This window comes from Lysinibacillus sp. AR18-8 (genome assembly GCF_001705465.1).
Taxonomy (GTDB): domain Bacteria; phylum Bacillota; class Bacilli; order Bacillales_A; family Planococcaceae; genus Lysinibacillus; species Lysinibacillus capsici.
Genome location: NZ_MDGU01000005.1, coordinates 1 through 57,671 on the forward strand (window position 1 = coordinate 1; position 57,671 = coordinate 57,671).

Annotated in this window: 55 protein-coding genes (1 of these 55 running past the window's edge); 51 read left to right on the top strand and 4 right to left on the bottom strand. The window is 37.3% G+C overall.

Translation table 11 applies throughout. The features are described from left to right. The first annotated feature begins 573 nt into the window (after positions 1 to 573). From pnp to BFM98_RS24385, 3 genes are all read left to right on the top strand, one after another. Positions 574 to 2,688: a polyribonucleotide nucleotidyltransferase gene (gene pnp, locus BFM98_RS03535; protein ID WP_048391556.1), complete on the top strand. Its 2,115-nt coding sequence runs from the start codon at positions 574 to 576 to the stop codon at positions 2,686 to 2,688. 89 nt (positions 2,689 to 2,777) lie between these two features. Further along, the gene (locus tag BFM98_RS03540) at positions 2,778 to 4,001 is read left to right on the top strand and encodes a M16 family metallopeptidase (RefSeq protein WP_066036546.1); all 1,224 of its coding nucleotides are present in this window, start codon (positions 2,778 to 2,780) and stop codon (positions 3,999 to 4,001) included. Positions 4,002 to 4,181: 180 nt separating this feature from the next. Next, positions 4,182 to 4,307 (top strand): hypothetical protein, encoded by a 126-nt coding sequence (locus BFM98_RS24385; protein ID WP_256389905.1) that lies wholly within the window; start codon positions 4,182 to 4,184, stop codon positions 4,305 to 4,307. 48 nt (positions 4,308 to 4,355) lie between these two features. On the opposite strand, the gene BFM98_RS03545 is transcribed toward BFM98_RS24385, so the two are convergent. The 4 genes from BFM98_RS03545 to BFM98_RS03560 are packed head-to-tail and all read right to left on the bottom strand — an operon-like array spanning position 4,356 to position 6,831. Further along, positions 4,356 to 4,970, bottom strand: coding sequence for an ABC-2 transporter permease (locus BFM98_RS03545; RefSeq protein WP_054550532.1), 615 nt, complete (start codon positions 4,968 to 4,970; stop codon positions 4,356 to 4,358). Between the two features lie 10 nt (positions 4,971 to 4,980). Next, positions 4,981 to 5,607, bottom strand: coding sequence for an ABC-2 transporter permease (locus BFM98_RS03550; protein ID WP_054550533.1), 627 nt, complete (start codon positions 5,605 to 5,607; stop codon positions 4,981 to 4,983). 2 nt (positions 5,608 to 5,609) lie between these two features. Further along, the gene (locus BFM98_RS03555; protein WP_004224974.1) at positions 5,610 to 6,452 is read right to left on the bottom strand and encodes an ABC transporter ATP-binding protein; all 843 of its coding nucleotides are present in this window, start codon (positions 6,450 to 6,452) and stop codon (positions 5,610 to 5,612) included. A 1-nt stretch (position 6,453) separates the two neighbouring features. After that, a complete protein-coding gene (locus BFM98_RS03560) occupies positions 6,454 to 6,831 on the bottom strand; it encodes a GntR family transcriptional regulator (RefSeq protein WP_048391548.1) in 378 nt (125 codons plus the stop codon). Between the two features lie 142 nt (positions 6,832 to 6,973). Here BFM98_RS03560 and BFM98_RS03565 point away from each other — a divergent pair, with 142 nt between their 5' ends. From BFM98_RS03565 to BFM98_RS03800, 48 genes are all read left to right on the top strand, one after another. Then, on the top strand, positions 6,974 to 7,237 hold the full coding sequence (locus BFM98_RS03565) for a YlmC/YmxH family sporulation protein (protein ID WP_004224966.1): 264 nt from the start codon (positions 6,974 to 6,976) through the stop codon (positions 7,235 to 7,237). A 9-nt stretch (positions 7,238 to 7,246) separates the two neighbouring features. Next, positions 7,247 to 8,026, top strand: a complete 780-nt coding sequence (locus BFM98_RS03570; RefSeq protein ID WP_004224963.1) for an NAD(P)-dependent oxidoreductase — start codon at positions 7,247 to 7,249, stop codon at positions 8,024 to 8,026. Continuing rightward, the gene (locus BFM98_RS03575) at positions 8,020 to 8,610 is read left to right on the top strand and encodes a dipicolinate synthase subunit B (protein ID WP_004224962.1); all 591 of its coding nucleotides are present in this window, start codon (positions 8,020 to 8,022) and stop codon (positions 8,608 to 8,610) included. The genes BFM98_RS03570 and BFM98_RS03575 overlap by 7 nt, the downstream gene beginning before the upstream one ends. Positions 8,611 to 8,692: 82 nt before the next feature. Continuing rightward, entirely contained in the window at positions 8,693 to 9,730 is a 1,038-nt protein-coding gene (locus tag BFM98_RS03580) for an aspartate-semialdehyde dehydrogenase (protein WP_048391546.1), read from the top strand. Positions 9,731 to 9,743: 13 nt separating this feature from the next. Further along, complete coding sequence (gene dapA / locus BFM98_RS03585; RefSeq protein WP_048391545.1) at positions 9,744 to 10,643, top strand: 4-hydroxy-tetrahydrodipicolinate synthase; 900 nt, start codon at positions 9,744 to 9,746, stop codon at positions 10,641 to 10,643. Between the two features lie 277 nt (positions 10,644 to 10,920). Then, entirely contained in the window at positions 10,921 to 12,588 is a 1,668-nt protein-coding gene (locus BFM98_RS03590; RefSeq protein ID WP_066036547.1) for a ribonuclease J, read from the top strand. Positions 12,589 to 12,742: 154 nt separating this feature from the next. Beyond that, positions 12,743 to 15,034 carry an FtsK/SpoIIIE family DNA translocase gene (locus tag BFM98_RS03595; protein WP_054550534.1) on the top strand — a complete coding sequence of 764 codons (2,292 nt, stop codon included), beginning with the start codon at positions 12,743 to 12,745 and terminating at the stop codon, positions 15,032 to 15,034. A gap of 199 nt (positions 15,035 to 15,233) precedes the next feature. Continuing rightward, positions 15,234 to 15,962, top strand: coding sequence for a GntR family transcriptional regulator (locus tag BFM98_RS03600; protein ID WP_036080379.1), 729 nt, complete (start codon positions 15,234 to 15,236; stop codon positions 15,960 to 15,962). 53 nt (positions 15,963 to 16,015) lie between these two features. Further along, positions 16,016 to 17,101 (top strand): BMP family lipoprotein, encoded by a 1,086-nt coding sequence (locus tag BFM98_RS03605; protein ID WP_048391537.1) that lies wholly within the window; start codon positions 16,016 to 16,018, stop codon positions 17,099 to 17,101. 376 nt (positions 17,102 to 17,477) lie between these two features. Beyond that, positions 17,478 to 19,025 (top strand): ABC transporter ATP-binding protein, encoded by a 1,548-nt coding sequence (locus tag BFM98_RS03610; protein WP_054550535.1) that lies wholly within the window; start codon positions 17,478 to 17,480, stop codon positions 19,023 to 19,025. After that, positions 19,025 to 20,071, top strand: a complete 1,047-nt coding sequence (locus BFM98_RS03615; RefSeq protein ID WP_004224945.1) for an ABC transporter permease — start codon at positions 19,025 to 19,027, stop codon at positions 20,069 to 20,071. The genes BFM98_RS03610 and BFM98_RS03615 overlap by 1 nt, the downstream gene beginning before the upstream one ends. 1 nt (position 20,072) lies before the next feature. Then, positions 20,073 to 21,032 carry an ABC transporter permease gene (locus tag BFM98_RS03620; protein ID WP_048391533.1) on the top strand — a complete coding sequence of 320 codons (960 nt, stop codon included), beginning with the start codon at positions 20,073 to 20,075 and terminating at the stop codon, positions 21,030 to 21,032. Between the two features lie 169 nt (positions 21,033 to 21,201). Beyond that, a complete protein-coding gene (gene yfmF, locus BFM98_RS03625; protein ID WP_054550536.1) occupies positions 21,202 to 22,473 on the top strand; it encodes an EF-P 5-aminopentanol modification-associated protein YfmF in 1,272 nt (423 codons plus the stop codon). Beyond that, positions 22,470 to 23,771, top strand: coding sequence for an EF-P 5-aminopentanol modification-associated protein YfmH (yfmH, locus tag BFM98_RS03630; protein ID WP_066036548.1), 1,302 nt, complete (start codon positions 22,470 to 22,472; stop codon positions 23,769 to 23,771). Before yfmF ends, yfmH begins: the two co-directional genes overlap by 4 nt. Next, positions 23,768 to 24,496: an elongation factor P 5-aminopentanone reductase gene (ymfI, locus tag BFM98_RS03635; RefSeq protein ID WP_066036549.1), complete on the top strand. Its 729-nt coding sequence runs from the start codon at positions 23,768 to 23,770 to the stop codon at positions 24,494 to 24,496. Before yfmH ends, ymfI begins: the two co-directional genes overlap by 4 nt. Positions 24,497 to 24,541: 45 nt before the next feature. Next, on the top strand, positions 24,542 to 24,799 hold the full coding sequence (locus tag BFM98_RS03640) for a DUF3243 domain-containing protein (protein ID WP_004224939.1): 258 nt from the start codon (positions 24,542 to 24,544) through the stop codon (positions 24,797 to 24,799). A 216-nt stretch (positions 24,800 to 25,015) separates the two neighbouring features. Further along, positions 25,016 to 25,801 (top strand): DUF3388 domain-containing protein, encoded by a 786-nt coding sequence (locus BFM98_RS03645; protein WP_026023397.1) that lies wholly within the window; start codon positions 25,016 to 25,018, stop codon positions 25,799 to 25,801. A gap of 16 nt (positions 25,802 to 25,817) precedes the next feature. Next, positions 25,818 to 26,747: a helix-turn-helix domain-containing protein gene (locus BFM98_RS03650; protein ID WP_175400707.1), complete on the top strand. Its 930-nt coding sequence runs from the start codon at positions 25,818 to 25,820 to the stop codon at positions 26,745 to 26,747. Positions 26,748 to 26,794: 47 nt separating this feature from the next. After that, positions 26,795 to 27,373: a CDP-diacylglycerol--glycerol-3-phosphate 3-phosphatidyltransferase gene (gene pgsA / locus BFM98_RS03655; RefSeq protein WP_004224936.1), complete on the top strand. Its 579-nt coding sequence runs from the start codon at positions 26,795 to 26,797 to the stop codon at positions 27,371 to 27,373. 16 nt (positions 27,374 to 27,389) lie between these two features. Further along, positions 27,390 to 28,649 carry a competence/damage-inducible protein A gene (locus tag BFM98_RS03660; protein ID WP_054550950.1) on the top strand — a complete coding sequence of 420 codons (1,260 nt, stop codon included), beginning with the start codon at positions 27,390 to 27,392 and terminating at the stop codon, positions 28,647 to 28,649. A 161-nt stretch (positions 28,650 to 28,810) separates the two neighbouring features. Beyond that, positions 28,811 to 29,875, top strand: a complete 1,065-nt coding sequence (recA, locus tag BFM98_RS03665; RefSeq protein WP_004224934.1) for a recombinase RecA — start codon at positions 28,811 to 28,813, stop codon at positions 29,873 to 29,875. Positions 29,876 to 30,390: 515 nt separating this feature from the next. Beyond that, positions 30,391 to 31,950 (top strand): ribonuclease Y, encoded by a 1,560-nt coding sequence (gene rny / locus BFM98_RS03670; RefSeq protein WP_004224930.1) that lies wholly within the window; start codon positions 30,391 to 30,393, stop codon positions 31,948 to 31,950. A gap of 226 nt (positions 31,951 to 32,176) precedes the next feature. Next, complete coding sequence (locus tag BFM98_RS03675) at positions 32,177 to 32,905, top strand: YveK family protein (RefSeq protein WP_048391525.1); 729 nt, start codon at positions 32,177 to 32,179, stop codon at positions 32,903 to 32,905. Further along, positions 32,905 to 33,606: a CpsD/CapB family tyrosine-protein kinase gene (locus tag BFM98_RS03680; protein WP_048391523.1), complete on the top strand. Its 702-nt coding sequence runs from the start codon at positions 32,905 to 32,907 to the stop codon at positions 33,604 to 33,606. The genes BFM98_RS03675 and BFM98_RS03680 overlap by 1 nt, the downstream gene beginning before the upstream one ends. A gap of 40 nt (positions 33,607 to 33,646) precedes the next feature. Next, positions 33,647 to 34,402, top strand: a complete 756-nt coding sequence (locus BFM98_RS03685; protein ID WP_233732463.1) for a tyrosine-protein phosphatase — start codon at positions 33,647 to 33,649, stop codon at positions 34,400 to 34,402. Between the two features lie 94 nt (positions 34,403 to 34,496). After that, positions 34,497 to 35,615, top strand: a complete 1,119-nt coding sequence (locus tag BFM98_RS03690) for a glycosyltransferase family 4 protein (protein WP_066036551.1) — start codon at positions 34,497 to 34,499, stop codon at positions 35,613 to 35,615. 118 nt (positions 35,616 to 35,733) lie between these two features. Further along, a complete protein-coding gene (locus tag BFM98_RS03695) occupies positions 35,734 to 36,924 on the top strand; it encodes a glycosyltransferase (RefSeq protein ID WP_066036552.1) in 1,191 nt (396 codons plus the stop codon). Then, complete coding sequence (locus BFM98_RS03700; RefSeq protein WP_066036553.1) at positions 36,911 to 38,254, top strand: hypothetical protein; 1,344 nt, start codon at positions 36,911 to 36,913, stop codon at positions 38,252 to 38,254. The genes BFM98_RS03695 and BFM98_RS03700 overlap by 14 nt, the downstream gene beginning before the upstream one ends. A 5-nt stretch (positions 38,255 to 38,259) precedes the next feature. Further along, a complete protein-coding gene (locus BFM98_RS03705; protein ID WP_066036554.1) occupies positions 38,260 to 39,351 on the top strand; it encodes a glycosyltransferase in 1,092 nt (363 codons plus the stop codon). Continuing rightward, complete coding sequence (locus BFM98_RS03710; protein ID WP_066036555.1) at positions 39,341 to 40,852, top strand: lipopolysaccharide biosynthesis protein; 1,512 nt, start codon at positions 39,341 to 39,343, stop codon at positions 40,850 to 40,852. The genes BFM98_RS03705 and BFM98_RS03710 overlap by 11 nt, the downstream gene beginning before the upstream one ends. Positions 40,853 to 40,929: 77 nt before the next feature. Continuing rightward, positions 40,930 to 42,039, top strand: coding sequence for an acyltransferase family protein (locus BFM98_RS03715; RefSeq protein WP_066036556.1), 1,110 nt, complete (start codon positions 40,930 to 40,932; stop codon positions 42,037 to 42,039). Between the two features lie 114 nt (positions 42,040 to 42,153). Continuing rightward, a complete protein-coding gene (locus tag BFM98_RS03720) occupies positions 42,154 to 42,951 on the top strand; it encodes a TIGR00282 family metallophosphoesterase (RefSeq protein ID WP_048391507.1) in 798 nt (265 codons plus the stop codon). Between the two features lie 177 nt (positions 42,952 to 43,128). Continuing rightward, positions 43,129 to 43,395 (top strand): stage V sporulation protein S, encoded by a 267-nt coding sequence (locus BFM98_RS03725; protein WP_004224903.1) that lies wholly within the window; start codon positions 43,129 to 43,131, stop codon positions 43,393 to 43,395. 263 nt (positions 43,396 to 43,658) lie between these two features. Next, entirely contained in the window at positions 43,659 to 45,398 is a 1,740-nt protein-coding gene (locus tag BFM98_RS03730; protein WP_054550545.1) for a 2-oxoacid:acceptor oxidoreductase subunit alpha, read from the top strand. After that, positions 45,398 to 46,264 carry a 2-oxoacid:ferredoxin oxidoreductase subunit beta gene (locus tag BFM98_RS03735; protein ID WP_054550546.1) on the top strand — a complete coding sequence of 289 codons (867 nt, stop codon included), beginning with the start codon at positions 45,398 to 45,400 and terminating at the stop codon, positions 46,262 to 46,264. The genes BFM98_RS03730 and BFM98_RS03735 overlap by 1 nt, the downstream gene beginning before the upstream one ends. A 193-nt stretch (positions 46,265 to 46,457) precedes the next feature. After that, entirely contained in the window at positions 46,458 to 47,165 is a 708-nt protein-coding gene (locus tag BFM98_RS03740) for a lantibiotic protection ABC transporter ATP-binding protein (RefSeq protein ID WP_066036657.1), read from the top strand. A 1-nt stretch (position 47,166) separates the two neighbouring features. Then, entirely contained in the window at positions 47,167 to 47,895 is a 729-nt protein-coding gene (locus tag BFM98_RS03745) for a lantibiotic immunity ABC transporter MutE/EpiE family permease subunit (protein ID WP_066036557.1), read from the top strand. Positions 47,896 to 47,898: 3 nt separating this feature from the next. After that, positions 47,899 to 48,654 carry a lantibiotic immunity ABC transporter MutG family permease subunit gene (locus BFM98_RS03750; protein WP_066036558.1) on the top strand — a complete coding sequence of 252 codons (756 nt, stop codon included), beginning with the start codon at positions 47,899 to 47,901 and terminating at the stop codon, positions 48,652 to 48,654. A 10-nt stretch (positions 48,655 to 48,664) separates the two neighbouring features. After that, a complete protein-coding gene (locus tag BFM98_RS03755; protein WP_066036559.1) occupies positions 48,665 to 49,327 on the top strand; it encodes a response regulator transcription factor in 663 nt (220 codons plus the stop codon). A 35-nt stretch (positions 49,328 to 49,362) separates the two neighbouring features. Continuing rightward, positions 49,363 to 50,688 carry a sensor histidine kinase gene (locus BFM98_RS03760; RefSeq protein ID WP_254659981.1) on the top strand — a complete coding sequence of 442 codons (1,326 nt, stop codon included), beginning with the start codon at positions 49,363 to 49,365 and terminating at the stop codon, positions 50,686 to 50,688. Between the two features lie 150 nt (positions 50,689 to 50,838). Next, entirely contained in the window at positions 50,839 to 51,216 is a 378-nt protein-coding gene (locus tag BFM98_RS03765; protein ID WP_227744978.1) for an ELKS/Rab6-interacting/CAST family protein, read from the top strand. Between the two features lie 234 nt (positions 51,217 to 51,450). Beyond that, a complete protein-coding gene (locus BFM98_RS03770) occupies positions 51,451 to 52,539 on the top strand; it encodes an ABC transporter substrate-binding protein (protein ID WP_066036561.1) in 1,089 nt (362 codons plus the stop codon). Continuing rightward, positions 52,529 to 53,365, top strand: coding sequence for an alkaline phosphatase family protein (locus BFM98_RS03775; RefSeq protein WP_066036562.1), 837 nt, complete (start codon positions 52,529 to 52,531; stop codon positions 53,363 to 53,365). The genes BFM98_RS03770 and BFM98_RS03775 overlap by 11 nt, the downstream gene beginning before the upstream one ends. 71 nt (positions 53,366 to 53,436) lie before the next feature. Continuing rightward, positions 53,437 to 54,282, top strand: a complete 846-nt coding sequence (locus tag BFM98_RS03780; protein WP_175400708.1) for an ABC transporter permease — start codon at positions 53,437 to 53,439, stop codon at positions 54,280 to 54,282. Further along, positions 54,279 to 55,064, top strand: a complete 786-nt coding sequence (locus BFM98_RS03785; RefSeq protein ID WP_066036563.1) for an ABC transporter permease — start codon at positions 54,279 to 54,281, stop codon at positions 55,062 to 55,064. Before BFM98_RS03780 ends, BFM98_RS03785 begins: the two co-directional genes overlap by 4 nt. Then, the gene (locus BFM98_RS03790) at positions 55,061 to 56,062 is read left to right on the top strand and encodes an ABC transporter ATP-binding protein (RefSeq protein WP_066036564.1); all 1,002 of its coding nucleotides are present in this window, start codon (positions 55,061 to 55,063) and stop codon (positions 56,060 to 56,062) included. Before BFM98_RS03785 ends, BFM98_RS03790 begins: the two co-directional genes overlap by 4 nt. Next, positions 56,059 to 56,844 (top strand): DeoR/GlpR family DNA-binding transcription regulator, encoded by a 786-nt coding sequence (locus tag BFM98_RS03795; RefSeq protein WP_048391482.1) that lies wholly within the window; start codon positions 56,059 to 56,061, stop codon positions 56,842 to 56,844. The genes BFM98_RS03790 and BFM98_RS03795 overlap by 4 nt, the downstream gene beginning before the upstream one ends. Further along, positions 56,841 to 57,671, top strand: partial view of a histidinol phosphate phosphatase domain-containing protein gene (locus BFM98_RS03800; RefSeq protein WP_048391480.1) — the 5' portion only. The gene runs 180 nt beyond the window's last position; 831 of the gene's 1,011 nt are visible here — the first part of the coding sequence; the start codon lies at positions 56,841 to 56,843; the stop codon falls past the right edge of the window. The genes BFM98_RS03795 and BFM98_RS03800 overlap by 4 nt, the downstream gene beginning before the upstream one ends.

A 57,671-nucleotide genomic window follows, 5' to 3' on the forward strand; every position in this document is an offset into this window, starting at 1 on the left:
TTATAGGGGTCACTTCAATTATATGGGTGGGGTATTTAAGTTGTTGAAAAAAGAAATGTCACTAGCAGAAAAGCAAGGTGAGGGGGTGATTTCCGTTCCACTGGGCGTCCGATGATCCAGCTTTACTCATTTTACGTAACTTTCACAAAAATTCTATTGATGGTTTTACTTTTCAACACTATGTAAATCCCGACTATTATTTGCCTGACTTACTAACTTTCCTAGATGATCCAACTTTCTTTTACCTTATAGGATGTTGTATGATAAGCTCCATGTTATAATAAGTCTATTGTTTAAACTTGTATTTGAAAAACTAATGTTAGCGAAGCAGTTATTTCCATTTACATACATTACTTTTCGTCAAGAAGGAATCAATATAAAAAAATCCATATACCAAAAATGCTTTTTCAATAAAATAATGAAATAAATCTTAAATAAATTGGCAATAACTGAATTTAAATGTATGATTATTTCATGAAATATTATTTAGCATAGAACAAGCATTTTTGGTACACTTACTATTAGTACATACAGACGAAGTAAGTGTTTTTATAATAGAGAGGGGTTCATTGAATGAACGAAAAGAAAGTCTATTCCTATGAATGGGCTGGCCGTCCACTTGTAATTGAAGTAGGACAGTTAGCAAAACAAGCAAACGGAGCCGCATTAGTACGCTATGGCGATACTTCTGTACTTGCTACAGCAACAATGTCAAAATCACCTAAACCACTTGATTTCTTCCCATTAACAGTAAATTATGAAGAGCGTCTATATGCTGCAGGTAAAATTCCTGGCGGCTTTATTAAGCGTGAAGGACGTCCATCTGAAAAGGCTATTTTAGCAAGCCGTTTAATCGACCGTCCGATTCGTCCGATGTTCCCGGATGGTTTCCGTAATGAAGTACAAGTTATTTCTATGGTTATGTCAAATGATCCTGACTGTACATCTGAAATGGCAGCAATGGTTGGTTCATCATTAGCATTAGCGATCTCTGATATTCCATTTGATGGGCCAATAGCAGGTGTACAAGTTGGTTATATTGATGGGGAATTCATTGTAAACCCTACAGTAGAGCAATCGAATCGCTCAACAATTCATTTGTCTGTAGCAGGGAACAAAGATGCTATCAATATGGTTGAAGCGGGAGCACTTGAAGTACCAGAGGAAATCATGTTAGAAGCGATTATGTTCGGTCATGAAGAAATCAAAAAAATCATTGCTTTCCAAGAGCAAATTGTGGCAGAGGTTGGTAAAGAAAAGTTACCAGTGACACTATTTGAAATTGACGAAGCAATTCAAGCCGATATAAAAGCAGCTTGTGAGACTGATATGCATGACGCAATTCAAACGGCAGAGAAACATGCTCGTGATGAGGCAATCCAAGCTGTTAAAGAGCGAGTTATCGCTTCCTATGAAGAGCAAGAAGCAGATGACGAAACAATGAAACAAGTGTACACAATTCTTGACAAGATGGTAAAAGAAGAAGTACGCCGTCAAATCACGGAAGATAAGATTCGTCCAGATGGTCGTAAGCTCGACGAAATCCGACCACTTTCTTCTGAAACAGGCTTATTACAACGTACACATGGTTCAGGTCTGTTTACACGTGGACAAACACAAGCACTTTCTATTTGTACATTAGGTGCGCTTGGTGATGTACAAATTATTGACGGTTTGGGTGTGGAAGAGTCAAAACGCTTTATGCACCATTATAACTTCCCACAATTTTCTGTAGGGGAAACGGGTCCAATTCGTGGGCCAGGTCGTCGTGAAATTGGTCATGGTGCGTTAGGTGAGCGTGCACTTGAAGCAGTCATTCCTGATGAGTCGGTCTTCCCTTATACAATTCGTTGTGTATCAGAAGTACTTGAATCAAACGGATCAACTTCTCAAGCTTCTATTTGTGCGTCTACATTAGCCATGATGGATGCAGGTGTCCCATTAAAAGCACCAGTTGCAGGTATTGCAATGGGCCTTATTAAAAAAGGTGAACATTATTCTATTTTAACGGATATTCAAGGAATGGAAGACCATTTAGGCGATATGGACTTTAAAGTGGCTGGTACAGCTAAAGGTGTAACAGCTCTACAAATGGACATTAAAATTGATGGTTTATCTCGCAATATTTTAGAAGAAGCACTGACACAAGCAAAAGTTGGACGTATGCATATTCTAGAATCAATGCTTGCTACACTGCCAGAGCCACGTAAACAATTATCTGCGTTTGCACCAAAAATTGTTATTGTAAAAATTAATCCTGATAAAATTCGCGATGTAATTGGACCAGGTGGTAAACAAATTAATAAAATTATTGAAGAAACGGGCGTTAAGATTGATACAGAGCAAGATGGTACAATCTATATTTCTTCTGCTGATGAAGCAATGAATGCACGTGCAAAACAAATTATTGAAGATATTGTACGTGAAGCAAAAGTAGGGGAATACTACTTATCAACAGTGAAACGTATTGAAAAATTCGGCGCCTTTTGCGAAATCTTCCCAGGGAAAGATGGCTTGCTTCACATTTCTGAAATTCAAGAGGAACGAACAAAGCAAGTGGAGGACGTCTTAAAACTTGGCGATCAATTACTTGTGAAAGTGATTGAAATCGACAAGCAAGGTCGTGTGAATTTATCTCGCAAAGTAGTAATTCAAGAGGAAAAAGAGCGCGCTGAACAAGAAAAATAATATTGATTAAAAGGCTGCGTAAATTGCGCAGCCTTTTTCGATAGTAGCAAGAAGAAAAGTAGAGGATTTTTATAATTGGGGGAGATAGTTTGGTTCAAGTACATACATGTCAGAATGGTGTTCGAATTGTATCAGAGCAAATTGATCATGTAAGATCAGTGGCATTAGGTATCTTTGTGAACGCTGGCTCTCGCTATGAGCTACCTGAAGAGAATGGTATCACACATTTTATTGAGCATATGTTGTTTAAAGGCACAACAACTCGTTCAGCTCGTCAAATTGCTGAAGAATTTGATCGAATCGGAGGAGAGCTAAATGCCTTCACATCGAAAGAAAATACATGTTACTATGCTAAGATTTTAGATCATCATGCGGAGCTTGCGGTCACAATACTAGCAGATATGTTTTTCAATTCTACCTTTGCGGAAGAAGAATTAGAAAAAGAGCGACAAGTAGTATTAGAAGAAATTTTAATGAGCGAAGATGCTCCTGATGATGACGTTCATGAGAAGCTGTGGGGTGTCATGTATCCGAATGATGCACTCGGTCGTCCAATACTAGGTACGGCTGCTACATTAAAGACATTTACAGCAGATGCTATACGACAATATATGGATAAACATTATGGGCCAGAGTCTGTTGTTATTTCTATTGCAGGTAATATTTCATCTCAGCTTATGCAAACGATTGAAGATTTATTTGGTCACTATCAACCTTCACCGCATGCTATTGCGCCTGTCCTGACAAATCCTTCATTTTATCCAGGGGAAATTACAAAAATACGCGATACAGAGCAGGCACATGTCGCGATTTCCTATCCAGCAATTGGTGTAAAAGATCCAGATATGTATAGCTTTATTGCGCTTAACAATATAATTGGAGGCAATATGAGTTCTCGATTGTTTCAGGAAGTACGAGAAGAACGTGGGCTAGCCTATTCTATTTTCTCCTATCAATCGTGTTATGCAGATGTAGGTGCTTTTACGATTTATGGTAGTACTAGTCGACAGCAATTAGCACAGCTTCAGCACACGATTGATGCCACTTTATTAGATATTGTAGCGGGTGGTGTGACAGAGGAGGAGCTTGATAATGCGAAAGAGCAGCTTAAAGGAAGCTTTGTCCTTGGATTAGAAGGGACGGGAGCTCGTATGAATCGAAATGGAACAAGTGAACTTGTTCATCGCAAGCATCGAACAGTAGACGAGGTTCTTAAATCGATAGATGCCGTATCGATGGAGTCAGTGGATCGGCTGATTGCTAAAATTTTAAAAGCAGAACCAGCTATCTCAATCATAGGTCCTAGCGAATAAAGATATTTTAATAAGATAGCATTTGTTCAAGCTATTATTAGATAGGAGATTGGCATTTATTTTCAATGTGGATAAGTGACAACAGCCCTCCATAAAATGAGTAGTGAAAACCCTTTACCCAAAAGGTAACACTTTATGAACTGGCGAGGGAAGGTACTTGATTCAAGGGGATAGCGAGACATGTCACCCTCTCTAAATGGAGAGGTAGCGAAGGAAGCCGCTCTGCACATGCTCATAGGAAAGCAAGTAGCCTGCAATGAAATCCATTTCCTTTTAATTGACTGTTTTGCTATTCAATACGATTAAAAATAGGCTGCCAAATAAGGCAGCCTATTTTTTGATGAATATTTAGCTTTAGCAAATTTCCTTTGCCAAATATAAATAAAGACATTTGTGAAACACAAGAAAAGTGATGAGGATACTAACCAGTGTTGGTATGAATAAGATAATTAAATTTGCAGCTACTAGTGATAAATAATAATGAATAACAAAATTTAGCAGAATGATAAGCACAATAGCTGTAAGCATTCTAACCGTTCGCATTCTCTCTGTTTCATCAAGATGCTGAATATAAAATTGACTACAGATAAGGAAAGAGGCGCTACTTATATAAGCAAAGTACATAGCAAGATGCTCGATAAAATTTTCAGATGCATCAGGTTGTGAGAAATACATAGGCGCAAGGATAATAAAGAGCAATGCAATAAGGCCATAGCAAAATAAAAAATCGGATTGCAATTGTGTTTTCTTTGATAGAGGTAGCGTATTGACATACATTGTCCACTTTACTTGACGGTCGCCTCTATATAAATTATCTACGATGTTGGCAGAAATAACGACAACAAATAATCCGATAGAAGGACTATCTACAAAAGGTAAATGTACAAAATGAAGAAGTAAACATAATGTCATTGTAAAAAGAATAGTCCATTTTTGTATGACAATTCTTTGTAACAACAGTGCTCGCATGAGATCCCTCCTAAAACTCTTTTCTTTTATAAATAGCAGTAGAAACTAGAGAGGAGAGGCAGAGCAGTATTAGCCCGCCCAAAGGTGCTAAATAGACATATTGCTTTAAATATAGAAACGTTTGAGTCATATCAGGGATATATTCTTTAAACATCCCCGTTAAGAAGCCAGGAATAAAACAAAACGCAATGAGGACTATTCTTCCTTTAATAGAGCCAAATTTAATATAGATAGGTAGTAATACGGCTAATAAACAGAGCGCCGATGTTATGATCAAATTAAACGTTAGGAAAAATTCTGAAGTGATCTCGTTATTGGTAAAAAAATTGATAAAAAATAGGATAGGTAATGCCATAACAAGTCCGAAAATCATTAACATCACACTGAGTATATATTTACTAAAAACGATATCCGCTTTAGAAATTGGAAAAGTATTAGCGTATTTATCCCACTTACTTTGTTCATCGTAGCTAAGCGCAGTTATCGCTTGTATCGTAACAATAAAAACAATAACAGCTAGAAGCATTGCGCTTTGCTGCATAAAAATCGCCATCACAAGAAGAAATATAAGAACAAATGCTTGTGCTTTCATTTGTCGTTGAATGGTCATTAAATCTTTTAGGATAAGTCCTACCATATTTAAACACTACCTTTCACGAAAAATAGCATGATATCTTCTATAGAAGGCCTTTCAAGTCTGAAAGCCTCATTTACTTCATTTTTCAGAACTAATGCTTCTATTCCAAACGCACCAGGACGGGTTCTTAGAATAGCATGCTCTGGCAAGTCGTTTACTTCCTCACTGTTACCTTTGAAAATACCATATTCATATAATAGAGCATCTTTACTCTCGCTCAATAAAATCTCACCATTATGAATTAACGTAATATAGTCAGCAATTTTTTCTAAATCGCTTGTAATATGCGATGAAAATAAAATGCTGTGCGTTTCATCCTGCATAAATGCTAAAAATAAATCCAGAATTTCATCCCGAATAATAGGGTCTAATCCACTTGTTGGCTCATCTAAAATCAATAATTTTGGATGATGTGCCAATGCTAAGGCAATTGATAGCTTCATCCTCATTCCTCGTGATAGTTCCTTTATCTTCTTCCTCTTTGGCACCTTAAATTGAGCTAATCTTTCAAAATAATAGTCTGAATCCCATGTTTGAAATACTTTTCTCATGATTTTGTCGAGTTGCGTCGCATTTAGCGTTTCTGGTACATGTAAATCGTCAAATACAACGCCGATGTCGTTTTTTATCGATAGTTCGTGTTCGACATGATCTTTGCCAAATAGCAAAATTTCGCCATATTCTTTTTTTATTAAATTCAGCATGCATTTTATCGTTGTTGATTTGCCAGCCCCGTTTTCTCCAACAAAACCCATTACCGTGCCTTGAGGGACGGAAAAACTTATATCTTTAAGAAAAAAGCCTTCAAAGCCCTTATGTAGATCATGAATTTCAATGGCATTCATATTACTTATCCTCCTCTAACATTAAAGATAGTAGTTCTTGTAATTCTTCACCAGAAAGTCCAGCGGTTTTCGCTATTTTTGCTGCCTTTTGCAAATGCCCCTCTACCTGCCGTAATAGCTCCTCACGTAGAAAGTCTTGATTTCGTTCTGTGACAAAGCTCCCTTTACCAGCGACAGTTTCAATGAAACCATCTCGCTCTAAATCAGCATAGGCACGTTTAGTGGTCATCACACTTATTTTTAAATCCTTTGCTAAAGCGCGGATAGACGGTAGTGCATCACCAGCCTGTAATTTATTAGCTAAAATAGCCTCTTTGAGCTGTATGGTGATTTGCTCATAAATAGGTTTTTCACTCGCATTACTTAAATGGATATGCACAAATCATCACCTCTTATAACTGTATATATACACTATATACAGAAAGCGATGAAAATGCAACATATTCGTACTTTAGGTAGGGGTCACGATTTGCAAAAAGTCCGCATATATTGAGGTAACGGCTCAAGGAGGGAGATGAGGCATGCTACTATCTGAGATGGTGGATAAGGAGTTAATTCAAATTGAGGGTGGCGTACATTTTGGCATCCTGGCACATACAGAATGCCTATTAGATGTGCAAACAGGGAAAATACATGGTTTTGAAATTGTGAAAGATAAACTACCATTCCAAAAAAAGAAAATGAAAGTTAGTGAAATGATACCTTGGCACGAAATTATTTTAATTGGTGAAGATCGTATTTTATTTAATAAGACATCTACAGTACAGTCAGAATATTTACAGTGAGGTGAGCTTTTGGAAAACGAAAAATGGCTTGTTATCGGTGAGGACTCCCGATTAAAGGAACTAGCTACAATGCTAAGAAGTCCATCGAGAACAGTATTTTATAAAAGAACAACTGTATGGAACGAAGAGTTAAATAAACTTGTTTTAGAATTCCAGCCTAATAAAATCGTATTACCTATTCTTCCATTAAAAATAGAAGTTGAGCAGCTCTATGGTATATCACAAGTGAAATTTTATACAGGTCGATTAACAATGCATTGGAAGCAATTACTAGAGAAAAATGAATCTATTTGCTATTTACAACAAGAATCATTTATTTGGCAAAATGCTCGATTAACAGCGGAGGGATTTATCGCCACGTTTTACGGACTCGAGCAAAAATGTATTTACGGACAAAATTTCACAATCGCAGGTTTTGGTCGCATCGCAAAAATGCTCGCCTCTTTACTAGTTAAGATGGGTGCAAATGTTCATATTGTTGCACGTTCAGTTGTACAAGTGAGTGAAGCAAAAGCTTATGGTTATAAAGCCACGAATTTAGATGATCGCCAATGGTCTATTACAGATGGCATTTTTATTAATACAATTCCTGCTAAATGGATTACAGAGTCTTTTATAGAGCATGTTCCAACTGTTTTATATGACTTGGCTTCAGAGCCAGGATGTTTAGATATAGATTCTGATCAATTACAAACGTATGTACTATTGCCATCATTGCCTGGGAAATACTTTGCACATGATGCTGCTACAATATTGTGCAAGGCAATAGAGGAGGAAGAAAATTGTTAACGGGGAAACGAATTGGCTTAGGTATTACTGCTTCTCATTGTACGTATGAAGATGTAGTACCTAAAATCCAAAATTTTATTGATGTCGGAGCAACAGTTATTCCAATCATTACCCATTCCGTTTTACATGCAGCTACACGCTTTGGTACAGGTGAAGAGTGGATTGCCAAAATAGAAGCTTTGACAGGAGAAAAAGTTATTTCTTCTATAAAAGAGGCGGAGCCATTTGGCCCATCCAATCCATTAGATGCAATGGTCATAGCCCCCATGACAGGCAATAGCATAAGTAAATTTGCTAATGCGGCAACAGATAGTCCTGTGTTAATGGCAGCAAAGGCTACTTTGCGTAATGGTTCGCCTGTAGTTTTAGGTATTTCCACAAACGATGCACTAGGCTTAAATGGCATAAATATTATGAAACTGTTAAATGCCAAAAATATATATTTTATTCCCTTTGGTCAGGATGCCCCTCACTCCAAACCAAATTCTTTAATTGCTGATTTTGAGCAAATGGTGGATACTGTTCATGCAGCAATTACGCAGAAAAAGCAATTACAACCGCTGTTGATACAATATTTCAAATAAATAAGAGATTACACACAATTTTCAGTATTTTTGTGATACAATAGCACACATTATGGAACATGTATTCAAGGAGAGATGACAGATGACAAAGCAGTTAACAGTTGCGGTTGTTGGGGCAACAGGTGCAGTAGGATCGAAAATGATGGAGCAGTTGATTAAACGTAAATTTCCGATTGGACATATTAAATTTCTAGCTTCTGCTCGTTCAGCAGGAAAATCAATCGAATTTAATGGGGAAACATATACAATTGAAGAAGCGACACCTGAGGCTTTCGAAGGCGTCAATGTCGCTTTATTCTCAGCTGGTGGTTCAGTATCAGCTGTGCTTGCACCAGAAGCAGCTAAGCGTGGTGCAGTAGTTATTGATAATACGAGCCATTTTCGTATGGATCCAGAGGTACCGCTTGTCGTGCCTGAAGTGAATCGAGGCGACTTAGCGAAGCATAAGGGAATTATTGCGAATCCAAACTGCTCGACAATTCAAATGGTAGCTGCGCTTGAACCAATTCGTCATGCATTTGGTTTAACAAAAGTAATTGTTTCAACTTATCAGGCAGTATCAGGTGCAGGGATTTCTGCGATCCAAGAATTAAAGGCACAAAGCGAAAACTGGGATGCAGGTAAAGATGTAGAAGCAAATATTTTACCGTCTGGTAGTGATAAACGTCATTACCCAATTGCTCGTAATGTCATTCCACAAATCGATAAATTCACAGATAATGGATTTACATACGAAGAAATGAAAATGATTAATGAGACGAAAAAAATCATGCATGCACCAGAGCTAAAAGTAGCTGCTACTTGTGTTCGTGTGCCAGTCGTTTCAGGTCACTCTGAATCTGTTTATATTGAGGTAGAGAAAGACGCGTCAATCCAAGAGATTTTCGAAGTATTACGCAACGCACCAGGTGTGGTATTACAAGATGATATTGCAACACAAACTTACCCAATGCCTATTTATGCAGAAGGGGAAGACGCTACTTTTGTAGGACGTATCCGTCAAGATTTAGACAACAGCAAAGGGTTCCATCTATGGATCGTTTCTGACAATTTATTAAAAGGCGCCGCATTAAACTCTATCCAAATTGCAGAAGCAATGCTTGAGGATAACTTACTATAAGAGGGGTGTAAGGATGAATTTAGGTCGAATTGGAACGGCAATGATTACGCCGTTCAAAAATGATGGCACGATTAATTATCCAGAACTAGAACGTATTATTAATCATTTAATAGACAATGGTACTGATTGTATTGTTGCTTGTGGTACGACTTCTGAAAACCCAACTATGTCTACAGAAGAAAAAATTGAAGTTGTACGCTTTACAGTAGAGAAAGTAGCAGGTCGCGTACCAGTTATTGCAGGTACTGGGGATAATGAAACAGCTTACTCTATCGCAATGACACATAAGGCAGAAGAAAATGGAGCAGACGGCATTATGCTTGTAGCTCCCTACTATAATAAGCCAAATCAACGTGGGATTTATGCTCACTTTGAAACCATTGCTAAACAAACGAGTCTCCCTGTTATGCTTTATAATGTTCCAGGGCGTACTGGGGTCAATGTTGCCTATGAAACTTCTGTTGCATTAAGCAAGATTCCTAATATTGCTTGGATTAAGGAAGCGAGCGGTAACTTAGATCAGATGGGTGATGTTATTGAGAATGTTGATCCAGCTGATGATTTCTTAGTGTATAGTGGGGACGATGGTTTAACACTTCCACTAATGGCCATTGGCGGAGCAGGTGTCATTTCTGTAGCTGCCCATGTGGTAGGCAATGATATGCAATTAATGATTAAAGCGTTTGAAGAAGGAAATCATAAGCTAGCAGCCCAAATTCACAGAGCCTTATTACCTTTAGTACGTGCGCTGTTCGCTCAGCCCAACCCTTCACCGATTAAATATGCGATGACAAAATTAGGATTTGATACACTCAATGTTCGTTTGCCGATGATGGAAATGACAGATGAAGAGAAAGCTAATTTTGACCGAATTTGGGATACGTATCAAGAAAAAGCGAAAAGTTTTAGATAAATAGGAGCGAGGCTGATAGCATTTCAGCCTCGTTTTTTATATTTTATAAATAAAAAGTATGTACAAAATTTGTAACTCCTCGTCCTTACAAATACTTATTTAGCTCTATTTATACAGGATAGCCAATATTTGTTTTCCATCTGCTAGTAATAAGCAAATAGCAGGAAAATCTATTTCCAACGTGAAACATGTATTTTTAATTTGTGCAAAAGCTTTGCAAACCGTATAATAAATGTTAAGTGGTTGCTGTTCGGGATATTTTTTAGGAGGAAATAAATTGACAAAAAAGAAAAATGAATTAATCCGCATCATCCCTCTTGGTGGTGTAGGCGAAATTGGGAAAGCCATGTACGTAGTAGAAATTGATGAAGAGCTATTTGTGGTGGATAGCGGCTTAATGTTCCCAGAAGATGAAATGCTAGGTATAGATATCGTGATTCCTGACATTTCTTACTTAGAAGAAAATAAAGAACGTGTGAAAGGTATTTTCTTAACACATGGTCATGAAGATGCAATTGGCTCTATTGCCTATGTATTACAAAAAATAAAGGCACCTGTGTACGGATCGAAATTAACTATTGCATTAGCAAAGGAACATTTAAAAGAATTACCTGCACCACATCAAGTGAAGTTTTTTGAAGTAACAAACCGTAGTCGTATGAATTTTAACTCAACGTATGTAACATTCTTCCACACAACACATAGTATTCCCGATTCGTTAGGGGTAGTGTTCCATACATCTGAAGGCGCGATTGTTCATACAGGAGAGTTTAAATTCGATCAGTCAGCGACAGGTAAATTTAAACCTGATTTAGCAAAAATGGCACAGCTAGGAGAAGACGGCGTTTTCATTTTACTATCTGAGTCTTGCGAAGCTGAGCGACCAGGATATACGACATCAGAGATTGTCATTGAAGAACAATTATCAAAAACATTCCACTCAGCACCAGGTCGTATTTTAGTAGCTGTTTACGCATCGAATTTTATTCGAATTCAACAAGTATTTGCTCAAGCACAGAAATCATTCCGTAAGGTTGTAATTGTGGGCAAACCTTTGGAAAAGGCAGTTGATTTAGGCGTACAGCTTGGTTATTTAACAGTCGAAGAAGATACAATTATTCCGATCTCGGAAATGCAAAAATATCAAGATGATGAAATTATCATTATTGCAACAGGCAACAGAGGAGAACCTCTCGATGCTTTAGAAAAAATTGTCCGTAAGCACCATCGTGACATTAAAATTAAACAAGGTGACACGGTACTAATCACCTTTACACCTTCTCCTGGCATGGAAGTTCAAATGGCGAATACAATGAACTCTATGTCAAAAGCAGGCGCTGAAATTTTGACTTCTAGCAAAAATGTCCATGTTTCAGGGCATGGTAGCCAAGAAGATTTAAAGCTGATGCTAAACTTGATGCAACCAAAGTACTTTATTCCCGTACAAGGAGAATACCGTATGCTAATTGCGCATTCTAAATTAGCACAACAGCTAGGTATGCAAAAATCCCAAATTTTTATCGCTGATAAAGGGGATATCGTAGAATATAAAAATAATAAAATGCGCATGAGTGGTCGTGTACAAGCTGGTAATGTCTTAATTGACGGTATTGGTGTAGGTGATGTAGGTAACATTGTACTTCGTGACCGTAAATTATTATCGCAGGATGGTATTTTCATTGTGGTGGTAACATTAAATCGAGCACAAAAGAAAATTGCCTCTGGGCCAGAAATTTTATCACGAGGCTTTGTCTATGTACGAGAATCAGAGGAATTAATGATTGAGGCTTCTGACATTGCGAGGAATGTGATTGAAAAGTACGTTGGGAAAGAAACCTTTGAATGGACGAACATAAAACAAGAAATTAGAGATACGCTAAATACGTATTTATTCCAAAAAACAAAACGTCGCCCAATGATTATTCCTATTATTATGGAATATTAATTGAACAAGCTCATCGTATATGCTTTGAGGAAAAAATAAATGATAAAGGATTTTCTCCCAATTGCGGTGGAAAATCCTTTTTTTGAAATATTCAAGTTCTACATGTGATGATTCGCTACATATATAGAATGGATTGCAGAAGAAGGTGAATTTGATGGCAGTTAGTAAGAGAAAAAAAGTTACTAAAAGTAAAGCGACAACAGAAAAAAAAGAAATGCATCCGCTTATGTACGAAATATTAGGGTTGCTCTTAATTGCATTAGCAGTCATTATGATTTTTGAATACGGCATGATCGGGCGGATTCTACAAACAATCGCCATGTTCCTTTTTGGTAATTTACATTTTGCTGTTCCATTTATGCTTATATTTGTTGCATTGTTAATGATGATTGGTCGTAAAAAAGTTGGGATAAAGGATCGATTAATACTTGGCATGTTCCTCATTGTTATGAGCTTAACGATTTTTAGTCATGGCATATTATTTGAACAACTATCCAAATCAGGTGGTCTACTATCTGATTCTGTGCTACGTGAATCATGGCGAATTTTGATTAATACAGATGGTATCATTCATCGTAGTAATGCTTTAGGGGGTGGCATGATTGGTGCCCTACTATTTAGTGGGCTTCATGTGCTGTTTGAAGCCTCGGGGGCAAAAGTTGTTGCTTGGGTTATTTTCTTTATTGGTTTAATTCTTGTCACTGGTAAAGCATTAGTGCCTTATTTAGCAGAAAAAACGCCAGATATATTTGGTAAATGGAAAAAAAAGCATCGTGATAAGAAAAAAAATACACCGAAAAAACCAAATAATCGTCGTTCAAGAGTAGAGAGTGGGGATGAAGTAGCAGCTGTTAATCAATCTATAGATATGCCTGAACAAGAAGAAGAAATACCACATGAACCGATTATTTCTGCTTTTACACAGAATGTTTCACAAGAAAGAGAAGTGATTGATACAACTCACATGGTGGAAAATGAACTTGAAGAAGCATCGGATGATGTCCAGATTCAGGGCACAGATGCAGTAGAAAATGCAGATTATCAGCTCCCATCATATAATTTATTACAATTACCTCCACAACATGATCAAAGTGGTGAATATTCAGTGATTCAGGCAAATGCCAAAAAGCTTGAGCAGACATTACAAAGTTTTGGCGTAAAGGCAAAGGTGACACAGGTGCATTTAGGTCCTGCTGTTACGAAATACGAGATTTTACCAGATATCGGTGTGAAAGTAAGCAAAATTGTCAATTTACAAGATGATCTTGCATTAGCATTGGCAGCTAAAGATATTCGTATGGAAGCGCCAATTCCTGGGAAATCTGCGATTGGTATAGAAGTACCTAATAGTGAGGTAGCCATTGTAACACTTCGAGAGGTATTAGAATCGAAAGATGGTGCTAAGCCTGAAGCATTATTACAAGTAGCATTTGGTCGAGATATTACAGGACAAGCTGTATTAGCAGAGCTCAATAAAATGCCACATTTACTTGTAGCTGGTTCTACAGGTAGTGGGAAAAGTGTTTGCATAAATGGCATTGTTGTATCCATACTAATGCGTACAAAACCGCATGAAGTGAAGCTCATGATGATAGACCCAAAAATGGTTGAATTAAACGTTTATAATGGGATTCCACATTTATTAGCGCCTGTCGTAACGGATGCCCGTAAAGCTTCGCAAGCACTGAAAAAAGTGGTATCTGAAATGGAACGTCGCTATGATTTGTTTTCTCATACAGGTACAAGAAATATTGAGGGCTATAATGCACATGTCCAAAAGGTTAATGATCAAACAGAGGAAAAGCATCCAAAGCTACCTTATATTGTGGTTATTGTAGATGAGTTAGCGGATTTGATGATGGTCGCATCAAGTGATGTAGAGGATTCGATTACACGTTTAGCGCAAATGGCAAGGGCAGCTGGCATTCATTTGATTATTGCCACACAACGACCAAGTGTAGATGTTTTAACAGGTGTCATTAAAGCAAATATTCCATCCAGAATTGCTTTTGCAGTTTCTTCCGCGATTGACTCAAGAACAATTTTAGACATGGGTGGAGCTGAACGATTATTAGGACGAGGCGATATGTTATTTTTACCTGCTGGAGCTTCTAAACCAAAAAGGGTGCAGGGTGCCTTTTTATCAGATCAAGAAGTGGAGGCAGTCGTTCATTTTGTTATAGAACAGCAAAAAGCTCAGTATCAGGAGGAGATGATTCCTACTGAAGAAGAGACCATTTTAGAGGAAACAGATGATTTGTATGATGAAGCAGTCCAATTAGTTGTCAATATGCAAACAGCATCTGTCTCTATGCTTCAACGTCGCTTCCGTATTGGTTATTCAAGAGCTGCACGTATTGTTGATCAGATGGAGCAACGCGGTATTGTTGGGCCTCCAGAGGGTAGTAAACCTCGTCAAGTACTTGTTCACCAATACGATAACTAAGCAAAAAATGAAGATGAAAATGGTGAGAGCATTTGTATTTTTGTCCAAAAATTTGCAGATAAAATAAAGAAAGAATGAATTCTATAACAGATTTTACTCAAAACTGTTTATTTCATTCTGCAAAAATGTTATATTTATGAACGATTAGTAGGAATGTTGTACATCAGATGTCTGATCTCTGATTTTGGTGGTGATATATGTGACTATTAAAGCAGATCATCGTCATCTCTATCTTCAAGTAATCGATCGTTTAAAATCTGACATCGAGGCTGGCATTTTTAAAGAAAATGAAAAGCTGCCTTCAGAATTTGAATTATCGAAATCACTAGGAGTCAGTCGAGCAACACTTAGAGAAGCACTTCGACTGTTGGAAGAGGAAAATGTGATTGTGCGCCGACATGGGGTTGGGACTTTTGTCAACCCGAAGCCGTTGTTTACATCAGGCATCGAGCATTTATCTAGTATTTCTTCTATGATCGAGGCAGCAGGTATGGAGCCAGGTTCGCGATTTTTAAAAGCGACTGAGCATGTGCCTTCTGAGGAAGATTTAAAACGCTTCCAAAGTGATGGCGACGATAAAATACTCACGATTGAACGTGTCAGAACAGCGGATGGTGAGCCAGTAGTATACTGCATAGACAGGCTACCTGCAAGCTTCCTGCCTACTGACTTTGTCGAAAAAAAAGAAGTTTCACTGTTCTCTGCACTTGAGCAATCTGGCAAAATTCATGTAGCTTATGCTGTAACCTATATTGATCCAGTTGGGTATCATGAACAAGCCTCACCGATTTTAAATTGTGGACGTGAGACAGCTCTTTTAGTGTTAAAGCAATTGCATTATGATGATCATGATCAAGTAGTGCTCTATTCAAAAAATTATTTCCGAGCTGATAAATTCAGCTTCCATGTAGTTCGTAAACGGGTGTAGAACATTTCTAAATTTTTTCCTGCTAATTACAATACCTTTGGGGGGTTAATTAAATGAAAAAACGTAAATTTGGTTTAGTATTAACATCAGTATTAGCGGCAAGTGCTATTTTAGGTGCTTGTGGTACGAAAGACGACGAAAAGCCAGCGAAAGAAAATGACAATGCTTCAGGTGGCGAAAGCACAGAAGAAGCTTTCTCAGTAGCGATGGTTACTGACGTAGGTGGCGTTGATGACAAATCATTCAACCAATCTGCATGGGAAGGTGTACAAGCTTACGGTAAAGAGCATGATTTATCAAAAGGTGATGGTGGTTTTGACTACCTACAATCAGCTTCAGATGCTGACTATGAAACAAACTTAAACAACTTAGTTCGTCGTGACTTTAACTTAGTATTTGGTATCGGATTCATGATGGCTGATGCAATTGATGCAGTTGCTTCTGAAAATCCAGATAACCACTTTGCATTAATCGATGCTGAAGTAGAAGCAGACAACGTAGTAAACGTACTGTTCAAAGAGCAAGAAGGTGCTTTCTTAGCAGGTGTTGCTGCAGCGAAAACATCTAAAACAGGTAAAATCGGCTTCGTAGGCGGCGTTGATATTCCAGTTATTAACCGTTTCCACGCTGGTTTCGTTGAAGGGGCTAAAGCAGTAAACCCAGATATCGATATTCAAGTAAAATATACTGGTGCGTTTGATAAAGCAGATCTTGGTAAAATTACAGCGAACAGCATGTATTCTTCAGGTGTAGATGTAATCTTCCACGCTGCTGGTGCAACTGGTAACGGCGTATTCTCTGAAGCAAAAGAGCGTAAAGCGAAAGATCCAAATGCTGATGTATGGGTTATCGGTGTAGATGCTGACCAATACGAAGAAGGTAAAGTAGACGATAAAACAAACGTTACATTAACTTCTATGTTAAAAGGTGTTAATACAGCAGTAGTAGATATTTCAAATAGAGCGAAAAATGGTGATTTCCCAGGTGGAGAAACACTTGTTTACGGTTTAGCTGAAGACGGCGTTAAACTTGCGGATTCTCGCGGTGCGATTCCAGAAGATGTACAAAAAGTAATCGACGAATATAAAGAAAAAATTGCTAAGGGTGAAATCAAAGTTCCAGAAAAAGTGGAAAAATAATTCATCTTTTGATCATCATAAGGGACTCTTAGAAGGACCTTATGATGATTTTTCAATCTATCGTTATATTTAGATTATTCGCAATACTCTATTTAACTAGATTTATAGAAACCTTATAGAGGTAGTAATTATGATTTGAATAATGATGGTAACAAGTTAATAGAAGAAAGGTTTCTAACGATGACCTTTCCTGTATTAATTTAGCAAAACATCTACCTCTATAGGTGAGATATTAAATCGGTAATAAAATATAGCCTCTAGTAGAAAATTTATTACTGGACGTATGGCTTATCTGTACCATCCATCATGTAGCAGCAGATACTATACGCTAAGATGAAAATACTTAATAATAGTGCCTATTAAGGGAGTGACAAATTTGGATTATGTGATTGAAATGCTAGGAATCCGTAAAGAATTCGGTAATTTCGTGGCGAATAATAATATCACCCTCCAACTGAAACAAGGCGAGATTCATGCATTGCTAGGTGAAAATGGTGCAGGTAAATCGACTTTGATGAACGTCCTTTTTGGTTTGTATCAACCAGAGGGTGGCGAAATTCGTGTACGTGGGAAGGCTGTAAAAATTACAAACCCGAATATTGCCAATGATTTAGGGATTGGCATGGTGCATCAACATTTTATGTTGGTAGAAAACTTTACGGTAACAGAAAATATCATTTTAGGCACTGAGCCTACTAAAATGGGAATTGTGAATATAAAAGATGCGGCTAAGAAAGTACAAGCACTTTCTGAAAAGTATGGATTAGATGTTGATCCGAACGCCAAAATCGAGGATATCACGGTTGGTATGCAACAGCGTGTAGAAATATTAAAAACATTGTATCGTGGTGCCGAAATTTTAATTTTTGATGAACCAACTGCATCATTAACACCGCAAGAAATTACCGAATTAATTCAAATAATGCGCCGTCTTATCGCAGAGGGTAAATCCATTATTTTAATTACGCATAAGCTAAAAGAAATTATGGAAGTTTCAGACCGTGTGACGATTATCCGTAAGGGAGAAGGGATTGGCACAGTTGTAACCGCTGCCACAAATCCTGATCAGCTTGCTGAAATGATGGTTGGCCGTCAGGTTGAATTCAAAACGGAAAAAACGGATGCGACACCGACTGACGAAGTGCTTGCGATTGAGAACTTGGTTGTTACAGACTATCGAAATATTGATAAAGTGAAAGGTCTTAATTTAAATGTTCGTAAAGGTGAAATCGTAGGTATTGCTGGTATTGATGGTAATGGTCAATCCGAGTTAATAGAAGCCATTACAGGTCTACGCAAAATTAAAAGTGGTAAAGTCAAGCTGAATGGTAAAGATATTACTAACATGAAGCCTCGTAAAATTACAGAGGAAGGCGTAGGACATATTCCACAAGACCGTCATAAGCATGGATTAGTTTTAGATTTCCCAATTGGTCATAATATTGCATTGCAAACATATTACCAATCTCCAATAGCGAAGGGCTTTGTGATGGACTATAAAAAGGTGTCAGAGAAAGCTCGCCAAATCATTAAAGAGTATGATGTGCGTACTGGTAATGGAGAGATGACACCAGCTCGTGCATTATCTGGTGGTAACCAACAAAAAGCAATTATTGGTCGTGAAATTGACCGTAACCCTGATCTATTAATTGCTGCTCTACCAACACGTGGACTTGACGTAGGAGCTATTGAATTCATTCACTCTCGTCTAATTGAGCAACGTGATAAAGGGAAAGCCGTTTTATTAATCTCATTTGAATTAGATGAGGTAATGAATGTTTCGGATCGAATTGCTGTTATCTATGATGGACAAATTGTTGATGAGTTAAATCCGAAAGAAACGACTGAACAAGAGCTAGGCTTACTAATGGCAGGACAAAGTAAAAAAAATATAAAGCGTGATGCGAAGGAGGGGAACGACTAATGTCAAATCGTGTCATTAATATCCTCGTTCCTATCATCTCTATCATTATCGGTTTAATTGTAGGGGCTATCGTTATGGTAGTCAGTGGCTATGACCCAGTGCAAGGTTATATCGCTCTTTGGACAGGTATTTTTGGAGATTCATATTCAATCGGGAACACAATTCGTCAAATTACACCATATATTTTAGCAGGTCTTGCGGTAGCATTTGCATTCCGTACAGGGCTCTTCAATATCGGTGTTGAAGGTCAGCTAATTTTAGGTTGGTTAGCCGCTGCATGGGTAGGTTATGCGTTTGAACTTCCTAAAATCATTCACTTACCATTAGCATTGCTTGCAGCAGCTGCTGCAGGTGCATTTTGGGCCTTTATTGCAGGTTTCTTAAAAGCGAAATTTAAAGTTCACGAAGTTATTGCGACAATTATGCTGAACTACACTGCACTTTATATTGCAAATGCAGTGATTAAAAAATTGTCCGATGGCAGCTTTAAAACAGAACGTATCCATGAGTCAGCTTCTTTACGTTCTCCGTTTTTAAGAGAGCTTACAGACAACTCAAGTCTTCACTATGGGATCATTGTTGCACTTTTAATGGTAGTTGTGATGTGGTTCATTTTAGAAAAAACAACACGTGGCTACGAGCTAAAAGCAGTAGGTTTTAACAAAAATGCCGCTGATTATGCAGGTATGAGTGTCAATAAAAATATTATTTTAGCTATGACAATTTCTGGTATGTTTGCAGGTCTGGGTGGTGCGATGGAAGCTTTAGGGACATTCCAAAACGCATCCATTAAACCTGGCTTTACGGGAATTGGGTTTGACGGTATCGCCGTTGCGCTACTTGGTGCCAATACACCACTTGGAGTAGTGTTTGGGGCATCCCTTTTTGGTTCTTTAAAATATGGTGCATTAAATATGCCAAATGCTGCGGGAATTCCAGAAGAAATCGTATCCATTATTATTGCATTGATTATCTTCTTCGTTGCATCAGGCTATATTATTCGAGTAGGCTTACAAAAGCTGAGCAAGAAAAAGGAGGGACAATAACATGAGCTTTTTAGAAATGTTATATTTCATCATCCCTTCAGCGATTCTTTATGCAACACCTTTGATTTTTACGGCCATCGGTGGGGTATTCTCTGAACGCTCTGGTGTTGTCAACATCGGGCTAGAAGGCTTAATGATTGTCGGTGCGTTTGTTGGTATTTTTGTCAATTTAGAATTCGCTTCATCATTAGGGGCAGCAACAGTTTGGGTAGCAATGCTAGCAGCTGTTGTGATTGGTGCTGTGTTCTCACTTTTCCATGCTGTAGCTTCTATTTCTTTCCGTGCCGATCAAACGGTATCAGGGGTAGCTATTAACTTACTAGGTTTAGCTGCAACCGTATTCTTAGTAAAAATGATTTATGATAAAGGTCAAACAGATATGATTGACCAACCGATTCGTCGTTTTGGTGTCCCTTACTTAGAGGATATTCCGTTCTTCGGTCGTTTACTGTTCCATGATGTTTACAGCACATCTATTTTAGCGTTCGCTGTAGCATTCGGGGCATGGTTTATCATTTATAAAACGCCATTCGGCTTGCGTTTGCGTGCAGTGGGTGAACATCCAATGGCAGCAGATACAATGGGTATAAATGTAAATAAAATGCGCTATATTGCCGTGATGATTTCAGGGGCATTAGGTGGTCTTGGTGGTGCAGTGTATGCACAAACAATTACACACGACTTCTCACATGCAACAATTGCTGGTCAAGGTTTCATGGCTATTGCCGCAATGATTTTCGGGAAGTGGCATCCAATTGGAGCACTAGGTGCAGCCTTATTCTTCGGTTTAGCACAAACATTAAGTATTGCAGGGAATCAAATTCCGCTAATCGAGAATGTTCCAGCAGTGTATCTACAAATTTTACCGTATGTGTTAACAATTCTTGCTTTAGCAGGATTTATTGGTAAAGCAAACGCTCCAAAAGCGAGTGGACAACCTTATATTAAAGGTAAACGCTAAGAAAAGCATTTTAAGGACTGGGCACTATGCTCGGTCCTTTTTTTATTATAATTGGCGTAATTTTTAATTTTTCCCATACATACTTTGGATTCCTTTTGCAATTATAGACAATAGACATGTATAGTATGTGTAGTACATCGTTATATTAAGAAGGATAGGAGGGTTTCATATGTTTAAAACAATACCTTTTGCAAAAGGTGTCAATTTGCATATCCGACAAACGACCCAATTTAAAACCGTAAATTTTTCAATTAAATGGAGAAGAGCATTAACGGCTAAAAGTGCATCAGAGCGTACAGTATTAACAAATGTACTGCAGCACAGTAATGCTAAATATAAGACAACTGCTGCTTTTCGAAGCTTTTTAGATGACTTGTATGGTACAGTTTTGTATTTTGATACATCGAAGCGCGGAAATGAGCATACGGTTCTTATGAATGTAGAGACTGTTAATGATCATTATCTAGCAAATACAAGTGTCTTAAACGAAGTCCTTGGTTTATTGCATACAGCTATTTTTGAGCCTAATCTAGAAAATGGTGTCTTTAAGGAATCCGTTGTTGAGCGTGAGAAAAAGACAGTTATTCAACGTATTGAATCTATTTTTGACGATAAATCTCGCTTTGCTCAATTCCGTCTTCAACAAATCTTGAGACCAAATGAGCCAGCATCAATTTCAGCGAATGGTAGTGTAGAAGAAATTCAAAAGATTACCCCTGCCTCATTATTTGAGGCTTATCAATCGATGCTAGCTAACGACAAAATCGATATTTATGTAGCTGGAGACATTAATGAAGAGGAAATTGTTGCGAAATTAAAAAAAGCGCTACCATTTAAGGATCGTACTCCTGAGGAAGTTCCAGCAGTACTCCCCCAACAACATCCAGACAATGATTATGTAAGAGAACAGCATGAAATGAAACAAGGTAAACTTCATATTGGCTTTAGCACGCCTGTTAGATTTGGTGATGCAGATTTCTCTAAGATGCAAATTTTTAATGGGATTTTTGGTGGATATCCACATGCTAAGCTGTTTATGAATGTTCGTGAAAAAGAGAGTCTTGCTTATTATGCTTCAAGTTCCTATGCTTCGCATTATGGACTTGTATTTGTTGTATCTGGGATTGAAGCTAAAAATGAAGAAAAAGCGCTATCTTTAATTAAAGAACAACTTGCCGTCATGCAGGCTGGGGACATTACAGATTTAGAGCTGGAGCAAACAAAGGCTATGCTGACGAATCAGCTAAAAGAATCCTTAGATTCGGCACGAGGTCAAATTGAAATTTTTGATCAATACAAGGATTTACCTGAGGAATTCTCAGTTCAAGCCTGGGCAAATAAGTGGAAAGCTGTGACAAAAGAAGATGTTGTTGCAATGGCAAAGCAAGTGCAGCTTGAAGCGGTCTATTTCTTATGTGGAAAGGAGCAAGCCGCACAATGAAAACAATAGAATTTAAACAATTAGATGAAATACTTTATTATGAAAAACTAGACAATGGCTTAGATGTTTATATATTGCCGAAAAAAGGCTTTTCCAAAACATTTGTTACATTTACAACAAAGTACGGCTCTGTCGATCGTACGTTCGTGCCAATTGGTGACACAGAAAGTATTACTGTACCAGATGGTATTGCACACTTTTTAGAGCATAAAATGTTCGAAAAAGAGGATGGAGACGTTTTCCAAAAATTTAGCGAATATGGTGCTTCTGCGAATGCATTTACATCGTTTACGCGTACAGCTTATTTATTTTCATCTACTGACAATATTTATAAAAGTACAGAAACATTATTGAATTTTGTCCAAGAACCATACTTTACAGAAGCTACTGTCAATAAAGAAAAAGGAATTATTGGGCAAGAAATTACAATGTATGATGATCAACCAGACTGGCGTCTATACTTTGGCACAATTGAAAATATGTATCATCATCATCCTGTAAAGATTGATATCGCTGGTACAATTGAATCGATTGATGGCATTACAGCCGAGCACTTATATACGTGCTACAATACGTTTTATCATCCTTCGAATATGTTGTTATTTGTGATTGGTGCTGTTGAACCAGAAGAAATGATGACGTTTATTCGTGAGAATCAAGGTAAAAAAGAGTTCCCAGAACCAACGCCTATTCAACGCTTCTTTGATATAGAACCAACAGAGGTAGCTATTAAAGAACGTACATTAAATATGGATGTTCAAAAACCAAAAATTTATGTAGGTTTAAAAGCGAAAGACACTAATTTATCAGGTCAGGACATGTTAAAGCATGAGTTGTCGGTTCAAATTGCACTTGAGCTTATTTTTGGACGTACCTCTGATTTTTATGAACGTGTTTACGAGGAAGGTTTAATTGATGAGACATATGCTTTTGATTTTACCTTAGAAAATGGTTTTGGGTTTGCCATGATCGGATCAGATTCAGCAGAGCCTGATAAATTGGCAAAAACGATTATGGACGAATTAGCAAAATATGAAGGAAATAGCCAGTTTGATCGTGCTGGTTTGGATCGTATAAAACGCAAAAAAATTGGGTTCTTCCTACGTGCACTAAATTCGATCGAGTTTATCGCAAACCAATTCACACGATATTCCTTTAATGACATGAATTTATTTGATGTAGTACCAGTACTTGAGACATTAACTGTGGATGATTTACAAAAAGCATTTGCTTCTATCCAAGGTGAAACACAGCAAACGGTCTTTAAAATTCTGCCAAGTAAGCAGGATGCACAGTGAAAAAATTTGCCCTTGTTTTAGGTGCATCAGGTGATATCGGTCATGCCATTTGTCAAAGCTTAGCTGAGGACGGCTGGTCCATCTATGTACATTATTCAAACAATCAAAATGCGGCACAGAGATTATGTGAAATGCTTACCGAAAATTTCCCTGCACAAGAATTTATGCTTGTACAGGGGGATTTTTCAATTGTTGATGGAGCAGAATTAGTAGCCGCGCAAATTTTCAATGTGCAGGCTATTGTTTTTGCTAATGGACAAGCCCATTATTCATTGCTCGAAGATACGACAGTTGAGGATATGGATGCTTTATGGCGTGTTCATGTTCAAAATCCTATGAGACTAACAGCTTTACTTTCTGGAAAACTTCGCAAGCATGAAGTGAGCTATGTACTATTTATAGGTTCCATTTGGGGAGAAGCTGGCTCAGCGGGGGAGGCACTTTATGCAACTGTTAAGGGTGCGCAACATGCTTTTGTTAAATCCTATGCAAAAGAAGCGGCATTATCTCGGATTAGAGTGAATGCTATTGCTCCTGGTTTTATAAATACCTCAATGAACAGCCATCTAAATCAAGAAGAGCTTCAATACATTTTGGACGATATCCCACTAGGTTCCATTGGACAAACAAAAGATGTGGCTGAAATGGTACGTTTTTATTTGTCTGGTAAAGCTGATTATGTGACAGGACAAATCGTACGATTAAATGGAGGCTGGTACATATAATAATCTCTTTTGCACATACTACTTGTGTAAAGGAGGAGGAAGAATATGACCATTTTAGAAAACTGGCAAAAATGGACATCGTTTTTAGGACAAAACGTTATGCAAGCTGAATCAAGCGGTATGCCCAAGAAAATGATTCAAACGGCTGCTGTCCAAATTGGGGAATATTTGGCGACTAATGTCGATCCTAAAAACGAACAAGAGCGAGTGCTGTCGGATTTATGGGGCGTTGCCTCTGAAGATGAAAAACATGCATTAGCGAATTGTGTCATTAAGCTTGTACAAAATAAGCATGTGCAGTAAATAAAAGAGGAGAGCCAATCTCCTCTTTTTGTTATACTATAAACTTTTTATCTGTGAAAACGGGAACGTATGTAAGCCTATTTAACAGTCATCAAAAAAAATTAGTAAATAACACTGTAATTCCATGTATTCTAACTTTCCATTACATAAAAAATCAGCTATGATGGAACTTATAAAGGATTTTTTACGTTAACTAATAGGAAGGGAACGAGTGTGTTGAGCGATTGGTACTTTGAATATGAAATTCAGGTGAATCGCCCTGGATTATTAGGAGATATTGCTTCACTTTTAGGGATGCTTCGTGTCAATATTATATCAATAAATGGTGTAGATGAGGATCGACGTGGTATGTTAGTGCATACAGACAATGATGAGGCAATTGAGCGTTTTCGTACAATTGTTTCGACAATGGAACATATTAACGTAACCAAATTTCGACAACCAAAACTTCGCGACCGTTTAGCCATTAGGCATGGTCGTTATATTCCTCGAGATGCAGATGAAAAAAACACATTCCATTTCGTAAGAGATGAATTAGGTATTTTAGTCGACTTTATGGCAGAACTCTTTAAAAAAGAGGGACATAAGCTGATTGGTATTCGTGGCATGCCACGTGTTGGAAAAACTGAATCCATAGTAGCCGCCAGTGTCTGTGCCAATAAAAAATGGATCTTTTTATCATCTACAATGATTAAGCAAACAGTTCGTAATAAGCTTGTGGGAGATGAATTTAGTCGTAACAATATTTTTATTTTAGATGGTATTGTGACTCGACGTTCATCTGATGAGAAACATTTGCAATTAGTGCGTGAAATGATGAATATGCCTTGTATCAAAGTTGTAGAGCATCCAGATATGTTTGTTCAGCATTCAGAATATAAAATAGAGGATTTTGATTATATTATTGAACTACGTCATCACACTGATGAAGAAATTACTTATGAAATAATGGAAAAAAATCATATGTCCGAATCGGATTCTTTTGGAGGATTTAATTTTTAATTTGATGTTAAAGTAGGTGTTATTAGTGGCAGAATTAGGGACTCGACTGAAAGAGGCGAGACTGTCTAAAGGCTACAGCTTAGACGATTTACAAGAAATAACGAAAATCCAAAAACGTTATTTAGTAGGAATTGAAGAGGGCAATTATTCCATTATGCCTGGTTCGTTTTATGTACGAGCTTTTATCAAACAATATGCAGAAGCTGTTGGGTTGGATGCGGAAGAAATCTTAGAGACATATAAAAATGAACTACCGAGCACTCCAAACGATCAAGTAAGTCAATCGATGACGAATAGCCCCAGCAGAAGAAAAGTAACGAAAGGCCCTTCGAATAAAATGATGGAGGCTATGCCAAAAATCATTGTTGCTTTATTTATTGTAGTCATTATTGTGGCTATATGGGTGCTATGGCAATCAAAAAACAGTCCAGGGACAAGCGAAGAAGTAAATCCAACTCCTGAGATTGAATATGACACAAATGTCAAGCCAATTGATAGTGAGAAGGATAAAAAAGAACAAGAAAATAAAGATGCACAGAAAAATGATAAAGAAGATACAAAAGCTACAGAAGAAACACCAACTGATGAAGATGACACTGATCAAACTGAAGAGATGAAGCAAACAATTTCCGCGGGTACTGTTGAAGCAGATGGAGCGACAACTTCTTATACGTTAACAGGGACAGATACAATGAAACTGAAAATTGAAATATCAGGCCCTACATTTGTTGGTATTCGCAATCAACAGCAACAAGAAATCTTAACAGATACGCGTGTCTATAATGCCGGGGAAGTAGTTGAATTTGACGCCTCAACACAAAACTATGTTCGTATTCGTCTCGGTAATTCAACGCAAGCTAAAATCTATATTAATGACGAACTTCTAACGTATGCACAACAAATTGTAACGCAAAATATCGTCATCAATTTCAATAAAGAACAGTAGTCATCACATGATGACTACTTTCTTTCATCATGAAAGGTGTTAGAAAAATGAACATTCCAAATAAAATTACCATCTCTCGAATCTTACTTATTCCATTCTTTGTCATTGTTATGATGTTTGATTTTGGCTGGGGAACATTATCACTTTTTGGTGCAGAGATGCCAATTCATCATTTTATAGGCGCACTTATTTTTATCTTTGCTTCAACAACCGATTGGGTGGATGGTTATTACGCACGTAAGTATAATCTTGTAACGACATTTGGGAAATTTTTAGATCCCTTAGCTGACAAGTTACTTGTCTCAGCAGCCTTTATTTTAATGGTCGAGCTTAAGATGGCACCTGCTTGGGTAATTATCATTATTATTAGTCGTGAATTTGCTGTAACGGGTTTACGTTTGATTTTGGCAGGTGGAGGAGAAGTCGTAGCTGCCAATCAGCTTGGTAAAATTAAAACTTGGGCACAAATTGTAGCGATTGCTGCTGCTCTTTTACACAATACAATCTTTACATTGGTTGGTATTCCATTTGATACAATCATGCTCTATGTTGCATTGTTCTTTACACTTTGGTCAGGATGGGATTATTTCTATCTAAATCGACGTGTATTACTTGAGTCTAAATAAGAAAGGTCTTGGGATCATGAATGCTGAAATTCTTGCGGTTGGCTCAGAACTATTATTAGGTCAAATTACGAATACAAATGCGAGATTTATCTCAAGCCAGCTATCCGAGCTTGGCATCAACGTTTTTTATCATACCGTAGTAGGCGATAATGCAAAGCGTTTAGAACAAGCTATCGAAGTGGCAGAGTCTCGTGCAGATCTCATTATTTTTTCGGGAGGACTTGGTCCAACAAAAGATGATTTAACGAAGGAAACGATTGCACGTCATCTTGGTGTTTCTCTTGAGTTTGATGAAGTAGCATTGACGTATATTGAGCAATTTTTTGCTAAACGAGGACGTCCAATGACGGAAAATAATCGTAAACAGGCATTAATTTTAGCTGGGAGTGAAGTATTAGCTAATCACCATGGAATGGCTCCAGGTATGATCTTCACAAAAAATGATCGCACTTATATTTTATTACCAGGACCTCCAAAAGAGTTAGAACCAATGTTTCAATTTGAGGCTAAACCTAAACTTGCTGCGATGCTTAATGATGGAGGGATCATTGCATCACATGTTATGCGATTTTATGGAATTGGTGAGGCCGAGCTTGAAGTACAAGTTCAAAATATTTTAGATGCACAAACCAATCCAACAGTTGCTCCACTTGCTTCTGATGGTGAGGTAACGTTACGCGTAACAGCTAAAGCCGCAACAGAGCAACAAGCTGGCCAGCTTATTAAGGCAAAGGTTGCAGAAATACAAGCACTTGTTGGTGATTATCAATATGGTGTAGATGATGATTCCCTTGCCTCAAAAACGGTAGAAATGCTACTGGATAATGAGCTAACAATTGCGGCTGCAGAAAGTTTAACTGCTGGTTTATTTCAATCTGAACTTGCGGAAATTCCAGGGGTAGGCAATGCACTTATAGGAGGCGTTGTTACCTATGCAGCAGATGCGAAAGTAAAACAGCTAGGCATTTCACAAGAATTAATTGATACACATGGTGTTGTGAGTGCTGAGTGTGCAGCGGCAATGGCAAGTGCTGTTCGTGAGAAATTTGCTACAAATATTGGGATTGGTCTTACAGGAGAAGCAGGTCCCACTGCACATGATCATCAGCCAGTAGGTACGGTTTGGATTGGTATTGCCATAAATGACGAGGAGCCGCTTACATATTTACTTCATTTATCAGGCATGCGGAATACGAATCGACTCCGTGCGGTGAAATTTACATGCCATTATTTAATGCAACTTTTAGAAGAACGTGGCTACACAAAACGATATTAAAATAGAGTAGAACATAGGAATTTGGGTAGAGGAAAACTATCCAAATTTTTATTTTGAAGAAAAATCGAATAAATGTTCGCTTTTTTCTTGCGTGTTTTCTCAAAAACAAGTATAGTAGAAATAGATAAAAACAGTGAACAGTTTTCGAAGGAGGAAAATGAATGAGTGATCGTAAAGCAGCCTTAGAACAGGCTCTAAAACAAATTGAAAAGAATTTTGGTAAAGGTTCCATCATGAAACTCGGTGAAAAAACCGATTTAGAAATTGCGACATCTTCAAGTGGTTCACTTGCACTTGATGCTGCATTAGGAGTGGGTGGATATCCACGTGGACGTATTATTGAAGTATACGGTCCAGAATCATCTGGTAAAACAACTGTTGCTCTACATGCCATTGCTGAAGTACAGGCATCAGGTGGACAAGCAGCATTTATCGACGCGGAGCATGCATTAGATCCAATCTATGCACAAAAATTAGGTGTGAATATTGATGAGCTATTATTATCACAGCCCGACACAGGTGAGCAAGCACTTGAAATTGCAGAAGCATTAGTGCGTAGTGGAGCTATTGATATTATCGTTATTGACTCTGTTGCTGCCTTAGTGCCAAAAGCTGAAATTGAAGGGGATATGGGTGACTCTCATGTCGGCTTACAAGCACGTCTAATGTCTCAAGCTTTACGTAAACTTTCAGGTGCGATTAATAAATCAAAAACGATTGCTATTTTCATTAACCAAATTCGTGAAAAAATCGGTGTCATGTTCGGTAATCCAGAAACAACACCAGGTGGACGAGCGCTTAAATTCTACAGCTCTGTCCGTTTAGAAGTGCGACGTGCAGAAGCTATTAAGCAAGGTAATGATATTGTTGGTAACCGTACTAAAATTAAAATTGTAAAAAATAAAGTAGCACCACCTTTCCGTACAGCTGAAGTAGATATTATGTATGGAGAAGGAATTTCTAAAGAAGGCGAAACAGTCGATTTAGGCGTAGAATTAGACATTGTACAAAAAAGTGGTTCTTGGTATGCATATGGCGATGAGCGCTTAGGTCAAGGACGAGAAAATGCTAAACAGTATTTAAAAGAAAATACTGCTGTCCTAGAAGACATAGCAAATAAAATCCGAGCTTCTTATGGTATTGCAGCTTCTTCTTATACAATTGCTGCCCATGATGATGAAGAAGAGATGGATGAAGAATTAATGTTACTTCTGGAAGAAGAATAATTAATGATTGCATTGTTCCCACTTTATTGAGGGGGCAATGCATTTTTTTGTCTATATTCTTAAATTTTTACACATAATAAGAGAGAGGCTATGTGTTTATTTCTTATGTACTGTTTTTTTATTAATTGTATTTAACATGAAAAATTTTCTAGTGAAATAGTAGTAGGGAAAAAATTCACTGAATGGATAGGACTTACTTTTTTTGGCTAAGGTGGCGAACATACGCCTGACTATCCTTGACAGAGCATGAGGCTAGCTATACAATTAAATATGTATAATTTCTGAATTATGACTTTAAATAGGCAGTACATTTTATCCTCATTTAGCAAATGTTTTATAGTGAAATATCCTTTAAAATGGATGTCTAAACGCCTACTGGATGAAGATAATGCCTTTGGCCAATGAAACGGGTTTTGCATAAATTTTAACAAAATCTGGTGCATTTTAGCTAAGGCGACATAGATGTATGCGCCGACTGAAACTGTAATACCCAAATAGCAAGAGGAGGTGTTCATATGGATGGAATTACTATCATCTCCGCTTTGCTTGGACTCATCGTTGGTGCCGCTGTTAGCTATATCTACATGAAAAAAGTGAATGACTCAAAAATCACTGGTGCTAAACATGTCGCTGAAACAATCGTTGAAGAAGGAAAACGAGAAGCGGAGGCAATGAAGAAAGAAGCACTACTTGAAGCCAAAGATGAAACTCACAAATTTCGTACTGAAGCTGAAAATGACATTCGTGAACGTCGTTTAGAACTTCAAAAACAAGAGAACCGTTTATTGCAAAGAGAAGAGAATCTTGATCGCAAAGATGATGCTCTAAATAAGAGAGAAGCTGGCTTAGAGCGCAAAGAACAAGCTCTAGCTGAAAGACAACAGCATATTGAACAGATGGAGAGCAAAGTGGACGAGCTCATGGCATCACAAAAAACAGAGTTAGAACGTATTTCTGCTTTAACTAGGGATGAAGCTAAATCAATTATCCTCAATGAAGTAGAAAAAGAGTTATCAACTGATATTGCTGTGATGACGAAAGAAGCTGAAACACGTGCGAAAGAAGACTCAGATAAAAAAGCACGTGAAATTTTATCATTAGCATTACAACGCTTTGCTGCAGATCACGTAGCAGAAACAACTGTATCTGTTGTGAACTTGCCAAATGATGAAATGAAGGGACGTATTATTGGTCGCGAAGGCCGTAATATCCGTACATTGGAAACGTTAACAGGAATTGATTTAATTATTGATGATACGCCAGAAGCGGTTATATTATCAGGCTTTGATCCAATTCGCCGTGAAACAGCTCGACTTGCACTTGAAAAACTTGTACAGGATGGTCGTATTCACCCAGCTCGTATTGAGGAAATGGTGGAAAAAGCTCGACGTGAAGTGGATGAACAAATCCGCGAAACAGGTGAGCAAACTACATTTGAAATTGGTATTCATAACTTACATCCAGATTTAATGAAAATTTTAGGCCGCATGAAATATCGTACAAGCTATGGACAAAATGTCCTAAAACATTCAATTGAAGTCGCACATTTAGCAGGATTACTTGCTGCTGAACTTGGTGAAGATGTAGCATTGGCTCGTCGTGCAGGCTTATTACATGATATTGGAAAAGCAATCGATCATGAAGTTGAAGGAAGCCACGTTGAAATAGGTGTGGAATTAGCAACAAAGTATAAGGAACACCCAGTTGTCATTAATAGTATTGCTTCGCATCATGGTGATACTGAAGCAACATCTGTTATTGCGGTATTAGTCGCTGCAGCTGATGCATTATCAGCTGCTCGTCCAGGTGCACGTAGTGAAACACTTGAAAACTATATCCGCAGACTTGAAAAGTTAGAGGAAATTTCAGAAAGCTATGATGGCGTAGAAAAATCTTATGCGATTCAAGCTGGACGTGAAATTCGTATTATTGTACAACCTGAAAAAATTGATGATTTAGCGTCTCATCGTCTTGCGCGTGATATTCGCAAACGTATTGAGGAAGAACTCGATTATCCAGGTCATATTAAAGTAACAGTTATTCGCGAAACACGTGCTGTGGAATACGCGAAATAAATATTAAAATAATAGGCATCCCTTGACCAAGGTCAGGGGGTGCCTTTTTGTATGTGAATAAATTCGATGTGATCTACCCAGTAAGAATAAATGGATGATTCCAACAATATAGTATGGAATAAAGCATAGTGAACTAGCCTCAACAAGAATACCTTTTAAAAATTAACCAGCCTAGTTATACTCCATTTTTACAACTGGTTTATGTTTTGACAAGGAGTGAAGAGCATTGAAAGAAACAATCACATTACAAGATATATTGAAAATAGTCCGAGAAAACTTTCTTTTTATCATAAGTTTTACACTTTTTGCAGCGTTGGTTACAGCCTTTATTAGTATCTTTGTGTTAAAACCTACCTATGAGGCAGAAACGCAAATTTTAGTTAATCAAAAAAATATAGAGCAACCACATTTAGGTGTACAACAGGTTGAAACAGATCTCCGACTTATTAATACGTATAACATTATCATAACAAGTTCTGCTATTTTATCTAAAGTTATAAATAAGCTAGATTTGGATGTCACACCTGAAGTTTTAATGGATCAAATTACTGTATCTAGTGCCAATAACTCACAAGTTGTCAATATTAATGTTGTAGACAAGCAAGCAGAGTTGGCTGTCGAAATTGCCAATACAATAGCAGATGTGTTTCAAGAGGAGATCCAAGTTTTAATGACGGTTGATAATGTTAATATTTTGTCAGTTGCACAATTAGATAAGGAACCTGTACCGATTGCGCCAAATAAAACCCTTTATATAGTAGCAGCCTCATTTATTGGCTTTGTTTTAAGTGCTGCTATCATCATCATAATAGAGAGCTTAGATACTACAATCAAGACGGAGCAAGATATTGAAGAGCTAGTAGGACTACCGATTATTGGCTTGATTAGTCAAATTAGTGATGCTCACAATAAAAGCACTAGGATAAAATCTCGTAAAACGAGGAGAGGATCATAATGTTTTGGAAAAAAAAGAAAAAGAAGAAGTTAGTGAAAATGGCACGAAAACTTGTGACGATTGCAAATGGCCATTCTTTTATTTCTGAACAATTTCGAACAATCCGAACAAATATTACTTTTTCAATGCCTGATAGAGAAATTAAAACAATATTAGTAACATCTGCAACACCAGGTGAAGGAAAGTCAACCAATGCAGCCAATATAGGTGTTGTTTTCGCACAAGAAGGAAAACGGGTCGTCATCGTAGATGCAGATTTACGAAAACCAACAATGCATTATACGTTTCTATTGCAAAATGCTAGAGGTCTATCAAATTTACTAACAAGACATTTTACAATTTCCGAAGTCGTCAATAATACAGATATTGCTAATCTATATGTCTTGACAAGTGGGCCTATTCCCCCCAATCCTGCAGAGTTACTAGCTTCTACCTTAATGGGGAGTGTAATTGAGGAACTAAAGAAAGAGTTTGACATCATTATTTTTGATGCGCCACCCCTATTATCTGTAACAGATGCTCAAATTTTGTCTAATAAATGTGATGGTACATTATTAATTGTGAACAGTGGAGTTGCAGAAAATGAAAGTGTGTTAAAAGCAAAGTCAAGCCTTGAAGCCTCAAAAGCAAATATTTTAGGCGTAGTATTAAATAACTATAAAATGCCACTCCATCAATATTATGAGCAATATTATCGTTAATTCAAGTATCTAGACAGGGAAGTGAAGTACAGTGATTGATATGCACAGTCATATATTATTTGATGTCGATGATGGTCCGAAAACGATTGAAGAGACACTTTGTTTATTTGAGCAGGCAGTTTTGGAGGGGATTTCAACGATTGTTTCCACTTCGCATGCTTTACATCCATTGTATAATGTCCCCTTTGATGTCGTGAATGAGCAAATTGTACAGTTACAAATGGCAATTGACCAACGTAATATGCCGTTAAAACTTTACACGGGACAAGAGGTACGCTTGGCAGGTAACATTCTAGAATTGTATGAAAAAAAACAATTACATACATTAGCAAATTCCAATTATTTGCTGTTGGAACTTCCCTCTAATCATATTCCCAAATATACAAAGGATATCATTTACTCGTTATTAACAGCAGGCATAACACCAATTATTGCACACCCAGAGCGAAATAGAGTCATTTCAGAAAATCCAAGTCATTTGGAACAAATTATACGCGAGGGGGCAGTTGCACAAATTACATCAGGGAGTTTAGCAGGATTGTTTGGAAAAACCGTCCAAAAACTTTCGCTAAATTTAGTGCGCTCGAATCTTGTCCATACATACGGTTCAGATGTGCATAACTTAAATACACGTCCTTTCTTATTTGAAAAGGGACTTAGATTTTTAGAAAAACAAAAAGATTTGGATATGGTAGAATTTTTGCTTGAAAATAACGAACGAATCATTAACAATCTTCCATTAATTGTATATGAACCAGATGATACTTTCACAAAAAAATGGTGGAAGTTTTTTTAAAATGGGAAAGCACCTTTAAGTTGTAAGGACATAAAAGGTAGGAAAAAGTAGCTGAAGCACTAGAGACATTCTATGTTTAAGGGGGGCATATGAGATGCGAGTTGTTTTTATGAGGAGTAACCCTGTTTCTCCAGATCCAAGGGTTGAAAAGGAAGCACATTGCCTTGCGAAAAATAATTGGAAGGTTCACATTTTAGCTTGGGATAGAGATAAAAAATATAAAATAAAGAACCAGCTGTTAGAAGGTGAACAGGCAATTCGTATTACAAGGTTTGGTATTCCGGCAACATTTGGAGGAGGTTTGAAAAAGAACTTAGTCCCATTTATAAAATTTCAACTTAAACTTTTTCAATGGTTACTTCGCCATAAAAATACGTATGATATGATTCACGCTTGTGATTTTGATACAGCGTTAATAGGTACAATATGTGGGAAATTACTTCGTAAAAAAGTAATCTACGACGTATTTGATTCGTATACATCACCATTTTATGGACCAGAGATTATTGGAAAGGTCATTGCTAGTCTAGATATACGCCTTATGAATAGTGTGGATGCAGTCATTATATGTACAGAAAAGCGCAAAGAACAGATTGCTAAGGCTTCACCTAAAAAAATAGAGGTCATATATAATACTCCACGTTATATAGATTCCAATGATTGCTTAGAGTTGAATCCGAAAAAAGTAAAAATAGTCTATGTAGGTATACTTACTGAAAATCGATTGATTAGTGAATTGGTTGAAGTAGTAAAGAATACGCCAAGTTATGAGCTGCATATTGGTGGATTTGGTAAGTTAGCTGATACATTGCTGCAAGCTTCGAAAATGCATGACAATATACACTTTTATGGTAAGTTACCCTATGAAAAAACAATAGAGTTAGAAAATAGTTGTGACATTATGACGGCTATTTATGATCCTACCATCTCTAACCATTATTATGCTGCACCTAATAAATTCTATGAAGCATTAATGCTTGGTAAGCCTTTGATTATGGTGAAAAATACGGGAATGTCAGAAGTAGTTGCAGCAAATAATTTTGGAGAACTTATTGATTACAATAGAGAGAGTTTACAAAACGGAATTGAGAATTTGGTAAAGCGTAGAAAAGAATGGCCAGAAATTTCTCGTGAAATGAAGGCACTGTACGAAGAAGGTTACAGCTGGGCGAAAATGGAGAAACGGATAACAGATTTATACAGTATTTTATAAAAGCTATGCGGAGTGTGAGTAGCAAAGGGAGTAGCTCGTAGCGGCTATCGATCCAATTTTTATCCACAAACGTAAGAGCAATATGAAAATTTACAGTAGTATTTTTAGGGGGGCTAATATGAAAATATTATTTGTTGCACAAAATTTTCAAATGGGTGGCATCCAAAAGGCGTTAATTAATATGCTAAAAGAAATCAGCCTCTACGAGAAATATGAGATAGATGTTTTCACATTTAGTGGAGGGGAATTAATGAACGATATTCCCTCCAATGTGAAGGTAACTACAGGGAACTTACTGTTACAACTAATTGCTACACCTTTTGCTGAAGTGAAAAAAAGAAATAACGTATGGCATATTATTTTACGCATTGTGTGTATGATAGTTATTCGATTAATAGGTTCCCATAACTTCTATTCGAAGCTTTTAAAAAAACATCGCAATAATTGTCATTATGATATCGCCATATCTTATTTTAATGATGTACCCAATCAATACTTCAATAAGGGGACCAATTTATTTGTAGATCAGTTTGTGATAGCAAATCGTAAGCTCGCATGGATTCATACAGATCCCATTAAAGCCAATTTTAATTATGAGGCTTGTGTCAAAACCTATAAAAATTTTGATCGATTGTTATGTGTTTCAGTAGCATGTAAGGAAAATTTAATAAATTTTCTTCCAGAATATCAACATAAAATTCAAGTGGTTTATAATTTTTTTCCAATCGAAGAGATTAAAGAACTGGCATGTCAATATACACCGTTTCATAAAAGCGAGTTGGATTTAATATCTGTCGGGCGAATTGAAAATAGTACAAAAAGGTTCGACCTTATTCCACATCTGTGTAAGTTGTTAAAGGAAGCTTCTATAAATAATTTTCGCTGGCGCATTTTAGGGGATGGACCAGACCTACTTTCAAATCAGCAATTAGCTTTGCAACTAGGTGTAGAGGATGTAGTTGAATTTGTAGGAGAAATGAAAAATCCGTATCCATTTATAAAATGTAGTGATGTATTCGTTTTAACATCTGCCTACGAAGGCTACCCAATGGTCATTGGGGAGGCATTAATTGTACAAACGCCTGTTATTACAACGGACTTTGCCGCAGCAGGTGAACAAATTTGTAATGGTCATAACGGATTGATAACAGGCTTTAACATTCAAGATATCTTTCAAGTCATTTCTAGTGTTATGAAAAATACAGAATTACTACACAATATGAAAAATTACATAGAGGAAAATCACTACACAAACAAAAAAGCTCAAGAGCAACTAGTATTGGAGTTTGATGTACATGATAGAATCTAAGAATTTTAGTGTGCTCATTTGTATAATTTCAAGTATCTTTGTCGTATTCAAAATATATACAGGTAGTAATCTATTTCTCTGGCTCTTCTTCCTTTTAACTAGTTTGGCGATGCTGCTAGATAAGCAGCGGCATCGAATTGACTATTTATTGTTTTTTATTTCGTGGGTGTACGTCATTAAATTCGATATATCAGGATATTCACTGCTTGTTGTACTTAGTTCTTTCTATATTTTGTTAAGTATTTTGACGCTCTTTTTACAAAAGCAAGGTATTTCAAAACGACTCCTATTAACCTATTTTTTATTTGCATTTTATACGGTGGCCGTAACGATAGTTAGTGGTGGTAATCTTATTGCAGTTTTAGGCTTTGTGTTGAATTATAGTGTGCTCTTTTGTGCAATATTGACCCTCGATGATAAGGCATATTTCAGAAGGTATACGTATATCTATGCATCGGGTTTACTAGCTGCTTCAATCGTTCGATTGATTAGTTATTCTATTCCAGAAATTGATCATTTTATAGAGTCAATGACCATTGTGAATACAGTGAAGACAATGAACTCGATTAGTACAAGATTTACGGGTTTAGATTTAGATCCAAATTACTTTAGTTTGCAAGTATTAATAGCTATGGCTTGTTTATTAGTGCTTTTTAATCTGGATGGAAAAAAGGAGAAAAAGTCAATTGTATTACTCGTGATATTAGCATTTTTTGGCATACTGACATATTCCAAAATGTTTATTATTACATTAATCATTTTCATTATGATGACATTTATTGTCTTCACTAAAAATAATGTGAAGACCGCTATTAAATTTTCGTCTTTTATCGTGATTATTTGTGGGGTTGCCCTCTATTTTTTTTACGAGAAGTTATTCGAAATTTATTGGATTCGGTTTTTTGGGTCAGGAATATCGACAGATGCCATTACCACTGGTCGAGTGAGTAGTTGGAGCCTATTTGTAAATGAAATCCTTCAAAACACGAAAGTATTTGTTTTGGGTGCAGGCTTTGGCACAAGCTTTGCGAAGGTAAAGATGGCACATACAATGTACTTATCAACTCCCTATTATATAGGTTTAATCGGAATAGTCTTGTCAGTACTATACATTTCAAGCCTCTATAAAGTACTTAGAGAGAATGTCGGAATTATGAATAGACCAGGCTTTCAAATCCTTTCAATCAACGCTATTCCTCTCTATATCATGTTAATAGCGAATATAGGACTTGATTCATTTGTCATGGATTATTTTCCATATCATATTTTATTAATTATGTTTGCACTGACTATGAGTAAAAGTAAGGGAACTACTATGAATGAGAGGTGAGGTGAGTGCCATATTTAAGCATTATTGTCCCCGTCTATAATACGGAACCTTACTTAAAAATGTGTCTTGATAGTATTCTGAGACAGGAATTCGTAGATTTTGAGTTGATATTAGTAAATGATGGCTCGACTGATAGCTGCTCGGTAATCTGCGATGAATATGCCGAATCTGATACAAGAATTACCGTCATTCATCAAGCAAATAGTGGTGCTGTCAGTGCCCGTAAAGCAGGGCTAAGGGTCGCCAAAGGACAGTATATTGGTTATGTAGATAGTGATGATTGGATTGAAGTTGATATGTATAAATCATTATGTAATACTGCCCGTGTTTTTGATGTAGATATTGTTATTTGTGACATTGTAGAAAATTATCCACTCCAAGAAGTGAAGAGACCACAGCTTGTCTCGCCTGGTTTGTACAGGAAGGATAGAATGGAAAAAGAAGTATATCCAATTATGCTATATTCGGGCGAGTATTACCGTTTTGGCTTATATCCATCTTTATCTAACAAAATATTTAAAAGAGACCTATTAGAGAAAAATCTCTTTGATGTGGATGATCAAATTTGCATGGGGGACGATGTTGCTTGTACATATCCTAGCTTACTTGATGCAGAAAGTATTTATATATTAGAAAATCAGTATCTCTACCATTACCGTCAGCATTCTTCTTCCATGACGGCTAGTTATGATCAGATGTTTTTTAAAAAAATACTTGTGTTGTATGAACAATTGAAAGTTTTAAAGTACAGGAAAGCAGACCAGGTTCCTAATTTTGCTGAACAACTTCAGTATTATTTTACTTATTTAGTGATGGCAGCGGTGAATAATGAATTGAATAGATTCAACCATAAGCGTTTACATGAAAAGCGTACCTTTATTAAGAAAATGTTGATTCATGAAGCGTTTCATGGATCGTTGCATGCGATTCGGATGACAAATATGCCGCTCAAATCAAAGATCTATACTTGGTTATTAAAGAAAAAACAAATTCTTTTACTTTTCATGTTGAATAGGTTTAAACAGCGGATCAGTGATTGCAAAGGCTTAATTCCTACTTTTACTAAAAGAAAAGGTGCTTACCAGCATGAGAACTAAGAGAGTAGTTTTAAATTTAATGTCTAATGTATTACTACAAGTTGTAGCAGCGGTTATTAATTTCATTTTACCTCGACTATTTATGACAACATACGGCTCTGCTACAAACGGGCTTGTTTCGTCGATTAAGCAATTTTTAAGTTATTTAAAAATAGTAGAGGCTGGGGTTGGTAATGCATCGATAGTGGCACTTTATAAGCCACTAGCCAAGGGTGATAAAGACCAAATAAATGGAATTCTTTCAGCGACTAATCGTTTTTATAGACGTTCGGGTTATGTCTTTGTTGGTTTAGTCGCCATTTTGGCTATTTGTTATCCGTTATTAGTAGGAGATGAAGTGAATCCGCGAACGGCTCTTTACATGGTACTTATTTTGGGGATTAGTGGCATGTGGGAGTATTTTTTTATAGGGAAATATTTAGTTCTACTGTCGGCAGATCAAAAAAGCTATGTTATTTTTCGCATTCAAACAATGTTGCTTTTTGCGAGTGCACTATTGTCAGTTACTTTGATAGCATTAGGTTTTTCCATCGTCATTGTTGTTGCTAGTTCAAGTGCCTTATTGTTACTGGATATTCTTTTTTTAAGATTGTATGTTAAAAAGAAATATCCATATTTCAATAGTAAAAAACAAGCGAATACGTTAGCAATTAAAGATAAATGGGATGCTTTAATTCATCAAATTGCCTCTTTAGTGGTGTTTAACACGCCGTTTATTTTAATAACGATTTTTCTGGGCTTAACAGAAGTCAGTGTGTTTACAGTTTATAGTATGGTGTTTAATGCAGTCACATTGTTTATATCCACTTTTTCAGGGGCGATATTAGCAGCTTTTGGAGACATTCTTGTCAAAGAGGATAAGGACGTTCTTCGGAAATATTTTCATCACTTTGAATATATTTTTTATGGCATCATTGCTTTTAGCTACACATGTACAGCTATTTTAATATTGCCATTTATAAAGATTTATACAGCAGGGATTGAAGATGCCAATTACATAAGGCCCTGGTTAGCAATATTGTTTGTCATTGTAGGAGTAGCGAATACAATTCGGATTCCTGCCAATACGTTAGTGAATGCTGCAGGCCATTTTAGAGAGACGAAAAATCGTGCCATTATGGAAGCATTAATCAACCTTGTAGTTTCTCTTGTTTTTGTACAGTTTTTTGGCGCAGAAGGAATATTACTGGGAGGAATTTGTTCATACGGCTATCGTACTTATGATTTAATCATTTATTCTTCTAAAAAGATTTTACAAAATTCACCTAAAGATACTGTCAAAAAAATTGTGCAAAATAGTATTTTTGCACTTACTGCAGCAATACCATTTATATTTTTTATCGAGCTCCATATTACATCTGCAGGTTCATGGCTTGTAGCCGCTATATGTATTTCCTTGTGGACGATGTTTATTTTATTAGTAGGTAATTTTATTATTGAGCCTCAAACAATGCGAGATATTTTGGTGCAATTAAAGAGAACAATTACCAATAGTAAATAATTTTATCCCTGCATTGAGTAAGGTAAGTAGCATAATTGAAAGGCAAATTGATTCCTTTGAAATGGCAGGTGAGGGTGATGAAGCGAGAAGTCAAAGAAATATATTTACTACGATACGTTGCTTGCTTAGGGATTGTGTTAATGCATAGTGTCACGTTGGCATTAAACATGTATGACATAGAAGAAGGTCCACTATTCGTAATCCTGACATCTATTCAGCTGATCTTTATGTTCGGGACACCTCTTTTTATATTTATCTCAGAGTTTGTCATTGCCTATTCCTATTCAGATCGTTTGCCGAAAAAGTTTTATGTAAAACGTTATAAATATATGTTAACGCCATTTCTTTTTATTGGACTACTTGATGCCGTTCTTAAATCAATTGAATCGCCTTCTATTGAATTTGCTAAAAAACTACTACTAAATTATTTGGAAGGTGATTTCCATGGTTATTTTATCGTGATCATTTTTCAGTTTTATATCATTCATCCATTTTTTGTGAAATTTATTGCCTCAAGATACCCTGCCTATAAAGTAATAATGACTGCTTTTATCATTAATTTTGGTTACTTAGCCTTTTTTAATTTTTTGGATCCATTTAAGTATTTTCCTGATTTAGCGTATACTAGTTTACAATGGGATTTTTTTAATAAGATGCCATTTCCTGCGTGGATTGCTTATTTTGCAGTAGCTTATTACTGTGGAAAAAATTATGATAAATTTCTATCGTGGTTACAGCGTTTTCGTTTTCTGTTACTAGCAGTATTACTAATCACAGTAAGTCTTTTGCTAACCACTCAATTATCAGGTATTATTACGGAAGTTCATTCAAAGAGAATAGACGTTATCCTTTATACATTCAGTGTAGCTTTTCTGTTATTTTTCATCGCGAGTAACAGAAGAAAAATGCCGGAATTTATCATTTTTATTAGTCGTTATTCCTTCGGTATATATTTATTACATCCCCTAGTTAATAGCCTACTTAAAATTTTTTTAACGAATTTTATCGAAACATTAAGTGTATTTTCTGTCATTGCCATTTCATTTATTGTCAGTCTCAGTTGCTCCATTTGTATAACATATATAATGAGTAAATGGAAATTAGGTGCTTTTTTTATAGGGCAACTCAATACCAATGGGGACTCCTCTAATAAAAAAGATGCACAATTTCCCATCCAGAAATCCTAAATAAACGGGTATTTAAACGTGTAAATGTGGTAAGGCTTGCGTTTTACTTTGCGATTGCCAAAGCAAAGATGGTAAACTAAAAGATGTTATTTAGAGAAAGTGTGGTCTTGCATAATGAAAGTTCTATTTATTGGTGATATTGTTGGTTCAATTGGTCGAGATGCGGTGGAAAAATATTTACCTCGCTTAAAAAAGAAGTATAATCCAGATGTTGTGATTGCAAATGGGGAAAATGCTGCGGCAGGACGAGGGATTACTCGTAATATTTATAATAGCTTGCTACAAATGGGTGTAGATGTTATTACGATGGGGAATCATACATGGGACAATAAAGATATTTTTGATTTTATTGATGACGCGGATTACTTAATCCGTCCGGCAAACTTTTCAAGTGAAGCACCTGGTAAAGGTATGGTTCAGATTTCTAAAAATGGCGTGACATTATCTGTCATTAATTTACATGGTCGCGTATTTTTACCGCCACATGAGGATCCGTTTGCAATGGCAGATCAATTGATTGCAGAGGCTCGACAAATATCTCCACTTGTCTTCGTGGATTTTCATGCTGAAGCGACTAGTGAAAAAATCGCTCTTGGTTGGCATTTAGATGGAAAGGCTTCAGCGGTTGTTGGGACACATACACATGTGCAAACAGCAGATGCAAGAATCTACCCACAAGGTACGGCGTATATCACGGATGTTGGTATGACAGGGCCGTACGATGAAATTTTAGGTATGACGAAGGAAAGTGTCATCTATAAATTCCAAACAAACATGCCATCTCGTTTTGAAGTTCCGAAAAAAGGGCGAGAGGTTTTGAGTGGTTTCTTTGTAGAGATGGATGATCGAACAGGAAAAGCTATTGCCTGTGAACGCATTTATATAAATGAAGACTATCCATTTCAAGGGTAGATAAGTCGAAGAATGTTTTTTTACGTTTCTTTTACGGGGATATAGGTTTCTTTGTCAAACTAGTCTATTTCCGTTTTGCGGAGCATAAAATGTGCTACGGACAATAACTTGAGGTCCAAAAAGGGGGACATGAGTTGTTGAGCGTAAACACTATTCGCGAAACGGGGAGGAATAATTGTGGATTCATTAAAAGTATCATCACGCTCTAATCCAAATTCAGTTGCAGGTGCATTAGTCGCGGTAATCAGAGAAAAAGGGCAGGCAGAAATGCAAGCAGTTGGGGCAGGTGCACTTAACCAAGCCGTGAAAGCAGTGGCCATTGCACGCGGATTTGTAGCGCCAAGTGGCACAGATTTAATTTGCGCGCCGGCGTTTGCCGATATTTTGATTGCTGGAGAAGAACGAACAGCATTAAAGCTGCTAGTGGAAAAACGTATTCGATAAAAAAGTAATGAAGTAAAATGCTCTGTCACATAATATTGTGGCGGAGCATTTTTTCGTTTTCCTGTTTTACATATGATAGATGTCACTTGAAATAGGGGCGTGATTTTGCTTAGATTTGAAAATTACAACTTTATGAACAGGATTTTCAGTCAAAGGTCTGATTTTCGCCTAAATCGTGGAGAAACAATAGTCCAGACGGTTTCTTCGTGTTAAACTTATGAAGGAAAAATAATAGTACACATTGGATTTAAGGAGTTGTTGACATGTTACATCAGCTTTCATGGAAAGTCGGTGGGCAACAGGGTGAAGGGATTGAGAGTACAGGTGAGATTTTCTCAATGGCAATGAATCGTCTAGGTTATTTCCTATACGGTTATCGTCACTTCTCTTCTCGAATTAAAGGTGGCCATACGAATAATAAAATTACAGTTCGTCCAACAGAAGTACGTTCAATTGCGGATGATTTAGATATTTTAGTGGCATTCGATCAAGAAACAATTGATGTCAATTATAAAGAGCTTACAGAAAAGGGTATTATTTTAGCCGATGCAAAATTTGATCCTGTTAAACCAGAGGATTCAAAAGCACCATTATTTGCAGTACCGTTTACAGAAGTAGCAGCAGAGCTTGGTACTTCGTTAATGAAAAACATGGTGGCTATCGGCGCAACTGCATCATTGCTAAACCTAGAAGACGCAGTATTCCAAAATGTTGTCGATGATATTTTTGGTAAAAAGGGCGAAGAAGTCGTACAAAAAAATATGGAAGCCATTACACGTGGTCGTCAAATTATGAATGAGCTGTTAGTTGATCGTATAGGCGAATGGGAGCTTGCACCTGCAGATGGTAAACGTCGTATGTTTATGATTGGGAACGATGCGATAGCACTTGGTGCATTAGCTGCTGGGACACGCTTTATGGCAGCATACCCAATTACACCAGCGTCTGAAATTATGGAATACTTGATTAAAAAATTGCCGAAATTCGGTGGAACGGTCATCCAAACGGAAGATGAGATTGCAGCAGCAACAATGGCTATTGGCGCTAATTTTGGCGGTGTACGTTCCTTTACCGCTTCTGCTGGTCCTGGTCTTTCATTAATGATGGAAGCAATTGGTCTTTCAGGTATGACAGAGCAACCTTTAGTAGTAGTGGATACACAACGTGGAGGCCCTTCAACTGGGTTACCAACTAAGCAAGAACAATCTGACTTGATGGCTATGCTTTACGGTACTCATGGAGAAATTCCTAAAGTAGTCATTGCACCTTCTACAATGGAGGAAGCTTTCTTTGATACGATCCAAGCATTTAACATTGCAGAGGAATTACAATTACCAGTAATCTTAATGACAGATCTACAATTATCTCTAGGTAAACAATCTGTTGAGCCATTTGATTATAATAAAATTGAAATTCGTCGCGGTAAAATTGTGATGGATGATCTTGAGGAAGCGGCAGATAAAGCCTACTTCAAGCGTTACGAAGATACAGAAGATGGCATTTCACCACGTGTCTTACCAGGTACATTGCATGGTATTCATCACGTTACAGGTGTTGAACATGATGAAACAGGGAAGCCATCTGAGGCAACGGGTAATCGCCAAACTCAGATGGATAAACGTTTCCGCAAATTAGAGAGCTTGAAATTTGATAACCCAGTCTTTGTCAATGCACCACATGAGGAAGCCGATATTTTATTAGTAGGCTTTAACTCAACAAGAGGAGCTATTGAAGAAGTGCAAGAACGACTGAATGCACAAGGAATGAAAGTGAATCATGCCCATATTCGTTTAATTCACCCATTCCCATCTGCAGAAATAGCACCTCTTGTTGCACAAGCGAAAAAGGTGATCGTTGTAGAAAATAACTATACAGGTCAATTAGCTAATATTATGAAGATGAATGTTGGTGGTCACGATAAAATCGCGACAATCACTAAATATAATGGTACACCATTCTTGCCTGGTGAATTAGAAAATCGTGTGAAGGAGTTGACTCGCTAATGGCAACATTTAAGGATTTTCGTAATACAGTGAAACCAAACTGGTGCCCAGGCTGTGGAGACTTCTCAGTACAAGCAGCTATTCAACGTGCTGCTGCAAATGTCGGCATAGAACCAAATGAACTTGCTGTCATTTCGGGAATTGGATGTTCAGGTCGAATTTCAGGGTATATCAATTCTTATGGATTCCATGGTATTCATGGTCGTGCACTTCCGATTGCACAGGGATTGAAAATGGCTAATCGTGATTTACATGTTATCGCTTCTGGTGGTGATGGTGATGGATTTGCTATTGGTATGGGGCATACAATTCATGCCATCCGCCGTAATATTGATATAACTTATATTGTAATGGATAACCAAATTTATGGTTTAACAAAAGGTCAAACATCTCCACGTTCAGCTGCTGGATTTATTACAAAATCTACACCAGGTGGAGCGATTGAGCCATCATTGAAACCATTAGAGGTAGCGTTAACAAGTGGTGCAACATTTGTGGCGCAGGGCTTCTCTACAGATATTAAAGAATTAACAGCACTAATTGAAGCTGGTATTAACCATAAAGGTTTCTCATTTATCAATGTCTTTTCACCTTGTGTAACGTATAACAAAGTGAACACATATGATTGGTTTAAAGAAAATTTAACAAAATTAGCAGATGTTGAAGGTTATGATCACTCAAATCGTGGTATGGCAATGCGTACAGTGATGGAACACGAGGGGTTAGTAACAGGCATTATTTATCATGATACGGAAACAACGTCGTATCAAGAAAAAGTACCTGGCTACTCTGAATTACCATTAACAGATATCGATATCAAAATGAGCGAAAATGATTTTAATGATTTAGTAAAAGAATTTATGTAAAATTGATGAGATCGAAGCATTTGGAATGAAGTCATTCCAAATGCTTTTTTTATGCTTGATGAAAGAATCGCGAGTATTTAGTGATCCATCGCGGGTAAACGCATAGCTACCGCGAGTATTTTGATATTGAATCCTTATAAAATCCTTATAATTTTTTTTTACACTAAGGTCATCGAAAGGATGATGACTAATGATGAAAGACTTGATATTAAAGACAGAAAATCTTAATAAGTCGTTTAAAGGGCAAAAAATTGTGGATAATGTAGCGTTAGAAGTCCAACGTAATACGGTCTACGGTTTACTTGGACCAAACGGAGCGGGGAAATCCACAACATTAAAGATGATGACAGGTATGTTACGACCAGATGCTGGGAATATCATTTTTAATGGACATACATGGACACGAAATGATTTACAGGACATCGGCGTGTTAATTGAAACACCTCCCCTGTATGATAATTTAACAGCAACGGAAAATTTACAAGTTCGCACGATAGCATTAGGTCTACCGCAAAGTCGTATTGAAGAAGTATTAAAAATTGTAGATTTAACGAATACAGGAAAAAAACGGGCGGGGCAGTTTTCCTTAGGAATGAAGCAACGATTAGGTATAGCGATTGCGCTGCTAAACAAGCCAAAGCTGTTAATTTTAGATGAACCTACAAATGGACTTGATCCTATTGGTATACAGGAGCTTCGTCAGCTTATTCGCTCATTTCCAGAGCAAGGCATCACTGTGATTTTATCTAGTCATATTTTGTCAGAGGTGGAACAGGTTGTGGATGACATTGGCATTATTGCTAATGGCAAGCTTGGCTATCAGGGACCATCACCGCAAGGTCAGGAATTAGAATCACTATTCATGCAGGTTGTTGCCACCAATAGAAAGGTGGGTTACTAGCATGATAGCCATTATGAAAGCGGAACAATTAAAATGTAAGCGAACTTTTATTCCCAAATTACTTTGGCTTACGCCACTTATAACCTTACTTATAAGCGCTGTACTTATGGGAGGTGAATATTTTCAAACAGGAGCTTATAACTGGTGGTATACGATGCTTCTGCCAGGTGCACTGACGATTTGCTGTGCCTTAGTGATCGAAAAGGATAAAAAAATAAAATACCATAGTATTCTTGCCTTACCACTTGATCTTAAAAGGATTTGGCTAGGAAAAATAGTAACATCAAGCATATGGCTTTTTCTGATTACGATTATTTTCTTTGGAGGAATTACGGCTGGAGGCTTGCTATTTGGTCATAGTTTACCAATAGCGAGCAGTTTACTAAGTACTTTTGTTATTTTCCTGACGTTTTTGTGGCAAATACCTTTATGTCTTTTCTTAGCAGCTAAACTAGGTACCTATTTGACCATCTTACTCAATGTAGTAGCCAATATCGTAGGGATTGTTGCCTTTGCAGATGGGGAAATGTGGTATTACTATCCATTTGCGATTGGTCCTCGTTTGTTATGTTCGACACTTGGCATATTACCAAATGGTCTATTAGTACCACAAGGTAGTCCTTTATTGGATAAAGGCGTTATACTTCCAGGCTTACTGATAGCATTAGCTTGGTTTATGATGATTAGCTTTCCTACGGCGAAGTGGTTCACAAAAAGGGAGGCGAAATAGCGGATGGACATGTTACGATTATTAAGAGTGGAATGCCTTAAAACAAAACGAACACCTTTTTTGCTGACACATATACTTGTCCCCCTTGCTATTTCTGGGCTATTTTTAGCCTACTACTCCTATTCGCCATGGAATTTTCAAGGAAAAGTAACTGCCTATTTTCAGGGGCTGGCTTGTGGACTACCAATTATAATAGGATTAGTATGTGCTATGGCATCTGAGCAGGAAGCAAACGCTGGTCGTTTCCAAGGTATGCTAGCTACAACAAACATAAAAATAAAGACATATATGAGCAAGCTTATCTTATTATTATTGTTTAGCTTTGGAGCCATCTTTCTATCTATAGCTATTTTTAGTTTTGGCTTTAGAGAACTATTACATGAAGTAGATTTGGGCTATTCATTTTATAGTATGGCTGCTTGTATTCTATTCGGCAGTCATGTGATTTTCTATATGTTACATTTGTTTGTAAGCTTCCAATTTGGTAAAGGCGCTTCGATTGGTTTAGGTATTGTAGAAGCTCTGCTGGTCGCCCTATTGCTTACAGGCTTAGGGGATCGTATTTGGCCCTTTTTACCTTATGGATGGAGCGGCCATTTTGTTTCTTTATGGATTTTATCATCGACAGGAACAAATTTAACATTGCTCGAAACAAGTATCCAGACGGGCATAATGGCGTGCTTAGGGGGTATCCTATTGACTTTTACGCTGTCTTGTTTATGGTTTTGGAGATGGGAAGATAGAGCATCTGAAAATTAGAGGGTGAATTATGGCAAATATATTAGTAGTGGATGATGAAGTGGATATTTTAATGCTGATAAAAAATGCACTTTATAAAGATGATCACTTGGTAACCATTGTGTCTAAACCGACAGAAGTAGGCAAGATGGATTTAGGTTCCTTTGATTTAATTTTGCTTGATGTGATGATGCCTATTATGGATGGCTTTACATTGTGTGGGCAAATTAGGCATGCTGTAGATTGTCCTATTCTTTTTCTTACAGCTAAATCCTTAGAAGAAGATGTGATGTATGGTTTAGGCCTAGGCGCAGATGATTATTTGATTAAACCGTTTGGCATTGGAGAGCTACGGGCAAGGGTGAATGCGCATATCCGAAGGGAAAGCAGAGAAAAGCGGAACATCCTTTATAGCGATAAAGTTCACTTTAATCTTTCTGGTAAAGAACTGTTTGTTCAGAATGAGCGCGTCCTGCTAACTAAAAGTGAGTATGAAATATGTGAATTTTTAGCACGGCATCGTGGTCAGGTTTTCTCAAAAGAGCAGATATACGAAACAATTTTTGGATTTGATGGCAAAAGTGACAGTACAGCGATAACAGAGCATATTAAAAATATTCGTTCAAAGCTACATGCATTTGATATAGAAGTCATTGATACGGTTTGGGGGATTGGCTATAAGTGGAAACCGTAAAACCGAGGAAAGGAACACATCTGCATACATTTTTCTTGAGATATTTATTTTTTCTTTGCATTGGCATCATTATTTTAGTTGCACTATTAATAGGTCTATTTATGTTTGCCTTTTCAGCTAATATTATTTTACCTGCAAATTATGCAGAGACACAAATCACTTTAGCAAAAGACAGAATTGCTACAAGCAGCTCAGTAACGGACGAGATGATCCCTGATCTTGTAGACTACGCAGTGATTTCTAATAAGGGTGAATTTCTTTCTGGTACTTTAACAGAAAAAGAGGCTTCCCATGCATGGCGTTTAAAGCAGAAGGGAGAGACGAAAAGTAATGCTCGATTTTATGCATTCGTTGAGCGAGAACAGGAAGTGTGCATTTTACGCTATGGTTTAGTCCCTGAGTATCGCACACCTGTTATGAGAAAATATTTACCTAATCCTCAATTAACGGTTTTACTATTGTTTATTATAGGCGTTATCATACAGGCAACGGTGCTTGCTGTGCATTTCGGCAGAAGACTTAAACGAAAAATGATGGGCTTACAAGAAGCCATTGAAAAAATCCAACATCAAAATTTAGATTTTCATTTAAAACCATCTGGGATTCGAGAAATTGATGATATTGCACTTTCTTTTGAGCAGATGAAGGAAGCATTAAATACTTCATTGACACAACAATGGCAAGCAGAGCGCGCGCGCAGAGAACAAATTTCTGCCCTTGCCCATGATTTGAAAACACCTCTTACGATTATTCGAGGAAATGCGGAACTTTTATTGGATACTGTTCAAGATGAAGTACAAAAAGAATACAACACTTATATATTAAAAAATACACTAGAAATTGAAAAATTCACAAAGCAATTATTAGATATTTCCAATATGGAGCAAAGTGTTGGTGGTGTAAAAACAACTGTAGAGATGGCTTCATTTATTCAACAGCTAGAACAGCAAATGAAGGCACTTGCTTTAGAAAAAAATATTGAAGTTAGTGTAGAAAAGGATAAACTGCCTGATGTCTTTATGATAGAGGAGGAGCTTTTTTATCGGGCTTTATTAAATTTGATTGTCAATGCTATAGAGCACACGCCATATAATAGCAAAGTCACTTTATCTGTTCAGGGAGAGGCAGATGTTATTCATTTTACTGTGATAGATAGTGGTGCTGGTTTTTCACCGCAAGATGTAAAGGAAGCCACAAAGCAATTTTATCGGGGAGATCCAAGTAGAAATACAGCAAATCATCATGGCATGGGTCTTTATATTGCCGAGTCCATCATTCAAAAACATGGTGGAACACTAACGTTGGCTAATGATTCCATAACGGGAGGAGGAAAAGTGATAGTCACCATTGCGACGTCTTAATTATAAGATGTCTTTTTTTTATTGGATTCACTAGTATTTAGCGATCAACCGCGAGTAAAAGCACAATTAAAGGTTTCATGTAAAAATTGTAGGGGGCGGTGCAGGCAATATTCTTTAAAAAAATGCTACAATAAAAGAAAAAAAGAGGCGATGTACGTGAATAACGTCATTGATTTTATTGCAAAAAAAAAGGAACGTGAAGACCGAAAGCGTGCTCAGGATTTAGAACGTTATGTAGCTACACAATGTAATTTTCAACACCCTGAAAATATTGATGCTCTTGTAGAGGACAAATTGATTGAGGTTAAAGATCATACGTTATTTCTTGGCTTTCTATCCATTTTAAAGGATGAGCAAATAGAACCGTTAGATATTTTTCAAGATGTCTTTTCATTAGAGCCCTCTCGTTTTGAAATGTCCTACAATATGAGATGGTGGTCAGTTGTGCAATTGGCATTTACATTTTTAACAATTCTCAAGGAAAATGAGCCGCATACATATGCTGATTTTTTAGGTCTCTCCAAATAATCTAAGTATGTGTACGTCTGTAAAGCAAACGTATACATACTTAGATTTTTCTTATCTTCCCCCGCTAGCTTTACAAGCCTACTTCATTTATTCATTAAATTCATAGATATTTATAATTCCTCAATAATTTTTACTAAATATTCTTAACACCTCCATACTTGCTTAATGTTTGTTTTATAACATAACGTTTGTAAGCAAATAAAAATAAAGCAAAACTAATGGAGGGTCCAACACATGGCAATTCAAAAACTGTGGAAAAAAGGTCTAATTGGTGCATTAGCTATTTCCATGTTGGCAGCTTGTTCTGACAGTTCATCTAGTGCAAATGAGGTAAACAAGGATTTATCGCTTGAGGACATTACAGAAAAAGCAAAGGAAGAGGGCACTGTTAATTCTGTCGGTATGCCAGATACATGGGCGAACTGGGTAGAAACCTGGGAGGAACTCGGGACCGAATATAGCATCAAACACAAGGATACGGACATGTCGAGTGCAGAGGAGTTAGCGAAGTTTGAAGCAGAGAAGGATGATGCTACGGCAGATATTGGAGATGTCGGGATTGCTTTTGGACCAATCGCTAAGGACAAGGGCTTAACATTACCATACAAAACGTCTTATTGGGATGAAATACCTGATTGGGCTAAAGATGATGAAGGACACTGGATTGTTGGCTATACAGGAACCATTTCTTTTTTGACAGATAAAAATAATGTGAAGAATGCTCCAACATCATGGGAAGACCTAAAAAATGGAGATTACACAGTAAGTATTGGGGATGCATTAACAGCTAACCAAGCACAGTTTGCCATCTTAGCAGCGGCTATGGCATTTGGTGGAGATGAGTCCAACATCCAGCCAGGTATAGATTTCTTTGCTGAATTAGCGAAGCAAGGACGTCTACAGGGAGATCCATCAGTAGCAAACCTAGAAAAAGGTGAAATAGATGTTGCGATCTTATGGGACTTTAATGCATTAGGTTATCGTCATCAAATTGATGAGGACCGCTTTGATGTAGTGATACCTAAGGAGGGATCTGTCACTTCTGGTTATGCAACGGTAATTAATAAATATGCCAAAAACCCACATGCTGCCATGCTAGCACGTGAATATATTTTATCTGATGCAGGTCAAGAAAATTTAGCAAAAGGCTATGCGCGTCCAATTCGGGACGGAGTGAAATTACCACAGGATGTAAAAGATTTACTATTACCTGCTGATATGTATACGAATGCACAACCTGTTAAAGACCAAAAGAAATGGGAAGATACAACAAAGCAAATCCCACAACTCTATCAAGAACAGGTGTTAATCCATGCAAAATAACAAAGTGGTTCTCATTGTTATCGATGCCTTGCGCTTTGACACAGCCTGCACACATATGGGGTTCTTGCACCATTTAGTCGAGCGTCAGGTAGCTGCTCGCTATAAGGTTTGCTCAGAGGTGCCTTCTTTATCAAGACCATTGTATGAGACGATTTTAACAGGTACACCCCCTATTGTACATGGCGTTACCAGCAATATGACAGTGCGTTTATCGAAAGGGCAAAGTATCTTTCATATCGCAAAGGAGCATGGTTTAACTACAGCAGCCTCCGCCTATTATTGGGTGAGTGAGCTTTATAATAGAGCGCCATTTAATCATATGGAGGACAGGCTACAACTCGATACACATTTACCAATTGACAATGGTATGTTCTATTTTGAAGATCATTATCCAGATAGTCATGTATTTGCCGATGCAGCATGGTTAATGGCTCAAAAGCAGCCTGATTTCCTGTATATTCATCCAATGAATGTTGATGATGATGGTCACAAATTTACGGCAGATTCTGCTCAATATCGCAATCGAGTTTTAGCGATGGATGCTTTACTATCCTTGTTTATTCCAAAGTGTATGGCGCTGGGCTATGAGGTTATCGTTACGGCTGATCATGGCATGACAAGAGATGGTAATCATGGCGGTACCACACATGAGGATCGTCATGTCCCGCTATTTGTCATTTCAGATGCTGTAAAGGCTGGCATAAAAGAAGGCATTATTTCTCAATTACAAGTTGCACCACTGTGCTGTCATTTATTAAATATCAAGCCTGCTGAAGATATGGTACCACTCCTGTTAGAAGGTGTGTTTACAGCAAAAGAGGTTTAAATAATAGTAGTCGCTCTTATTATAAGGAGCGGCTATTATCCCCATGAGCCGCAAGTCATTTATAGAAAGAAGTGAGTGTGTTGATATCGAAGCGGCAATCCATTGCTTGGCTTTCGCCTTTTCTTGTATTACTATTACTGTTTTTCTTAGTACCGCTCCTATATATGCTCATTACAAGCTTTCAAAATAGTGAGGGCTTTACTCTGAAGCAGTATGAATCAATTTTTACGAACGACTACATTCTTCAAGGTTTTAAAAATAGTATTACTTTATCTGTTATCTCAGCTATGATTGCGTTACTTATCACCTTGTTTGCAGTTTATGCTATGATGAAGTTTTCAGAGCCAATACGGGAGAAGATTTTAATACTTACGAACTTAACCTCCAATTTTTCAGGTATTCCGCTAGCATTTGCTTTTATCGTTTTACTTGGCAATAGTGGTTTATTTACATTGTTATTTGACAAATGGGATATTGAGGCGTTGACATCCTTTTCATTATACAGTTGGAGCGGTTTGTTACTTATTTACATTTACTTTCAGCTGCCATTATCACTAATGCTGCTATATCCCATTTATGATGGAATTCAGCAACAGTGGAAGGAGGCGGCAGCCCTTCTTGGTGCATCTAGCTGGCAGTTTTGGATGAAAATTGGTCTCCCTGTTATGCTCCCAGGAATTGTGGGAACCTTTAGTGTATTGTTCGCCAATGCAATGGGCGCGTATGCCTCTGCTTATGCATTAACAAGTAGTAATTATAATTTAGTGGCGATTCGTATCGGCTCCTTAATAAAAGGTGATATTTTTGCTCAGCCAGAGCTAGCCAGTGCCATTGCAGTTATATTAGCAGTGACAATGGTGACGGCCATGCTGATCAGTGAGTGGAGCATCTCTAAAACAAGGAGGAAAGTAAAATGAAAAGGCGTGGTTTGGCTGATTTCTTTTTCCTTCTGCTCGTGGGATATTTACTATTACCAGTGTTAGCAACAATGCTCTATGCGTTTGCAACAAAATGGAATAAAACGATATTGCCAGAAGGACTCACACTAAAATGGCTTTCCACATTGTTTCAGGATACCGATTTTATTCAGGCATTTGGTCGTTCAGTATTTTTAGCAGGGGGGGCAGTTAGCATTGCACTCCTTGTCATTGTGCCAGCCATTTTCGTCATCGTCCTATACTTTCCAAGATATGAAAAATGGATACAGATGGCAGTGGTGATGGTGTATTCTTTTCCAGGAATCATTTTAGCTGTAGGGCTTATACGCGTTTATAGCCAAATAGGTATACCGATGATATTTGTTGTTTTAGGTGCCTATGTTGTGGGAATTCTTCCTTATATCTATCAAGGTACACGAAATAGTTTAAGAAATATAGATGCGAGGCAGCTACTTGATGCCGCTCAATTACTAGGCGCATCCAAAAGGCAGGCATTCACAAAAATTTTACTGCCTACCGTTTATCCAGGCTTTTTTGCAGGGGCATTGTTATCCTTCTCTGTCTTATTTGGTGAGTTTGTCTTAATTAATCTTGTTGTAGGTTCTCGCTTTGAAACCGTTCAAATTTATTTAATGAAAAAGCTTAGCACAAGTGGACATATTGCTAGTGCTGTTGTTTTCATCTATCTCGTGCTAATGGGTCTTTTAACATTCGTCATTGCTATCGTAACGAAACGATCGAAAGGTGCTACAAATCTATGAGTTATCTTGTTATTGAAGGGCTGCATAAAAAATATGGACAAGTATCTGTCTTAACCAATATTCATATGGAAATTCAAAAAGGAGAATTTATCACACTATTAGGTCCTAGTGGCTGTGGAAAGAGTACGATTTTGCGTATTGTTGCAGGCTTAACAGATGCATCGGCAGGTAAGATTTTGATTGAAGGAAAAAATATGAGTGGGGTACAACCGAAGGATCGTCAAGTGGGTATGGTCTTTCAATCCTATGCACTTTTTCCTAATATGACTGTGCTCGAAAATGTTGCTTTTGGTTTGCGTATGCAAAAAGTTAATAAGGCAGATATAGAGCAGCGTGTTCATGAAATGCTAGCGCTTGTTCATCTAAGTGAGAAAGCTAATGCGTATCCGAAAGAATTATCTGGAGGTCAACAGCAGCGTGTTGCTCTAGCCCGTGCATTAATTGTCCGACCTAAAGTACTGTTATTAGATGAGCCGCTTAGTGCGCTTGATGCTCAAATTCGCAAAAAACTTCAAGCAGATTTACGAGCAATTCAGCGAAAATTAAATATGACAATGATTCTAGTTACTCATGATCAGGAAGAGGCAATGGCTGTTTCGGATAGAATATTTGTCATGAATAATGGCAGCATTGCCCAAAATGGTACGCCAACGGAAATCTATACGAAACCAAATAATGAATTTATTGCTAATTTTATCGGTCATTATAATGTTTTTCCTCGCCAAACTTTAGAAAAAATGCTTGGAGCATCTTTAATAGAGCAAGCCACGAAATTTGCTATACGACCTGAGGCGTTACATCTCGATCAACGAGATGGGGACTTATGTCTCTTTGGGGTTGCCAAACAATCATTAATGAGCGGCAATATTATTCGTACTACGTTTGAAGGAGAAATGGCGTTTACAATGGAACAACTGCATCAACAAGGGTATTCGATTGAAATGGGAAAATCCTATAAGTGTTATGTCGCACAAGAAGATGTGATTGCGCTATCATGACTTACGCTAAACTGGAAAGATTTGAATTTATTTTAAAACAATTAGATTCTGAAGGGAAAATTATTGTTGCCAATATTGCCGATGCCCTTCAGGTAGCACCAGAAACAATTCGCCGAGACTTTGATGAATTAGAACAACAGCATTTATTATCAAGAGTTCATGGCGGGGCTATTAAATATACGAATGTACGTAATGAACCGGTATTTTTACGCAAGCTACAAATGCACAAGGACGCAAAGAGACAAATTGCTCGTATTGCTGCAAAACGCATTTGCGACGGCGATACTATTGCAGTAGATACAGGTACTACAACAGTACATATAGCCGATTTTTTACTAGCTGTGGAAGATATAACAGTTGTAACGAATTCAATTGCAGCAGCTATTCAATTTAATTTAGCCATAGAAGAACGACGCATGACAGGCAAGGTCATATTACTAGGAGGTACGGCGAATCCAAAACAATCTTCTGTTGCAGGTGCTATGACGTTAGAAATGCTAGATAATATGAATTTTGATAAGGCCTTTTTATCGTGTGGTGGCATGAGTGAGGGCATTGTTTATGATTACGATTTGGATGAATCTCTTATTTCAAAGAAAATGCTCAAGCATAGCAAAGTGAGTTATTTATTAGCCGATGCATCTAAAATTAATGGCAAATCATTTTTTCAAATCTGTCATCTTGATGAATGTACAGAAATTCTTTGCGAAAGCACTTGTCCATTAGAATGGCAGGCTTATGAGGAAAAATGGACGATATGTAATGGAGGGAAGAGTGGATGACAATAGATTATCACGTACATTTAGAAGAGGGACCTTATTCATTTCGCTGGCTAGAGCGTACATCGCAGGCACTGGAGTTTTTTTATCCGGATGATGAAACGGAAAAAGGCTCCAAACAACAAATAACTTGTCATTTACAGCGTCTAGCAAGGCGTGTGAAAAATGGCTGTTATAGTGAGGAATGGTTGGATTTATATCTTGAACAGGCAAAGCAGCTCGGCTTACGTGAGGTGGGGATTGTCGATCACTTATATCGTTTTCAAGAAACGCGTGCCTATTTTGAGCGATTTATGAGGCTGGATGAAAGTAAAATTGGACAAATTCAGCGCTATTGGCTGGATCGTGTGATGACAGAAAATATGGATGCTTTTGTGACGACCATTCAGCAGGCAAAGGAAAAATGGCGTCAACATGGCATTACACTGAGACTTGGTATAGAGGCAGATTATTTTGTTGGTGGTGAGGAGGAATTAACTGCTTTGCTAGCAGGTTATCCTTGGGATTATGTAATTGGTTCTGTTCATTTTGTTGATGGGTGGGGCTTTGATAATCCACAAACAAAGTATCTTTTTGAGCAAATGGATCAACCCTCTTTACAACAAAATTATGAGCGTTTTTTTAAAGTAGTAGAGAAAATGATTCTTTCCAATATGTTTGATTTTGTTGCCCATTTAGATAATTTTAAAGTATTTAATTATCAGGTGGAGGATCGTGCGTTTCTTGAAGTTTGGTATAAACGTATTGCAAAGGCACTAACGTCTACTGAAACCGCCACTGAAATCAATGCCGGGCTGTATTATCGTTACCCTGTACAGGAAATGTGCCCG

What these genes read in the sequence shown, in the direction of transcription:
- pnp (WP_048391556.1), top strand. Translation starts at nt 574, where the DNA reads ATGAACGAAAAGAAAGTCTATTCCTATGAATGGGCTGGCCGTCCACTT.
- BFM98_RS24385 (WP_256389905.1), top strand. Translation starts at nt 4,182, where the DNA reads ATGTCACCCTCTCTAAATGGAGAGGTAGCGAAGGAAGCCGCTCTGCAC.
- BFM98_RS03545 (WP_054550532.1), bottom strand. Translation starts at nt 4,970, where the DNA reads ATGCGAGCACTGTTGTTACAAAGAATTGTCATACAAAAATGGACTATT.
- BFM98_RS03550 (WP_054550533.1), bottom strand. Translation starts at nt 5,607, where the DNA reads ATGGTAGGACTTATCCTAAAAGATTTAATGACCATTCAACGACAAATG.
- BFM98_RS03555 (WP_004224974.1), bottom strand. Translation starts at nt 6,452, where the DNA reads ATGAATGCCATTGAAATTCATGATCTACATAAGGGCTTTGAAGGCTTT.
- BFM98_RS03565 (WP_004224966.1), top strand. Translation starts at nt 6,974, where the DNA reads ATGCTACTATCTGAGATGGTGGATAAGGAGTTAATTCAAATTGAGGGT.
- BFM98_RS03580 (WP_048391546.1), top strand. Translation starts at nt 8,693, where the DNA reads ATGACAAAGCAGTTAACAGTTGCGGTTGTTGGGGCAACAGGTGCAGTA.
- dapA (WP_048391545.1), top strand. Translation starts at nt 9,744, where the DNA reads ATGAATTTAGGTCGAATTGGAACGGCAATGATTACGCCGTTCAAAAAT.
- BFM98_RS03595 (WP_054550534.1), top strand. Translation starts at nt 12,743, where the DNA reads ATGGCAGTTAGTAAGAGAAAAAAAGTTACTAAAAGTAAAGCGACAACA.
- BFM98_RS03605 (WP_048391537.1), top strand. Translation starts at nt 16,016, where the DNA reads ATGAAAAAACGTAAATTTGGTTTAGTATTAACATCAGTATTAGCGGCA.
- BFM98_RS03615 (WP_004224945.1), top strand. Translation starts at nt 19,025, where the DNA reads ATGTCAAATCGTGTCATTAATATCCTCGTTCCTATCATCTCTATCATT.
- BFM98_RS03620 (WP_048391533.1), top strand. Translation starts at nt 20,073, where the DNA reads ATGAGCTTTTTAGAAATGTTATATTTCATCATCCCTTCAGCGATTCTT.
- yfmF (WP_054550536.1), top strand. Translation starts at nt 21,202, where the DNA reads ATGTTTAAAACAATACCTTTTGCAAAAGGTGTCAATTTGCATATCCGA.
- yfmH (WP_066036548.1), top strand. Translation starts at nt 22,470, where the DNA reads ATGAAAACAATAGAATTTAAACAATTAGATGAAATACTTTATTATGAA.
- BFM98_RS03640 (WP_004224939.1), top strand. Translation starts at nt 24,542, where the DNA reads ATGACCATTTTAGAAAACTGGCAAAAATGGACATCGTTTTTAGGACAA.
- pgsA (WP_004224936.1), top strand. Translation starts at nt 26,795, where the DNA reads ATGAACATTCCAAATAAAATTACCATCTCTCGAATCTTACTTATTCCA.
- BFM98_RS03660 (WP_054550950.1), top strand. Translation starts at nt 27,390, where the DNA reads ATGAATGCTGAAATTCTTGCGGTTGGCTCAGAACTATTATTAGGTCAA.
- recA (WP_004224934.1), top strand. Translation starts at nt 28,811, where the DNA reads ATGAGTGATCGTAAAGCAGCCTTAGAACAGGCTCTAAAACAAATTGAA.
- rny (WP_004224930.1), top strand. Translation starts at nt 30,391, where the DNA reads ATGGATGGAATTACTATCATCTCCGCTTTGCTTGGACTCATCGTTGGT.
- BFM98_RS03680 (WP_048391523.1), top strand. Translation starts at nt 32,905, where the DNA reads ATGTTTTGGAAAAAAAAGAAAAAGAAGAAGTTAGTGAAAATGGCACGA.
- BFM98_RS03685 (WP_233732463.1), top strand. Translation starts at nt 33,647, where the DNA reads ATGCACAGTCATATATTATTTGATGTCGATGATGGTCCGAAAACGATT.
- BFM98_RS03690 (WP_066036551.1), top strand. Translation starts at nt 34,497, where the DNA reads ATGCGAGTTGTTTTTATGAGGAGTAACCCTGTTTCTCCAGATCCAAGG.
- BFM98_RS03695 (WP_066036552.1), top strand. Translation starts at nt 35,734, where the DNA reads ATGAAAATATTATTTGTTGCACAAAATTTTCAAATGGGTGGCATCCAA.
- BFM98_RS03700 (WP_066036553.1), top strand. Translation starts at nt 36,911, where the DNA reads ATGATAGAATCTAAGAATTTTAGTGTGCTCATTTGTATAATTTCAAGT.
- BFM98_RS03710 (WP_066036555.1), top strand. Translation starts at nt 39,341, where the DNA reads ATGAGAACTAAGAGAGTAGTTTTAAATTTAATGTCTAATGTATTACTA.
- BFM98_RS03715 (WP_066036556.1), top strand. Translation starts at nt 40,930, where the DNA reads ATGAAGCGAGAAGTCAAAGAAATATATTTACTACGATACGTTGCTTGC.
- BFM98_RS03720 (WP_048391507.1), top strand. Translation starts at nt 42,154, where the DNA reads ATGAAAGTTCTATTTATTGGTGATATTGTTGGTTCAATTGGTCGAGAT.
- BFM98_RS03730 (WP_054550545.1), top strand. Translation starts at nt 43,659, where the DNA reads ATGTTACATCAGCTTTCATGGAAAGTCGGTGGGCAACAGGGTGAAGGG.
- BFM98_RS03735 (WP_054550546.1), top strand. Translation starts at nt 45,398, where the DNA reads ATGGCAACATTTAAGGATTTTCGTAATACAGTGAAACCAAACTGGTGC.
- BFM98_RS03740 (WP_066036657.1), top strand. Translation starts at nt 46,458, where the DNA reads ATGAAAGACTTGATATTAAAGACAGAAAATCTTAATAAGTCGTTTAAA.
- BFM98_RS03745 (WP_066036557.1), top strand. Translation starts at nt 47,167, where the DNA reads ATGATAGCCATTATGAAAGCGGAACAATTAAAATGTAAGCGAACTTTT.
- BFM98_RS03750 (WP_066036558.1), top strand. Translation starts at nt 47,899, where the DNA reads ATGGACATGTTACGATTATTAAGAGTGGAATGCCTTAAAACAAAACGA.
- BFM98_RS03755 (WP_066036559.1), top strand. Translation starts at nt 48,665, where the DNA reads ATGGCAAATATATTAGTAGTGGATGATGAAGTGGATATTTTAATGCTG.
- BFM98_RS03765 (WP_227744978.1), top strand. Translation starts at nt 50,839, where the DNA reads ATGTACGTGAATAACGTCATTGATTTTATTGCAAAAAAAAAGGAACGT.
- BFM98_RS03770 (WP_066036561.1), top strand. Translation starts at nt 51,451, where the DNA reads ATGGCAATTCAAAAACTGTGGAAAAAAGGTCTAATTGGTGCATTAGCT.
- BFM98_RS03775 (WP_066036562.1), top strand. Translation starts at nt 52,529, where the DNA reads ATGCAAAATAACAAAGTGGTTCTCATTGTTATCGATGCCTTGCGCTTT.
- BFM98_RS03785 (WP_066036563.1), top strand. Translation starts at nt 54,279, where the DNA reads ATGAAAAGGCGTGGTTTGGCTGATTTCTTTTTCCTTCTGCTCGTGGGA.
- BFM98_RS03790 (WP_066036564.1), top strand. Translation starts at nt 55,061, where the DNA reads ATGAGTTATCTTGTTATTGAAGGGCTGCATAAAAAATATGGACAAGTA.
- BFM98_RS03795 (WP_048391482.1), top strand. Translation starts at nt 56,059, where the DNA reads ATGACTTACGCTAAACTGGAAAGATTTGAATTTATTTTAAAACAATTA.